We start from the raw sequence: 57,376 nt of genomic DNA, 5'->3' as shown, positions 1-57,376 counted from the left end.
GCCGAGGCGAATGTTGCCGAAGTCGGCACCGTCTTGACCGTGGGCGACGGCATTGCCCGCGTCTACGGCCTGCAGAACGTGATGGCCGGTGAGCTGGTGGAGTTCCCCTCCGCCGGCCTCAAGGGCATGGCGCTGAACCTCGAGACCGACAATGTCGGTGTCGTGATCTTCGGCGACGACAAGAACATCCGCGAGGGCGACACCGTCCAGCGCACGGGCGACATCGTCTCCGTGCCGACCGGCAAGGGCCTGCTCGGCCGCGTCGTGGACGGCCTGGGCAACCCGATCGACGGCAAGGGCCCGCTGGTCGACGTCAAGCCCGCGCTGGTCGAGGTGAAGGCGCCGGGCATCATCCCGCGCAAGTCCGTGCATGAGCCGATGCAGACCGGCATCAAGGCGATCGACAGCCTGATCCCGATCGGCCGTGGCCAGCGCGAGCTGATCATCGGCGACCGCCAGACCGGCAAGACCGCCGTCATCATCGACACCATCATCAACCAGAAGCCGATCAACGCTTCCGGCGACGAGAGCAAGAAGCTCTACACGATCTACGTGGCCGTCGGTCAGAAGCGCTCCACCGTCGCGCAGCTCGTGCGCACGCTGGAAGAGAACGGCGCGCTGGAATACTCCATCATCGTCGCCGCCACGGCCTCCGACCCGGCGCCGATGCAGTTCCTGGCGCCCTATACCGGCTGCGCCATGGGCGAGTTCTTCCGCGACAACGGCATGCACGCCGTCATCTTCTACGATGACCTGTCGAAGCAGGCCGTGGCCTACCGCCAGATGTCGCTGCTGCTGCGCCGTCCGCCGGGCCGTGAGGCTTACCCGGGCGACGTCTTCTACCTGCACTCCCGCCTGCTGGAGCGCGCGGCGAAGATGGGCGAGAGCGCCGGTCTTGGCTCGCTGACCGCCCTGCCGGTGATCGAGACGCAGGCGGGCGACGTGTCCGCCTATATCCCGACCAACGTGATCTCCATCACGGACGGCCAGATCTTCCTGGAAACCGAGCTGTTCTATAAGGGCATCCGCCCCGCCGTGAACGTCGGTCTCTCGGTCTCCCGCGTCGGCTCCGCCGCCCAGATCAAGGCGATGAAGCAGGTCGCCGGCAAGATCAAGCTGGAGCTGGCCCAGTACCGCGAGATGGCGGCCTTCGCCCAGTTCGCTTCCGACCTGGACGCCTCCACCCAGGCCCTGCTGGCCCGTGGCGCGCGCCTGACGGAGCTGCTGAAGCAGCCGCAGTTCCAGCCCGTGCCCGTCGAGGAGCAGGTGGTTTCCCTGTTCTCTGGCACGCGCGGCTACCTGGACAAGCTGCCGGTGAACAAGGTCGGCGAGTTCGAGCGCCAGATGCTGTCCCAGCTTCGTGCCACCAAGCCCGAGATCCTGGCCGGCATCCGCGACAAGAAGGAGCTGACCAAGGACAACGAGGCCGCGCTGGTGTCGTTCCTGGACAGCTTCAGCAAGTCCTTCTCCTGAGGGGAGGCTAGGGGAGCGAACCCATGGCCAACCTGAAGGACCTGCGGGCACGCATCAACAGCGTGAAGTCCACCCGCAAGATCACCCAGGCGATGAAGATGGTCGCGGCGGCGAAGCTCCGCCGCGCCCAGCAGCAGGCCGAGGCCGCGCGCCCCTATGCCGAGCGCATGGAGCGGATGCTGGGCTCGCTCGGTGCTGCCGTCGCCGGCAACCCGGATGCGCCGAAGCTGCTGGTGGGCACCGGCCGCGACGCCGTGCATCTGCTGGTGGTCGTCACCGCCGACCGCGGCCTGGCGGGCGCGTTCAACACGAACGTCGGCCGCTTCGCGCGCAACCACATCCGGGAGCTGGAAGCCCAGGGCAAGACGGTGAAGGTCATCACCGTCGGCCGCAAGGGCGCCGCCTACCTGAAGCGTGAGCTGGCCAGCCGGGTGATCGAGGAGATCACCTATATGGGCAAGAAGCGCGTGGGCTTCGAGGAAGCCGATGCGCTGGCCACCCGCATCACCGCCATGCTGGAAGCCGGCGAGTTCGACGTCTGCACGTTGATCTACAACCGCTTCCGCTCCGTCATCGCCCAGGTGCCGGCCGCGCAGCAGCTGATCCCGACCGTGCTGCCTGAGGCGGCGGCGGCGCCGGCGGCTGGCGAGGCCCAGGCCTGGTACGAATATGAGCCGGACGAGGCCACCATCCTGGCCCAGATCCTGCCCAAGAATCTCGCCATCCAGATCTATCGCGCTCTGCTGGAAAACTCCGCTGGCTTCTTCGGCAGCCAGATGAACGCGATGGATAACGCGACCCGCAACGCGGGCGAGATGATCAACAAGCTGACCCTGACTTACAACCGCACGCGTCAGGCCAACATCACCAGTGAGCTGATCGAGATCATCTCCGGTGCCGAGGCTCTCTGAGGGAAACACCGCCATGAAGAACAACGTTGGCAAGGTTACGCAGGTTCTCGGCGCCGTCGTGGACGTGCAGTTCCCCGAAGAGCTGCCCGGCATGCAGAACGCGCTGCAGGTGAAGATCGGCGACCGCACCCTGGTGCTGGAAGTCGCGCAGCACCTGGGCGAGCGGACCGTCCGCACCATCGCCATGGACACCACGGACGGCCTGGTCCGTGGCGCCGAGGTCGTGGACACCGGCAAGGGCATCGCCGTGCCGGTGGGTGAGGGCACGCTGGGCCGCATCCTGAACGTCATCGGCGAGCCGATCGACGAGCGCGGCCCGGTGCCGGCCGAGAAGACCTACACCATCCACCGCGCCGCCCCGGCCTTCGAGGACCAGGCGACCTCCGCCGAGATCCTGGTGACGGGCATCAAGGTCATCGACCTGCTGGCCCCCTACCTGAAGGGCGGCAAGATCGGCCTCTTCGGCGGCGCCGGCGTCGGCAAGACCGTGACCATCCAGGAGCTGATCAACAACATCGCCAAGGGCCATGGCGGCGTGTCGGTCTTCGCCGGCGTGGGTGAGCGCACCCGCGAGGGCAACGACCTCTACCACGAGATGGTCGATGCCGGCGTCATCAAGCTGAACGAGAACGACACCGCCGGTTCCAAGGTGGCGCTCGTCTATGGCCAGATGAACGAGCCGCCGGGTGCCCGCGCCCGCGTCGCGCTGTCCGGCCTGTCCATGGCGGAATACTTCCGCGATGAGCAGGGCCAGGACGTGCTCTTCTTCATCGACAACATCTTCCGCTTCACGCAGGCGGGCGCCGAGGTCTCGGCCCTGCTGGGCCGCATCCCCTCCGCGGTGGGCTACCAGCCGACGCTGGCCACCGACATGGGCGCGCTGCAGGAGCGTATTACCTCGACCAAGAAGGGCTCGATCACCTCGGTGCAGGCCATCTACGTGCCCGCCGACGACCTGACCGACCCGGCGCCGGCCACGTCCTTCGCCCACCTGGACGCCACGACCGTGCTCAACCGCTCGATCGCCGAGCTGGGCATCTTCCCGGCCGTGGACCCGCTGGACTCCACCTCCCGCGCGCTCGACCCGCGCATCATCGGTGAGGAGCACTACCAGACGGCGCGCGACGTGCAGCGCATCCTGCAGACCTACAAGTCGCTGCAGGACATCATCGCCATCCTGGGCATGGACGAGCTGTCGGAAGAGGACAAGCTGATCGTGGCGCGCGCGCGCAAGATCCAGCGCTTCCTGTCCCAGCCCTTCCACGTGGCCGAGGTCTTCACCGGCACGCCGGGCGTCTTCGTGAAGATCGAGGACACCGTGCGCTCCTTCGCCGGCATCGTGAAGGGTGACTACGACCACCTGCCGGAAGCCGCCTTCTACATGGTCGGCACCATCGAAGAGGCGGTGAAGAAGGCCGAGACCCTCAAGGCCGCGGCCTGAGGATCTGAGGGGAGAGACTGACCCATGGCGACCTTCGACCTTGAGCTGGTGAGCCCGGAGAAGCTGCTGCTCTCCCGCCCTGTCGAGATGGCGATCATCCCGGCGGCCGAGGGCGACATGGGCGTGCTGCCCGGCCATTCCCCGATGATCGTCGCCCTGAAGGGCGGCGTCATCGAGGTGCGGGAAGGTGGCAAGCAGCCCGAGCGGCTGTTCGTGGCCGGCGGCTTCGCCGAGATCACGCCCACCCGCATGACCGTGCTGGCCGATGAGGCGACGCCGGTGTCCGAGATCTCCCGCGCCCAGGCCGAGGCCCGGATGCGGGAGGCGCAGGCTGCCTATGAGGCCGCCGCCAATGGTGCGCCCGAGGCGCGCGAGTTGGCGATGGACCGCTACCTGGCCGCCCGCAAGATGGTGGATGTCGCCGGCGCTGCCTGAGGCGATCCGGCGGGGTTGTTACCCCGCCTCCCTTGCAAACCGGACGCCGCATGCAGAACATGACTGCATGCGGCGTTCGTCGTTTTCCGTTCCTGATTCAGAAGGTTACCGAGGACCATGAAGCACTGGCACATCGAGCAGGTGGCCTGGGACCGCTTCGATCCTTCCAAGATCGACCCCGGCATCATCCCGCTGGTGAAGGCGGCTGCCATGGTCGAGAAGAATGGCGTGGACTACGCGAAGTACCTCAATGGCGTCTTTGTCGATGACCCGGACTTCCGCCAGGCCGCCGACAACTGGGCGGTGGAGGAGGTGCAGCACGGCGACGCGCTGGGGAAGTGGGCCATGCTGGCCGATCCGACCTGGAACTTCGATGAGTCCTTCGAACGCTATCGCAACGGCTACAAGATCGACATCAATGCCGATGCCTCGATCCGCGGCAGCCGCACCGGCGAGCTGATCGCCCGCTGCATGGTCGAGATCGGCACCTCCTCCTATTACACCGCGCTCGGCGAGAATACCGAGGAGCCGGTGCTGAAGGAGGTCTGCAAGCTGATCGCGGCGGACGAGTACCGGCACTTCAAGCTCTTCTACGACCACATGAAGCGCTATCTGGCGCGGGAGAAGCTGTCCTTCCTGCAGCGCCTGCGCGTGGCGGCCGGCCGCGTCGGTGAATCCGAGGATGACGAGCTGGCCTTCGCCTTCCATTGCGGCAACGACCCGGTAGGCACGCCCTACGATCACAATCGTTGCATTGCTGGCTACATGTCTCGCGCTATGGGTTATTACCGCTATCACCACATCGAGCGCGGCATGGGCATGATGTTCAAGGCGATCGGCCTGCAACCCCGGGGAAGGCTCTCCAGCATCGCCACCAAGGGCGCCTGGCGGCTGCTCTGCTGGCGGCGCGACAAGTTCCAGCGGGAGACGGGCGTGGCGAACGAGAACGCCCAGCGCCCGCAGCAGGCCGCCGCCTGAAAGGCGCCCTGACACGCCGGGGGCTGATGCTGGCCTCCGGTGCCATGGCCCTGCCGACCGCTGCCCTCGCGCAGCAGGCGCAGTCCGGGCTCGGCGAGCTGGCACGGGCCAATGGCGTGACCTTCGGGGCCGCCATGCAATCCGGGCTGCTGCGGCAGGATGCCGGCTATGCGGCGGCCTTCGCGCGGGAAGCCGCCATCGTGGTCCCGGAATATGAAGGCAAGTGGGGCGTCCTGCAGCCGCAGGAGGGCCGCTTCAACAGCGCGGGGCTGGACGCCATGATGGCCTGGGGCCGGCGCGCGGGACGCCCGGTGCGCGGCCATGCGCTGATCTGGCACCAGGACCTGCCGGACTGGACCAAGCAGGCCCTTGCCGAGAGCCCGGAGCGCGCGCGGGCCGTCATGGCCGCCCATATCGGCACCATCCTGGAGCATACCCAGCAGCAGATCCGCGACTGGGACGTGGTGAACGAGGTGGTGGCCGACCCGCCCGGCAGCGACACGCCGCAGGCGAGCGGGGAGCTGCGGGACACGCCCTGGCTGCGGGCCCTCGGCCCAACCTATATCGAGACGGCGCTGAAACTGGCGCGCGAGGCCGACCCGACGCTGCGGCTGACGCTGAACGAATACGGCATCGAGGAAGACACCCCCGCCGCCGCCGAGAAGCGCCGCCGCCTGCTGGCGCTGGTGCGGGATCTGGTGAGCCGCAAGGTGCCGCTGGATGCCGTGGGCCTGCAAGCGCACCTACAGATCGCCAAGCCTTTCACGCCCTCGGTGCTGAGCGGCTTCATCAAGGAATTGCAGGCACTGGGCCTCGCCGTGCTGGTGACCGAGATGGATATCCGCGAGGGCGGGGAGGTGCCGCAGGAGATCGCCGCGCGCGACGCGCTGGTGGCGGAGCGGGCCTATGCCTTTGCCTCCACGGCGGTAGAGGCGGGGGTGCGGACAGTGCTGACCTGGGGCCTCTCCGACAGATATTCCTGGCTGGCGACCGACCCGGCTGTGGCCTTGCCGGACAAGCGCCCGCACCGTGGCCTGCCGCTGGATGCCGATTGGCAGCGCAAGCCGATGTGGGACGCGCTGGCCCGGGCCCTGACCGGGCGCTGATGCGTATGGCGCGGCGGCGGCGCCGGCCCTAGTGTGCCGCCACCATGCGCTATCTCTCCACGCGGGGCGAGGCCCCGGTTCGCGAATTCGAAGATGTCCTGCTGGCGGGCCTCGCCGAGGATGGCGGGCTGTTCCTGCCCGAGACCTGGCCGGAGCTTTCCGCCGCGGAATGGCGCGCCCTGCGCGGCCTGCCTTACGCGGAGCTCTCGGCCAAGCTGATGGCGCTCTTCACCGCGCCGGCGATTTCCGAGGCCGAGCTGCTGACCATGACCCGCGCCGCCTATGGCGGCTTCGGCCATGCCGCCACGGCCCCGCTGGTGCAGATCGAGCCCGGCATCTTCTCGCTGGAACTGTTCCATGGGCCGACGCTGGCCTTCAAGGACATGGCGATGCAGCTGCTGGGGCGGCTCTTCGACCATGTGCTGGCCAAGCGCGGGCAGCGTGTGACCATTGTCGGCGCCACCTCCGGCGATACCGGCAGCGCCGCCATCGAGGCCTGCCGCGACCGCGCGGCGGTGGATGTGGTGATCCTGCACCCCGAGGGCCGCACCAGCGCGGTGCAGCGGCGGCAGATGACCACCGTGCTTTCCCCCAATATCCGCAACATCGCCGTCCAGGGCTCCTTCGACGATTGCCAGGACCTGGTGAAGGCGATGTTCAACGACGCGCCTTTCCGCAACGAGATGAAGCTCTCGGCGGTGAATTCCATCAACTGGGCGCGGATCGCGGCGCAGATCCCCTATTACGCCTATGCCGCCCTGGCGCTGGGCGCGCCGGACTGCCCGGTGGCCTTCTCCGTCCCCACCGGCAATTTCGGCAATGTGCTGGCCGCCTGGGTGGCCCGCCGCATGGGCCTGCCGATCGAGCGGCTGATCGTCGGCGCCAACCGCAACGACATCCTGGCGCGCTTCATCACCGCCAATGACATGTCGGCCCGGCCGGTGGAGCCCAGCCTGTCTCCCAGCATGGATATCCAGGTCTCCTCGAATTTCGAGCGCCTGCTCTTCGAGTTGCTGGGCCGCGACGCCAAGGCCACCGCCGAGACCATGACGCGCTTCCGCGCCGAGGGCCGCATGCCGGTGCCCGATGCCGCCTGGAAGCAGGCGACGGAGCTGTTCCACGGCTTCACCCTCTCGGATGAGGGAACATTGGAAGAAATCCGCCGGCTCTATGCCGAGAGCGCCTATCTGGCGGACCCGCATACCGCCATCGGCACCGCCGCGGCCCGTGCGATGCGCCCCGCCGATGCCGGCATTCCGGTGGTGGTGGCGGCCACGGCGCATCCGGCCAAGTTCCCGGATGCGGTGGAGAAGGCCACCGGCTTCCGCCCCGCGCTGCCGCCGCGCCTGGCGGACCTGCATGAGCGGGAAGAGCGCTACGAGGTGCTGCCGGCCGATCTCGAGGCCATCGAGACCGTGGTGCGCGGCCATGCCCGCCGCAACGCCGCCTGAGGCTTACGCCTGGGCGTGAAGAATGAAGAAGGCCGGCCCGGAACGATCCGGGCCGGCCTTTTCTCATGGAGCCTCAGCCCACCGCCGGCTGCGCCGAACCCCGCTTGGGGCGGCACGCCGCGAGCAGCGCCACGCCGCCGAAGAGCATGAGCGACAATGCCGAGGGTTCCGGCACCGTGGTGACCACCGTGCCGCTGAAGTCGCAGCCGCCGCCGGTGCAGGCGCCCAGGGCCGCCGTAAAATTGCCCGAGAAAAGATTGCCGTCGGTGCTGGACTGGAAGCCGAAGCCAAGGCCGCTGGCATTCAGGAAGCCGCCGGGCGTGCCGCCGGGGCTGCCGGTCAGGGAGCCCAGCACGCTGGTGCCGGCCGGCAGGCCGCTGCCCGCCAGCAGGTCCGCCAGCGTCAGGGAGACGGTGCCGAGGCCGGGGGTGGAGAAGAAGAAGCTGGCATCCACCAGTCCGGTGTTGACGCTGGAGACGGCGCCGCTGGCGCTGAGGCTGTAGGACAGGTTCAGGCCATCGGCATAGGCTTGGTCCGTCACGGTCAGCGTGCCGCCCAGCGTCACGCCGCCCGCCGGGCTGGCGCCGGTCTGCTGGAAGTTCAGGATCACGTCGGCCGAGGCCGGTGCGCTCGCCAGTGCCAGAACGAGCCCGGCCAGGAGGCCGCCCGCGCGGAGCATCTTCATTCCGTTCAATCCTCACTTGCGGCTGGATTGCCGCAAGCGGGGCCGTAAGCAGAAAATATGCCGTGCAAATTTTCCTTGCATTCCAGGTAAGTATGAAATTCCAAGCCCGGAATGAAATGGCGGATGTCAAGTTCGCCGACGCCCTCGTGGCGGTCTGCCATGGCCTGCCGGCAGGGCTGCCCGTCTTGGGGTCGCAGACTCCGTCTCCTGGCCCTACATTGGGTTACAGCCACACGAATCCGCCCGCCGTGCCACCATCCGGCGGGCCACACGGGAATTTCCGAATGTCTGAAGCGGTGCGACTGACGCGCCTACCGAATGGCCTGACCATTGTCTCCGAGACGATGCCGCGGGTCGAGACCGTCTCCATCGGCGCTTATGTCCATGCCGGGACGCGGGACGAGACGGCGGCCGAGAATGGTGTCTCCCACTTCCTGGAGCACATGGCCTTCAAGGGCACCGCCAAGCGCGACGCCGCCGCCATCGCGCGGGAGATCGAGAATGTGGGTGGCCATCTCAACGCCTATACGGCGCGGGAGAACACCGCCTACTACGCCAAGGTGCTGAAGGAGGACATGCCGCTGGCCGCCGATATCCTCGGCGACATCCTGACGCATTCCACCTTCATCCCGGAGGAGCTGGAGCGCGAGCGCGGCGTGATCCTGCAGGAGATCGGCCAGGCCAACGACACGCCGGACGACATCGTCTTCGACCATTTCCAGGCCACCGCCTTCCCGGACCAGCCCATGGGCCGCCCCACGCTGGGCACGGAGGAGGTGATCGCCAAGATGCCGCGCGAGGCCCTGATGGGCTACATGCGCCACCACTACGGCCCCAGCCGCATGGTGGTGGCCGCCGCCGGCGCGCTGGAGCATGACGACCTCGTCGCGCAGGTGAAGAAGCACTTCGCCGACCTGCCGACCGTGGACCCCGCCCTGGGCGAGCCCGCCCGCTACACCGGCGGCGAGTTCCGCGAGGAGCGGGACCTCGACCAGGTGCATGTGGTGCTGGGCTTCGAGGGGCCGGCGGTGGCCACCAAGTGGCACTACCCCACCATGCTGCTCTCCACCCTGCTGGGCGGCGGCATGTCGTCGCGCCTGTTCCAGGAGATCCGGGAGAAGCGCGGGCTGGTCTACTCGATCTATTCCTTCGCCCAGCCCTTCCGCGACGGCGGCGTCTTCTCGATCTATGCCGGCACGGGCGAGGATCAGGCGGCCGAGCTGGTGCCGGTGACACTGGAGGAACTGCGCCGCGTGCAGCATGACGTCACGCTGGATGAGCTGAACCGCGCCAAGGCGCAGCTCCGCGCTTCCGTGCTGATGTCGCTGGAATCCACCGGCAGCCGCTGCGAGCAGCTCGCCCGCCAGCTCCAGGTGCATGGCCGCATCATCACGCCGGAGGAGACCAAGGCGAAGATCGCGGCCGTGACCATCGAGGATGTGCAGGCGGCGGCGGCGATGATCTTCCGCTCGCGCCCGACGCTCGCGGCCCTGGGGCCTGCGGGCAAGGTGCCGGGCCTGTCCAGCGTGATGGAGAAACTGGCGGCATGAACCGTCTCGAGGTGCTCGATGCCCTGGTTGCCGCCGCGCGCGCGGCAGGGGCGGATGCGGCGGATGCGCTGCTGGTGCAGGGTACGTCCCTTTCCGTCAGCCGCCGGCTGGGGATGGTCGAGCATCTCGAAAGGGCCGAGGGTTTCGACCTCGGCCTGCGGGTCTTCGTGGGAAAGCGGCAGGCGATCGTCTCCTCCACCGACCCGGACCGCGCCGGCTTCGCCGCGCTGGCGGAGCGCGCGGTGGCCATGGCCCGCGCGGTGCCGGAGGACCGTTTCTCCGGCCTGCCGGAAGCGGTGCGGGCGCCGGGGCGCGACCTCGACCTCGACGACCCGGCGGAACCCGGTGCCGAGGACCTGCTGGCCCGTGCCGCCGCCGCCGAGGAAGCGGCCCTGGCCACCCCCGGCGTCACCAACAGCAATGGCGCCGAGGCGGGCTTCCACCGCTCCCGCATCGCCATCCTGGCTTCCAACGGCTTCGCGGGCGAATATGCCCGTTCCAGCCATTCCGTCTCCGTTTCCGCCGTGGCGGGGGAGGGAACGGCGATGGAGCGCGACTACGACCACAGCGTCGCCGTGCATCTGGCCGATCTCGAAGACGCTGCCAGCCTCGGCCGCCGCGCCGGGGAGCGCGCGGTGCGGCGGCTGAACCCCACCCGCCCGGCCTCTCGCCGCCTGACGGTGATCTACGACCCGCGCGTGGCGGGCTCGCTGCTCGGGCATCTTTCGGCGGCGCTGAATGGCGCGGCCGTGGCGCGCGGCACCTCCTTCCTGCGCGACCGCATGGGGGAGCGGGTGCTGGCCGCCAGCCTGACGGTGCGGGACGACCCGTTGCGCCGCCGTGGCCTCCGCTCCCGCCCCTTCGATGGCGAGGGGACGCCGGGCGAGGGCCTGGCGCTGGTGGAGGATGGCGTGCTGCGGAACTGGGTGCTGGACTGGCGCTCGGCCCGCCAATTGGGGCTGCGCTCCACCGGCCATGCCAGCCGGGGCGTTTCCAGCCCGCCTTCGCCCTCCACCACCAATCTGTGGCTGGAGCCGGGCCAGGTTTCCCCCGCCGCGCTGATGGGCGACATCGAGGAAGGCTTCTATGTCACCGAGATGCTGGGCAGCAGCGTCAATGCCGTTACTGGCGACTATAGCCGTGGCGCCTCGGGCTTCATGATCCGCCGTGGGGAACTGGCGGAGCCGGCGGCGGGCGTGACCATCGCCGGCAACCTGAAGGAGATGTTCCTCCATATGGCGGCGGCGGATGACCTGCGGTTCCGCCGGGGCGTCGATGCGCCGACCCTGCGCGTGGATGGGATGACGCTAGCCGGCGCCTGAGGGTGCCGAAGATAACGCTCACGGATGCGTGAATTCAGCCTTGATGAATGGTTAACGCCCGGGAATGATGTTGCTGCCGTGCTCAAGGCGCGGCGCATCGTCGCCAGAAGGGAAGACGCCAGGCATGTGGCTGACGCGATTAAGTCAGGGGCTGGCCAGCCTTGGCCTGCGGCCGAAGCCGAAGCGGCCGCTTTACCGGCCTGTTCCTGACGGCACCCCGCGCCGCGGCTTCGCCGAGGATCGTGCCGCGATCGAGCTTCATGATCCCGATCTGATGCAATCCAGCCCGCGCCGGAAGGGCGGGGCCATCTGGTCCGGTGGTTCCTCCCGCCGCCTGGAGGAGGGGGAGGGCCTGCCCTTCGCCAGTACCGGCCCGCATGGGCACCGGGGCCGGATGCGGGAGAAGCTGCTGGAGCGCGGCCCTGGCGCGCTGGCGGATTACGAGCTGCTGGAGATGCTGCTCTTCTTTGCCTTCAAGAAGGGCGATACCAAGCCGCTCGCGAAGGCGCTGATCAACCGCTACGGCTCCTTCGCCAATGTGCTGACGGCGCCGCAGAAGGACCTGCTGGAAACGCCGGGCCTGGGCGAGCACAGCGTGACGGCCATCAAGCTGGTGCAGGATGCCGCGCTGCGGCTGGCGCGGGCCGAGGTGATGGAGAAGCCTGTCCTGAACAACTGGGACCGGCTGATGGACTACCTGAACGCGGCGCTGGCGCGGGAGAAGATCGAGCAGTTCCGCATCCTTTTCCTGGATTCCAAGAACCGGCTGATCGCCGACGAGGCGCAGGCGCGTGGCACCGTCAACCACACGCCGGTCTACCCGCGCGAGGTGATCAAGCGCGCGCTGGAGCTGCATGCCACGGCGCTGATCCTGGTGCACAATCATCCCAGCGGCGACCCGACGCCCTCTCGCGCCGATATCGAGATGACGGGCGAGATCATGGCGGCCGGCGCCGTGCTGTCCGTGGTGGTGCATGACCACCTGATCATCGGCAATGGCCGGCATCTTTCCTTCCGGCGGGAAGGGTTGTTGCAGGGGCGCTAGCCGCGCCGGGGCAAAAAAAGAGTGAGGCGGGGGTGCCGTGGCGGAGAACGGCTTTCCCCGGCCTTCCTGCTTCCCCTAGGCTTCCTTCGCAGAAACGACCGGCCGGCAAGGCCGCGCGCGAGGGAATTGTTCACCATGGATATCACGCCGGAGCCGCAGGCCCTCCTTCAGACCGAGAGCCCGGCGCGTCGCCTCGCCCTGCTCAAGGCGCTGGAGCGGAAGCTGCTCTGGCTCTCGGCCTGGACCATCCACCACGCCAACCACATCCGCCCCAACCGGGACGGGCTGAAGGTGGGCGGACACCAGGCTTCCTCGGCCTCCTGCGTCTCCATCATGGCGGCGCTGTATTTCGGCATCCTGCGGCCGCAGGACCGGGTGGCGGTGAAGCCGCATGCCGGGCCGGTCTTCCATGCCGTGAATTACCTGCTGGGGCGGCAGCAGCGGGAGAAGCTGGCGACGCTGCGGCAGTTCGGCGGCATCCAGCCCTATCCCAGCCGGGTGAAGGACGGGGCGGAGGTGGATTTCTCCACCGGCTCCGTCGGCCTGGGCGTGGCCATGACCAGCTTCGCCTCGCTGGTGCAGGACTATGTCCACCTGCACAAGCTGGGGCAGGAAGGGATGCCGCGCGGCCGCCACGTCGCCATCGTCGGCGATGCCGAGCTGGACGAGGGCAATATCTACGAGGCCCTGCTGGAGGGCTGGAAGCACGATGTGCGCGATGTCTGGTGGGTGGTGGACTATAACCGCCAGAGCCTGGACAGCGTGGTGCCCGACCGCCTCTTCGGCCGCATCGAGGGGCTGTTCCAGGACATGGGCTGGAACGTCGTCACCCTGAAATACGGCCGCAAGCTGCAGGCCGCCTTCGCCCGCCCTGGCGGGGAGGCGCTGCGCCGCTGGATCGACGACTGCCCCAACAGCCTCTACTCGGCGCTGACCTTCCAGGGCGGTGCCGCCTGGCGCCGGGCGCTGCTGGCGGAGCTGGGGCGGGACGAGGGCTTCCGCGCCATCATCGACCCGCTGGACGACGAGGAACTCGGCGCCCTGATGACCAACCTGGCCGGACATGACGTGGAAACGCTGGAAGAAGCCTTCCGCGCCCAGGATGCCGCCGGGGACCAGCCCACCTGCTTCATCGCCTATACCGTGAAGGGCATGGGCCTGCCCTTCGCCGGGCACAAGGACAACCATGCCGGGCTGATGACCAGGGAGCAGATGGAGGCCTTCCGGGAAGGCATGCGCATCCGCCCTGGCCATGAATGGGACCGCTTCGAGGGCCTGGACCTGCCGGAAGCGGAACTGGAAGCCTTCCTGGGCGCGGTGCCCTTCGCCAGCCCGCTGACGCCGGAAGGCCGCAGCCTGTCCGCCCCCATCGTGCCCGTGCCGGCCAGCCTGCCGGTGCCACGCGTGCCGGAAGGCCGCACCCTCTCCACCCAATCCGCCTTCGGAGAATTGCTAGCCGGCATCGGGCGTGGCGGGGAGACGGAGTCGCTGGCGCGGCGCATCGTCACCACCAGCCCGGATGTGACGGTCTCCACCAATCTTGGCCCCTGGGTGAACCGGCGGGGGATCTTCGACCGCCACCTGAAGAACGATGTCTTCCGCGATGCCAAGCTGGCCAGCGCCCAGCGCTGGGGCATGTCGCCGGATGGGCAGCATATCGAGCTGGGCATCGCCGAGCAGAACCTCTTCCTGCTGCTGGGCGCGCTGGGCCTCGCGGACCGGATGCATGGCGGGCGGCTGCTGCCGGTGGGCACGGTCTATGACCCCTTCGTCAACCGCGGCCTCGATGCGCTGATCTATGCCTGCTACCAGGATGCGCGCTTCCTGCTGGTCTCCACCCCCTCCGGCCTGACGCTGGCGCCCGAGGGCGGGCAGCACCAGAGCTTCAACACGCCCCTGATCGGCATGGCGCAGGACCGGCTGGCCAGCTACGAGCCTGCCCATGCCGATGAGCTGGCCATCCTGCTGCGCTGGGCCTTCGAGCATATGCAGAAGCCGGATGGCTCGGCGGTCTGGCTGCGGCTGTCCACGCGTGGCTTGCAGCAGCCGGAGCGGAAGCTGAACCCGGCGGCGGTGATCGCCGGCGGCTATTGGGCTGTGCCGCCGGCGCCGGGTGCGCGCATCGCCATCGCCTATCAGGGTCCGGTGGCACCGGAAGCCACCGCTGCCTTCGAGGAACTGCGCGCCGAGGAACCCGGCGCGGGCCTGCTGGCCGTCACCAGCCCGGACCGCCTGCATGCCGGCTGGCTGGCGGCGCGGCGGGAGGCGCGGCAAGGGCCTGGCGCGGCGCCATCGCATATCGAGCAACTGCTGGCGCCGCTGGCGCCGGGGGCGGCCATTGTCTCGGTGCTGGATGGCCATCCGGCGGCGCATGGCTGGATGGGCGCGGTGCGCGGCCAGCGGGTGGTGCCGCTGGGCGTGGACCGCTTCGGCCAGTCTGGTGACATCCCCGACCTGTACCGGGAATACGGCCTGGACGAGAGCGCCATCCTCGACGCCTGCGCCCAGGCCCTGCTGGGCGGCTGAGGCGGCGGCGCGGTCAGCTCATCCGGGCTGGCCGCACCACCACTTCCAGGTATTCCGAGGGGAGCACCAGGCCCGGGCCGTCATCGAGTTGGCAGCGGGCGATCAGCTCGCCGATGCCTTCCTCCAGCGCCGCCTGCTTCTCCGCATCCAGGGCCAGGAAGGCCTTGTGGACCGGGCCGTAATAGGCGCGGAAGACCTCGATCCAGTGCTCCGCCGAGCGGTAGCGGAAGTTGAAGCGCCGCGTGGCGCTGGTGATGGTGGCGCGGGGAAAAAGCTCGTTCAGCCGCGCCTCCGTGCCCCAAAGCGCCGGGGAGCGGACGCCGGCCGGGGGTGGCAGGAAGCGGCCCAGCAACTGGAACAACTGCCCAACGAAGCTGCCCGGCGTCCAATTGGCCAGGCCGATCCGCCCGCCCGGGCGGCAGACCCGGGCCATTTCCGCCGCCGCCTTTTCCTGGTCCGGGGTGAACATGACGCCGAAGGTGGAAAGCACCACGTCGAAGCTGGCATCGGGGAAGGGCAGGGCCTCGGCATCGGCGGTCTGCACCTGCATGGGCAGATGGTCCGCCTCGGCGCGGAGGCGGGCACGCTCCAGCAGGGCCGGGACATAGTCGGTGCAGGTTACCTCGGCGAAGCGGCGGGCGGCGGCGAGGCTGGCATTGCCATTGCCCCCCGCGACATCGAGCACCTTCTCCCCGCCGCGCAGGTCCACGGCCTCGCAGAGCTGCTCGCCAACGATCTGCAAGGTGGTGCCGATCACGGCATAGTCGCCGGAGGCCCAGTTAGCCTGTTGCTTCTGTTTGATGGCGGAAAGGTCAGGGGGCGAGGAAGGCGTGGAAAGATTCATGGCACGGCTCCCGCTTTTAATTGACTATTCGTAATGGTTGCGCGCGGGACCGGCCGAAGGGAATTCAAACCCTCGTTCACATGGGCGGGGATGCGGGTGGCGGGCTGCCGCCACCGTGGATGCGCCGTTCAGCCCCGGCGGAAGAAGGTGGAGAGCCGTTCCATCGCCTGTTCCGCCAGCCCCGGGGAGATGGCGAAGCAGAGCCGCAGCTTGCCATCCGGGTCCTCGCCGAAGGCGGTGCCGGGGGCGAGGCCGACCTTGGCTTCCCGCAGGATACGGACGGCCAGGGCGCGGCTGTCGGTTTCCCCATCCACCGAGAACATCAGGTAGAAGGAGCCTTCCGGCGGCTGGAGGCGGATGCCCGGGATGGCGCCCAGCCCCTCGCAGAAGATCCGCCGACTTTCCCGGCAGCGGGCCACCATGGTGCGGATGAAGTCGTCGCCCTGATCCAGCGCCGCAACGCAGGCGTACTGGATGAAGGTTGGGATGGAGGTGGTGTTGTACTGGCAGAGGCTGGCGAAGGTCTCGCTCAGCCCTTCCGGCATCACGATCCAGCCCGCGCGCCAGCCCGTCATGGCCCAGTTCTTGGAGAAGGTGTTGGTGACCAGCAGCTTCTCGTCCGGCTCGCAAAGCTCCAGGAAGGAGGGGGCGATGGCGTTGCCGTAGGTGAAGTGGTTGTAGACCTCGTCCGACAGCAGCCAGAGGTCGCGGGCGCGGATCAGGTCGCGCAGCGCGATCATCTCCGCCCTGGGCATGACCCAGCCGGTGGGGTTGGAAGGCGAGCAGATCGCCACCATCCGGGTGCGGGGGGTGATGGCGGCCTCGATATCCGCCAGCTCCAGGCTGAAGCCGCCATCGGCGCCGCGGCGCAGCGGCACCGTGACCGGCACACCGCCGCAGACTGTCACGGTGGCGGCAAGGTTGGGCCAGTGCGGGCCGGGGATGATGACCTCGTCGCCCGGGCTGAGCGTGGCCTGCATGGCCTGCATGATGGCGTTCATGCCGCCGGCGGTGATGGCGAAGCGCTCCGGCGCCACATCCACGCCCCAGTGGCGCTGGTGGTAGTCCGCCAGCGCCTTGCGCAGCCGGGGCAGGCCCTGGGAATAGGTGTAGCGGGTCTGGCCGGCACGCATGGCGGCCTCGGCGGCCTCCACCACGAAGGGCGGCGTCGGCAGGTCTCCCTCGCCGATCCAGAGCTTGATGACCTCGGGGTCCTCCCGCGCCATGTCGGCGATCTCGGCGATCTGGTTCACCGACATGCTCCGCATGCGCGGCGGCAGGGCCTCGTATGGCGGGGTGAGGGCAGGGGTTTCGGCGGCGTCGCTCATGCGGACCTCGGGCAGGACAGCACGATGCATGACGGCGCCGCCGCGCCACCGCAAGGGGTGAAGCCCTTTCAATGCGGGCCTCACTGCGCTAAACGCGCCCGCTCGTATGGCCGGCGTCGAGCGCGCGGGCGTGGTGGAATTGGCAGACACGCTGGATTTAGGTTCCAGTGGCGCAAGCCGTGGGGGTTCAAGTCCCTCCGCCCGCACCATCCAACGCCGCCGGCGGCTTTCGTTAGATTGGTTTCAGGAGCAGGTGTGGCGACGATGCAGGTGACCGAGCAGGCAGCCGAGGGGCTGAAGCGGGGCTTTTCCGTGGTGGTTCCGGCGGCGGATATCGCCGCGGCGCGCGACAAGCGCCTGGCCGCGCTGTCCAAGGACCTCCGCCTTCCGGGCTTCCGCCCCGGCAAGGTGCCGGCTTCCGTGGTGAAGCAGCGCTTCGGCGCGGCGGTGATGGGTGAGGTGCTGGACGAGCAGGTGCAGTCCGCCGCCCGTTCCGTGATCGAGGAGCGCGGCCTGCGCCCCGCGATGCAGCCCAAGATCGACAACCTGAAGTTCGAGGAAGGTTCCGACCTTTCCTTCACCATCGAGCTGGAGCAGCTTCCCGAGATCCCGCTGCCCGATTTCTCCGGCATCGAGCTGGAGAAGCCGGTGACCAAGGTGGGTGACGAGGAAGTCACCAAGGCCATCGAGGGCATCGCCTCCCGCAACCGCCAGATGGAAGACGTCACGGAAGAGCGTGCCGCCGGCCAGGGCGATGTGGTGGTGACCGATTTCGAGGGCCGCCTGGTCGATGAAGCCGCCGAGGGCGGCCTGGCCGAGCCCTTCCAGGGCGGCACGGGCACCGACATGCCGGTCGAGATCGGCGGCGCGGGCTTCATCCCCGGCTTCGCCGAGGGCCTCGAGGGCATCAAGGTCGGCGAGACGCGCGACGTGCGCGTGACCTTCCCGGCCGATTACGGCGCCGCCGAGCTGGCCGGCAAGGAAGCCGTGTTCAAGCTGACCGCCAAGAAGCTGCAGAAGCCGGTTGCCGCCGCGGTGGACGACGACTTCGCCAAGAAGCTGGGCCTTGAGAGCCTGGACGAGCTGAAGAAGCGCATCAGCGAGTCCCTGCAGGGCGAGTACGACCAGATCTCCCGCCTCAACGTGAAGCGGAAGCTGCTGGACGCGCTCTCGGCCCAGGCCTCCTTCGAGGTTCCGGCCGGCATGGTCGATGCCGAGTTCGCCCAGATCTGGCAGCGCGTCGAATCCGACCAGAAGGCCGGCCGCCTGGACGACGAGGACAAGGGCAAGGACGAGGAGACCCTCAAGTCCGAGTACCGCGCCATCGCCGAGCGCCGCATCCGCCTGGGCCTGCTGCTGAGCGAGATCGGCCGCAGCAACAACATCCAGGTGACCAACGAAGAGCTGTCCAATGCCATGCGCCAGGAGGCCCAGCGCTATCCGGGCCAGGAGCGGCAGGTGATCGAGTTCTTCCAGAAGAACCCGCAGGCCATCGAGAACCTGCGCGCCCCGCTCTTCGAGGAGAAGGTGGTGGACTTCATGCTGGAACTGGCCAAGGTCACCGAGAAGGAAGTGCCCGCGGGCGAGCTTTCGGCCGAGCCGGAATCGGCGGCGGCCTGAGGCGAAAGGCCCCGGCGGTGCCGGGGCGGACATGGGCGGGCGGGCCGGGAGCGGGAAACCGTTCCCGGCCCGTCGTCACTTCTGGGGCTCCCCCTCTTTCCCAGTCGGGCTGGCTGTCCCATGTTAACCCTCGACGGTTAGAGTAACGGCGGCGGGGACCGGCGCGGCTGCCAGGGGCAAGGGGCACCTGGGCGGCCCGGTGCCGGTGCCGCCGGGAGAGGATAGACGCATGCGTGACCGCGATCCGGTCGAGGTCTACAACAACACGCTGGTCCCCATGGTCATCGAGCAGACCGCGCGGGGCGAGCGTTCCTTCGATATCTATTCGCGCCTGCTGAAGGAGCGGATCATCTTCCTGACGGGCCCGATCTTCGATCAGGTATCGGCGCTGGTCTGTGCCCAGCTGCTGTTCCTGGAGAGCGAGAACCCCAACAAGGACATCGCCTTCTATATCAACAGCCCGGGTGGCGTGGTGACCGCCGGCCTCGCGATGTACGATACGATGCAGTACATCCGGGCCCCGGTTTCCACCGTCTGCCTCGGCATGGCGGCCTCCGCCGGCTCCCTGCTGCTGACGGCGGGCGAGAAAGGCAAGCGCTTCGCCCTGCCGAACAGCCAGGTGATGATCCACCAGCCTTCCGGCGGCGCCCAGGGCCAGGCGACCGACATCGCCATCCAGGCGCGCGAGATCCTCAAGACGCGCGAGCGCCTGAACAAGATCTACGTGCACCATACCGGCCAGCCGCTGGAGGAAATCGAGCGGAACATGGAGCGCGACACCTACCTCTCCGCCGAGGAGGCCAAGGCTTTCGGCCTCATCGACCAGGTGGTGGAGCAGCGCCCGCCCGCCGTGGCCCCGGCGGCCGAGGCGCCCAAGGCTTGACCAGGCGGCCACCGGCCCGGCACGGGCCCGGCCGGTGGCCGTTCCACTTCCCCCTGGATGACAGGGGGGCTACAGTCCCGTGTAGGTCCGCCGATCCCTTTCCGGCGGGTCAGGAGCGTTCATGAGCAAGTCCGGCGACTCGAAGAACACCCTGTACTGCTCGTTCTGCGGCAAGTCGCAGCACGAGGTGCGCAAGCTCATCGCCGGCCCAACGGTCTTCATCTGCGACGAGTGCGTCGAGCTCTGCATGGATATCATCCGTGAGGAGCATAAGACCCACCTGGTGAAGTCCCGTGACGGGGTGCCGACGCCACGTGAGATTGCCAAGGTCCTCGATGATTACGTGATCGGGCAGGAGCACGCCAAGAAGGTGCTCGCTGTCGCGGTTCATAATCATTACAAGCGTTTGGCGCATGGTGCCAAGGCTGGCGAGGTTGAGATCGCCAAGTCCAACATCATGCTGGTCGGCCCCACCGGCTCGGGCAAGACGCTGCTGGCGCAGACGCTGGCGCGGATTCTCGATGTGCCCTTCACCATGGCCGACGCCACCACGCTGACCGAGGCCGGCTATGTGGGCGAGGATGTGGAGAACATCATCCTCAAGCTGCTGCAGGCCGCCGATTACAACGTGGAGCGGGCGCAGCGCGGCATCGTCTATATCGACGAGGTCGACAAGATCAGCCGCAAGTCCGACAACCCCTCCATCACCCGTGATGTGAGCGGCGAGGGCGTGCAGCAGGCGCTGCTGAAGATCATGGAAGGCACCGTCGCCTCCGTGCCGCCGCAGGGCGGGCGCAAGCATCCGCAGCAGGAATTCCTGCAGGTCGATACCTCGAACATCCTGTTCATCGTGGGCGGGGCCTTTGCCGGCCTTGAGAAGATCATCGCCGCGAAGGGCAAGGGCTCGGGCATCGGCTATGGCGCCGAGGTCCGTGGGCCGGACGAGCGCCGCGCCGGTGCCATCCTGCGCGAGGTGGAGCCCGAGGATCTGCTGAAGTTCGGCCTGATCCCCGAGTTCATCGGCCGTCTGCCTGTCATCGCCACGCTCGAGGATCTCGACGAGAAGGCGCTGATCGAGATCCTGACCAAGCCGAAGAATGCCCTGCTGAAGCAGTACCAGCGGCTGTTCGAGATGGAGGCCACCAAGCTCTCCTTCACGGATGACGCGCTGAAGTCGGTGGCGAATCGCGCGATCCAGCGCAAGACGGGCGCGCGCGGCCTGCGCTCGATCATGGAGAGCATCCTCCTCGGCACGATGTACGATCTGCCGGGCCTGGAGGATGTGAATGAGGTTGTGGTGAATAAGGAGGTGGCCGAAGGCCGTGCCGCCCCATTGTTCATCTATGGTGAACGGGCGGCGGAGCAGTCTTCCGCTTGAGCCGGGGATCCGGCGTCCGGCGCAGGGCAGGCCAGCAATGGCTTGCCCGGCGCGGGCATCGGCCCCATCTCCCGGAAGAACCCGTGGTGACGGGGCCGTGCCGAAACCGGGCGACCCCGTGCCGACTGTCCTGAGTGAGGTCCCCAATGGCGGATAAGAATCCGGAACTGCTGAGCGGCGAGCTTTTGCCTGTGCTGCCGCTGCGCGACATCGTCGTCTTCCCCCACATGATCGTTCCGCTCTTCGTCGGGCGCGAGAAGAGCGTGCGGGCGCTGGAAGCGGTGATGCGTGATGACAAGCAGATCCTGCTGGTTGCCCAGAAGAACGCGGCGCAGGACGACCCTGGCGCGGATGACCTGTATGAAGTCGGCACCGTCTCCACGGTGCTGCAGCTGCTGAAGCTGCCCGATGGCACGGTCAAGGTGCTGGTCGAGGGCGGGCGCCGTGCCCGCGTGACCGGCTTCAAGGAAACCGACCAGTATTTCGAGGCCTTCGCCACTCCGATCGAGGAGAAGGCGGGCGAGGCGCCGGAACTGGAGGCGCTGTCCCGCACCGTGGTCAGCCAGTTCGAGCAGTATATCAAGCTCAACAAGAAGATCGCGCCAGAGGTGCTGGTCTCGATCAATCAGATCGAGGACGCGGCCAAGCTGGCGGATACGGTGGCGAGCCACCTGAACCTGAAGATCAGCGAGAAGCAGGAGCTGCTGGACACGGCCAGTGTCTCGGCGCGGCTTGAGCGTGTCTTCGCCCACATGGAAAGCGAGATCGGCGTTCTCCAGGTGGAGAAGCGCATCCGGAACCGCGTGAAGCGGCAGATGGAGAAGACCCAGCGCGAGTACTACCTGAATGAGCAGATGAAGGCCATTCAGAAGGAGCTGGGCGAAGGCGAGGACGGCAAGGACGAGGCCGCCGAGCTGGAGGAGCGCATCAAGGCCACCAAGCTCTCCCCCGAGGCGCGCGACAAGGCCATGGCCGAGCTGAAGAAGCTGCGGACCATGTCGCCGATGAGCGCCGAGGCGACGGTGGTGCGCAACTACCTCGATTGGATCCTGTCGATCCCCTGGAAGAAGAAGTCCAAGGTCAAGAACGACCTGGACAAGGCCGAGGAGATCCTGGACGCCGACCACTACGGCCTGGACAAGGTCAAGGAGCGCATCCTTGAGTACCTGGCCGTGCAGTCGCGCAGCCCGAAGATCCGCGGCCCGATCCTGTGCCTCGTCGGCCCTCCGGGCGTCGGCAAGACCTCGCTGGGCAAGAGCATCGCCAAGGCCACCAACCGCAATTTCGTGCGGATGAGCCTGGGCGGCGTGCGGGACGAGGCCGAGGTGCGTGGCCACCGGCGGACCTATATCGGCTCCATGCCGGGCAAGGTCATCCAGGGCATGAAGAAGGCCAAGACCTCCAACCCGCTGTTCCTGCTGGACGAGATCGACAAGCTGGGCGCCGACTGGCGCGGTGACCCGTCCTCCGCTCTGCTGGAGGTGCTGGACCCCGAGCAGAACGCGACCTTCGCCGACCACTATCTGGAGGTGGATTACGACCTCTCGGACGTGATGTTCGTGACGACCGCCAACAGCCTGCGCATGCCGCAGCCGCTGCTGGACCGCATGGAGATCATCCGCATCCCCGGCTACACCGAGGATGAGAAGGTGCAGATCGCCCGCCGCCACCTGCTGCCCAAGGTCACCGAGGCCAATGGGCTGAAGGAAGGTGAGTGGAGCGTCTCCGACGACGCGCTGCTGGACCTGGTGCGCTACTACACGCGCGAGGCTGGTGTCCGTAACCTGGAGCGCGAGGTCGGTGGCCTGGCCCGTAAGGCCGTCAAGGAGATCGTCTCCAAGAAGGCCAAGAAGGTCGCGATCAGCCGCAAGAACCTCGACAAGTATGCCGGGGTGCGGAAGTTCTCCTTCGGCGAGACCGAGGCCGAGGACATGGTGGGTGTTGTCACCGGCCTGGCCTGGACCGAGGTGGGCGGCGAGATCCTGACCATTGAATCGGTCATGGTGCCGGGCAAGGGCAAGGTGCAGACCACCGGCAAGCTGGGCGACGTGATGCAGGAAAGCGTCTCGGCCGCACTCAGCTATGTGCGGAGCCGCGCCATTTCCTTCGGCATCAAGCCGACGCTCTTCGACCGGCGCGACATCCACGTGCATGTGCCGGAAGGGGCGACGCCCAAGGACGGCCCTTCCGCCGGCATCGCGATGGCGACCTCCATCGTCTCCGTGCTGACCGGCATCCCGGTTCGCAAGGACGTGGCCATGACGGGTGAGGTCACCCTGCGCGGGCGCGTGCTGCCGATCGGCGGGTTGAAGGAGAAGCTGCTGGCGGCGCTGCGCGCCGGCATCACCACCGCCTTCATCCCGAAGGATAACGAGAAGGATCTGGCCGAGATCCCGGACAACGTGAAGAAGGCCATCAAGATCATTCCCGTGGCCCATGTGGACGAGGTGATTGGCCAGGCCCTGGTGCGCAAGCCGGAGCCGATCGACTGGGTGGAGGCGGAGGAAGTGCCTGCCGGCGCCTCCCAGGCCGCGGCCAGCCCGGCCGCCCTGCCGCACTGATCTTCCCTGCCGGGGCGGGTTCATCCCGCCCCGGTGTGGCTTCCGCGCCAAAGCCCCGCAAAACTCAGGGGCCGCCATAGCCTGGCGTTGACGTGGCAAAATCCCGCTGCCTAGTGTCGGCCCAACGCGAGCCATGCGGTTCGCCGCGATACGGTAAGGATTTGCCCAGTGAACAAGCAGGATCTGGTGGCGGTGGTCGCCGAAACCGGTGAACTCTCCAAGGCCCGTGCGGGTGAGGTGCTGGACGCCGTCTTCGACGCCATCAGCGGCGCCCTGAAGAACAAGGAAGAGGTTCGCCTGGTGGGCTTTGGCACCTTCGCCGTGTCCCATCGCAAGGCCGGCAAGGGGCGTAATCCGCGTACGGGCGAAGAGATTGAGATTGCGGCCACCACCACGGTGCGCTTCAAGCCCGGCAAGGGCCTGAAGGACGAGGTGGCCTGAGGAGAGTTTTGGGCGCTTAGCTCAGCGGTAGAGCGCCTCGTTTACACCGAGGATGCCGGGGGTTCGAATCCCTCAGCGCCCATACCGAATGCGTCTGCGGAACGTTCGCAAAAAAGCGATTTAGGTCCGTTGACAGAGTGGGGCAGGGGCCGTATTTCCCCCTCCACGCCGCAAGCGGGTGTAGCTCAGTTGGTTAGAGCGCCGGCCTGTCACGCCGGAGGTCGCGGGTTCGAGCCCCGTCACTCGCGCCACTGCGGTGTAATTCGAAAGCGCTGCCCTGGGTCTCCAGGGCGGCGCTTTTCGCCTTTCGCCTGTCCGCTTTTCAATGTTTTCCAATGCGCCTCAGGCTATGGCGAATGAAGCGGGGCGGGAGTAATGTCCGCCCCGACGTTGCGCTGCGGGATGCCTGTCAGCGCATTTTGGCTATGTGCTCCCCTGCGCATGGCCTGATGGGCCCCCTGGCCCGAGGGACGGATGCATCATGACCCAGCCCCTGCTGGCGAACTATTTCCCGATCCTGGTCTTCCTGGCGATCGCGGCTGGCATTTCCATCGCGATGGTGGGCGGCAGCATTCTGGCCGCGCGGCAGAAGCCCTATGCGGAGAAACTCTCGACCTACGAATGCGGCTTCGAGCCCTTCGAGGACACGCGTCACCGCTTCGACGTGCGGTTCTACCTGGTCGCGATCCTGTTCATCATCTTCGACCTGGAAGTGGCCTTCCTGTTCCCCTGGGCGGTGACGCTGGGGCAGATCGGCTGGACCGGCTTCCTGTCCATGATGGGCTTCCTCGGCGTTCTGACGGTGGGCTTCATCTATGAGTGGCGCAAGGGCGCCCTGGACTGGGAGTAAGCCGCGATGAACAGCATCAATGATCAGGTGGCGTGGAACCAGCAGGCCCTGCCGCCCGGCCCCGCGCAGGACGCCGTGATCAACAGCGTGACCGGCGAGATCGAGGACAAGGGCTTCGTTGTCGCCAACCTCGACAAGATCGTGAACTGGGCGCGCACGGGCAGCCTGTGGCCCATGACCTTCGGCTTGGCCTGTTGCGCGGTGCCGATGATCCACGCCTATATGGCGCGCTACGACCTTGACCGCTTCGGCGTCATTCCCCGCGGCTCGCCACGGCAGTCGGACGTGATGATCGTGGCCGGCACGCTGACCAACAAGATGGCCCCCGCGCTGCGCAAGGTCTACGACCAGATGGCCGAGCCGCGCTACGTCATCTCCATGGGCAGCTGCGCCAATGGCGGCGGCTATTACCATTACAGCTACAGCGTGGTGCGCGGCTGCGACCGCATCGTGCCGGTGGATGTCTATGTCCCCGGCTGCCCGCCCACGGCCGAGGCTCTGGTCTACGGCATCATGCAGTTGCAGAAGAAGATCCGCCGGACGGGGAGCATCCTCCGTGGCTGAAGACATCTCCACCGAAGTGGCCCAGCCCGCGCCGCTCTCGCCACTGGAACAGCTTGTCGCCGATATCCAGGCCTCGGTCCCGCGGGGCGTCATCTCCCGTGGCCGCGTGCAGCGTGGGGAGGAGGCCGAGATCTTCGCCGCGCGCGAGGCGCTGCCGGCCCTGATGACCATGCTGCGGGACGACCCGCGCTTCGCCTTCGAGCAATGCGTGGACCTCTGCGGCGTGGACCGTCCGGCGCAGGCTGAGCGGTTCGAGGTGGTCTACAACCTCCTCTCGCTTTCCCTGAACCAGCGGGTGCGGGTGATCGTCACCACGACCGCCGAGGCGCCGGTGCCCAGCGTCTCCTCCATCTGGCCCTGCGCCACCTGGTACGAGCGCGAGGCCTGGGACATGTACGGCATCGTCTTCGAGAACCAGAGCGACCTGCGGCGCATCCTGACCGACTATGGCTTCGAGGGGCATCCGCTGCGCAAGGACTTCCCGCTGACCGGCTTCGTCGAGGTCCGTTACGACCCCGAGCGGCAGGCGGTGGTCTATGAACCTGTCCGGCTGCAGCAGGATTTCCGCAATTTCGACTTCCTCTCGCCCTGGGAAGGCATGACCACGCTGCCCGGCGACGAGAAGGTGCATCTGAACCGGATCGCCAGCGAATGAGCGCGAGCACCAACGAGATGCCGGCTTCGACCGAGACGCGTACGGTCGAGATCGACAACCACACGATCAACTTCGGCCCGCAGCACCCGGCCGCGCATGGCGTGCTGCGCCTGATCCTGGAGCTGAAGGGTGAGGTGGTGGAGCGCGCCGATCCGCATATCGGCCTGCTGCACCGTGGCACCGAGAAGCTGATCGAGCACAAGACCTACCTGCAGGCCCTGCCTTACTTCGACCGCCTCGACTACGTGGCGCCGATGTCGCAGGAGCATGCCTTCGCCCTGGCCACCGAGCGGCTGCTGGGCATCGAGGCGCCGATCCGCGCGCAGTATATCCGCGTGATGTTCGCGGAAATCAGCCGCATCCTGAACCATATCCTGAACATCACGACCTATGCGCTGGACGTGGGCGCGACCACGCCGTCGCTCTGGGGCTTCGAGCAGCGCGAGATCCTGCTCGAGATCTACGAGGCGGCGAGCGGCTCGCACTACCACGCCAACTACATCCGCCCCGGTGGCGTGGCGAAGGACATCCCGGCCGGCCTGCTCGAGAAGATCTCCCGCTGGGCGGACCAGTTCCCGAAGTTCGTCGATGACATCGAGCGCCTGCTGACGGGCAACCGCATCTTCAAGCAGCGCACTGTCGATATCGGCATCATGACGACGGAACAGGCGATGGAATGGGGCTTCTCCGGCCCCTGCCTACGCGCCTCCGGCGCCGCCTGGGACCTGCGCCGCAGCCAGCCCTATGACATCTACGACCAGCTCGACTTCGAGATCCCGGTCGGCAGCCATGGCGACTGCTACGAGCGCTACCTTGTCCGTGTCGCGGAGATGCGGGAAAGCCACAAGATGATCCGCCAGTGCATCCAGCAGATGCCCGGCGGGCCCATCAAGATCCAGGACAACAAGATCACGCCGCCGAAGCGCGGCGAGATGAAGCGGTCCATGGAAGCGCTGATCCACCACTTCAAGCTCTACACCGAGGGCTACCACGTGCCGGAAGGCAGCACCTATACGGTGGTGGAAGCGCCCAAGGGCGAGTTTGGCTGCTACCTGGTGGCCGACGGCACCAACAAGCCCTACCGCTGCAAGATCCGTGCGCCCGGCTTCGCGCATCTGCAGGCCATGGATGTGCTGACCAGGGGGCACATGCTGGCCGACGCCGTGTCCGTCATCGGCAGCCTCGATATCGTGTTCGGAGAGATCGACCGGTGAGCGATCCGCATCATCAGGAAGTCACCCACTTCGCCTTCGATGCGGAGAGTGAGGCGCAGATCGAGAAGATCGTCGCGCGCTACCCCGCGGGCAAGCAGGCCAGCGCGGTGATTCCGCTGCTCTATGTCGCGCAGAAGCAGATGGGCCGCCTGACCGGCAGCGCCTGGGTGCCACGCGTGGCCATGGATGCGGTGGCGGTCAAGCTCGGCATGGCGCCGATCCGCGTCTACGAGGTTGCCACCTTCTATTTCATGTTCAACACCAAGCCGATGGGCCGCTTCCATCTGCAGGTCTGCGGCACGACGCCCTGCTGGCTGCGTGGCTCGGACGAGGTGCTGCGCGCCTGCAAGGACGCCGGCCACCTCAAGGGCTATGGCGACACCAGCGAGGACGGGCTCTTCACGCTCTCCGAGGTGGAATGCCTCGGCGCCTGCGTGAACGCGCCGATCCTGCAGGTGGATGATGACTACTACGAGGACCTCGATTACGCCCGCACTGTCGAGCTGATCGAGTCCCTGAAGCGTGGCGAGCGTCCGAGGCCCGGCAGCACCATCGGCCGCCAGACCAGCGCGCCGGAAGGCGGGCCGAACACGCTGCTGGACATCCCGATGAAGGAACCGGCCATCGTGGTGGGCCGGAAGGGGGAGGCGTAACCATGGCGCTGAGCGACAAGGACCGCATCTTCACCAACCTCTACGGGTTGCATCCCTGGAACCTGAAGGACGCGATGCGTCGCGGGAACTGGGACGGCACGGCGGCGATCATCGCCAAGGGCCGGGACTGGATCATCGAGGAGCTGAAGCAGTCCGGCCTGCGTGGCCGTGGCGGCGCCGGCTTCCCGACCGGCATGAAGTGGAGCTTCATGCCCAAGTCCAATCCGGACGGGCGCCCCTCCTACCTCGTCGTGAACTGCGACGAATCCGAGCCGGGCACCTGCAAGGACCGCGACATCATCCGCCACGATCCGCATACGCTGATCGAGGGCTGCCTGATCGCGGGCGTCGGCATGGGCGCCCATGCCGGCTACATCTATGTGCGCGGCGAATACTTCAACGAGCACGTGGTGCTGCAGGCCGCGATCGACGAAGCCTATGAGGCCGGTCTGCTGGGCAAGAACGCCGCCGGCTCCGGCTGGGATTTCGATCTCTACGTCCATCGTGGCGCGGGTGCTTACATCTGCGGCGAGGAAACGGCGCTGATCGAGAGCCTGGAAGGCAAGAAGGGCATGCCGCGCCTGAAGCCGCCCTTCCCGGCGGCGGTGGGCCTTTATGGCTGCCCGACCACGGTCAACAACGTCGAGACCATTGCCGTGGTGCCGGAGATCCTGCGCCGGGGCGCTTCCTGGTTCGCCTCCTTCGGCCGTCCGAAGAACAGCGGCACCAAGGTCTTCTGCATCCAGGGCCATGTGAACAAGCCCTGCAACGTGGAAGCCGAGATGAGCATCCCGATGCGGGAGCTGATCGAGCGTTATGCCGGTGGCGTGCGCGGTGGCTGGGACAACCTGCTGGCCGTGATCCCCGGCGGCTCCTCGACGCCGCTGCTGCCGAAGCACATCTGCGACGACGTGCTGATGGATTTCGACGCGCTGCGCGAGCACAAGTCGGGCCTCGGCACCGCCGGCGTCATCGTCATGGACAAGTCCACGGACCTGATCAAGGCGATCGCGCGGCTGGCGCAGTTCTACAAGCATGAGAGCTGCGGCCAGTGCACGCCGTGCCGCGAGGGCATGGGCTGGCAGAAGCGCCTGATGGACCGCATGGTCGAAGGGCGCGCCGAGGTCTCCGAGATCGATGTGCTGGAAAGCGTCACGCGGCAGATCGAGGGCCACACCATCTGCGCCCTGGCCGATGGTGGCGTCTGGCCGGTGCAGGGGCTGATCCGGCACTTCCGGCCGATGATGGAAGAGCGTATCGCGGCCTACCACGCGAAGAAGAACGGCGGCGCCATGCCGCTGGCGGCGGAGTAACGCCATGGCGAAGGTTACAGTCGACGGGATCGAGGTGGAGGTGCCGAATGGCGCCTCCGTGCTGCAGGCCTGCGAGGCCGCCGGCAAGGAAATCCCCCGCTTCTGCTACCACGAGCGGCTGTCGGTGGCCGGCAACTGCCGCATGTGCCTCGTCGAGGTGGAGAAGGCGCCGAAGCCGGTGGCTTCCTGCGCCTATCCGGTGGCGGATGGCATGAAGGTCTTCACGGACAGCGCGCTGGTGCGGAATGCCCGCCGCAACGTCATGGAATTCCTGCTGATCAACCACCCGCTGGATTGCCCGATCTGCGATCAGGGCGGCGAGTGCGACCTGCAGGACCAGGCCGTGGCCTTTGGTCGTGACGGCAGCCGCTACCGCGAAGGCAAGCGGGCGGTGAAGGACAAGTACCTGGGCCCGCTGGTCAAGACCATCATGACCCGCTGCATCCAGTGCACCCGCTGCGTGCGTTTCGCGACCGAGGTCGCGGGCGTGCCGGAGCTGGGCGCCACCGGCCGCGGCGAGGACATGCAGATCGGCACCTATGTCGAGAAGGCGCTGACCACGGAGCTTTCGGGCAACCTGATCGACGTCTGCCCGGTGGGCGCGCTGACCAGCCGCCCCTATGCCTTCGTGGCCCGGCCCTGGGAGCTGCGGAAGACCGACAGCATCGACGTGCTGGACGCGGTGGGCGTGAACATCCGCGTCGATACCCGTGGCCCGGAAGTGCTGCGCATCCTGCCGCGCACCAATGAGGAAGTGAACGAGGAGTGGATGGCCGACCGTGGCCGCTTCTCCTTCGACGGCCTCAAGCGCAAGCGGCTGGACCGCCCCTGGATCCGCCAGGATGGCAAGCTGCGCCCGGCGAGCTGGCAGGAAGCGCTGGAGCATATCGCGGCCAAGCTGAAGGGCATGCCCGGCGACCGCATCGGCGCCGTGGCCGGCGATCTGGTGGATGCCGAAAGCGCCTTCGCGCTGAAGTCCCTGATGGCCGCGCTGGGTTCGCAGAACCTGGACTGCCGCCAGGACGGCGCCAAGATCGATGGCACGCGGCGCGAGCACTACCTGTTCAATTCCGGCATCGCCGGGATCGACGAGGCGGATGCACTGCTGATCATCGGCAGCAACCCGCGCAAGGAAGCGCCGGTGCTGAATGCCCGCATCCGCAAGAAGTGGGCCTCCGGCACGCTGGCGGTGGCGCATATCGGCCCGCGTGACATCGAGCTGACCTACAATGCCGAGCATCTGGGCGAGGAGGCTTCCGTCCTCAACGCCCTGCTGGACGGCAGCCATGCCTTCGCCAAGGTGCTGGGCGAGGCCAAGCGGCCGATGATCATCCTCGGCCGTGGCGCCGTGGCGCGCGAGGATGGCGCGGCGGTGCTGGCGGCGGCCTGGGCCCTGGCCAACCAGGTCGGCGCGCTGACGCCGGATTGGAACGGCTTCAACATGCTGCACCTGTTCGGTGGGCAGGTTGGCGCGCTCGATGCCGGCTTCCTGCCGGGCGAGGGCGGCCAGGACCTGGCCGGCATGCTGAGCGGCGGCGTGGATGCGCTGTGGCTGCTGGGCGCGGACGGGTTCGAGCCCGCCTTCATCGCCCCCGGCACCTTCGTGGTCTACCAGGGCCATCACGGCGACCGCGCGGCCTCCCGCGCCGATGTCATCCTGCCCGGCGCGGCTTACACCGAGAAGGACGGCACCTACGTCAATACCGAGGGGCGCGTGCAGCGCGGCCGCCTGGCCGTCTTCCCGCCCGGCGAGGCGAAGGAGGACTGGCGCATCATCCGCGCGGCGGGTGCTGCGCTGGGTGTGGACCTGCCCTTCAACACGCTGGAAGACGTGCGTGCCGGCATGGTGGCCGCCAACCCGGTCTTCGGGCTGCTGGATGGCCGCATCGCCGGTGGCGCCACAAATACCCGTGGCCCGTTGGCCGGTGGCACCCTCAGCGATGTGGCCTTCAAGCCGGCGATCACCGATTACTGGCAGGCGGACAGCATCAGCCGCGCCTCCGAGGTGATGGCCGAGTGCAGCCGCATCTACAACGCGCCCCCTGTGGCGCAGGCGGCGGAGTAAGGACCGATGGAAGCCTTCCTCAATTCCTCCATCGGCATCCTGGCCATCACGGTCGCCCAGACCCTGGCGGTGCTGGTGCCGCTGCTGATCGCCGTCGCCTACATGACCTATGCCGAGCGCAAGATCATGGCGGCGATGCAGATGCGCGTCGGCCCGAACGTGGTGGGGCCCTTCGGCCTGCTGCAGCCCTTCGCGGATGCCGCGAAGATGCTGCTGAAGGAAACCATCATCCCCTCCGGCGCCAACCGGGCGCTGTTCATCTTTGCGCCGATGCTCACCTTCATCCTGGCGATGATCGCCTGGGCGGTGATCCCGGTAAACGAGGGCTGGGCCATCGCCGACATCAATGTCGGCATCCTCTATCTCTTCGCCATCAGCTCGCTGGGTGTCTACGGCATCATCATCGCGGGCTGGGCCTCGAACTCGAAGTATGCCTTCCTGGGCGCGCTGCGCTCGGCGGCGCAGATGGTGTCCTACGAAGTCTCGATGGGCTTCGTGATCGTGACGGTGCTGCTCTGCGTCGGTTCGCTGAACCTGACGGAGATCGTGCTGGCGCAGAAGACGGTGTGGTTCTTCATCCCGCTCTTCCCGATGTTCATCATCTTCTTCATCTCGACGCTGGCCGAGACCAACCGCCCGCCCTTCGACCTGGCGGAAGGCGAGTCCGAGCTGGTGGCCGGCTTCATGGTGGAATATTCCTCCATGACCTACGCCCTGTTCTTCCTGGGCGAATACGCCAACATGTTCCTGATGTCGGCGATGACGACCACCCTCTTCCTGGGTGGCTGGCTGCCGCCGGTGGACATCGCGCCCTTCAACTGGGTGCCGGGGCCGCTCTGGTTCATCCTGAAGGTGTGCCTCTGCATGTTCACCTTCGTCTGGGTGCGCGCGACCTTCCCGCGCTACCGCTATGACCAGCTGATGCGCCTGGGCTGGAAGGTTTTCCTGCCGATCAGCCTGGTGTGGCTGGTGCTCACGGCCTTCGTGCTGAAGCTCGCCGGGTGGCTGCCGGCATGATCGTGGAAATTTTGAACACGGGACGCGCGGGCTGCCCCCGCGCGGCGAGGTGAGAGATGGCGACGCTGGACCGCGCGGCCTATAGCCTGCTGCTGACCGAACTGGTCTCCGGCATGGCGCTGACGCTGAAGTATTTCTTCTCGCGCAAGGCCACGATCAAGTATCCCTACGAGAAGCTGCCGCTGTCCCCGCGCTTCAAGGGTGAGCACGCGCTGCGCCGCTACCCCAACGGGGAAGAGCGCTGCATCGCCTGCAAGCTGTGCGAGGCCGTCTGCCCCGCGCTGGCCATCACCATCGAGGCCGAGCCGCGCGAGGACGGCAGCCGCCGCACCACGCGCTACGACATCGACATGACGAAGTGCATCTATTGCGGCATGTGCGAGGAAGCCTGCCCGGTGGATGCCATCGTCGAGGGGCCGAACCTCGAATTCTCGACCGAGACGCGCGAAGAGCTGCTCTACAACAAGGAGAAGCTGCTCGCGAACGGCGACCGGTGGGAACCCGAGCTGGCGAAGCGTCTGGAACTGGACGCCCCCTACCGCTGATCACGAGGCGGGAAGGGGTGGCCGCGCCCTTCCGCCGCAAGAGCCCTCGCGGCCCCGCCCCCCTGCTCGGGCGGCTCTCTGTTTTTTCTGGAACGGTGCCATGACGCTGCAACAGCGCGGGGGTGGGGTGCGATGATCGCAACGCTTGCCTTCTATGTCTTCGCGTTCATCCTGATCGCCAGCGCGGTCATGGTTGTGACCAGCCGCAACCCCGTCCACAGCGTGCTGTACCTGATCCTGGCCTTCATGAACGCCGCCGCGCTGTTCCTGATCGCCGGGGCAGAGTTCCTCGCCATGATCCTGGCCATCGTCTACGTTGGCGCGGTCGCGGTGCTCTTCCTCTTCGTGGTCATGATGCTGGACATCGACTTCGCGCAGCTGCGCGCGGGCTTCCAGCGCTACCTGCCATTCGGGGCGATCATCGGCGGCATCCTGTTCCTGGAGCTGCTCTTCGTCTTCGGTTCCTGGCAGTTCGCCGAGGATGCGGGCTCGCTGCGGCTGAACGCCATGCCCGCGGCCGCGGATGGCGTGACCAATACCGAAGCCATCGGCCGCATCCTCTATACGGACTACATCTTCCTCTTCCAGGGCTCGGGCCTGATCCTGCTGGTGGCCATGATCGGTGCCATCGTGCTGACGCTGCGCGAGAAGGCGCCGAACAGCCGGCGGCAGAACATCGCCGTGCAGGTGGCGCGTGCCGAGGCCGTGCCGCTGGAGAATGTCCCGGCCCGCACGGGCCTGGGCGTGCTGGGCATCAAGCGCCGGCCGCTGCCGGAAGCAGCGAAGCCCAAGGCGGTGGCGCATGACGACCACGGCCACCATGGCGGGGGGCACCACTGAGATGAGCATCGGTCTCGGGCACTACCTGACGGTCAGTGCCATCCTTTTCGTCCTCGGCATCCTGGGCATCTTCCTCAACCGGAAGAACGTCATCGTCATCCTGATGTCGGTCGAGCTGATCCTGCTGGCGGTGAACCTGAACTTCGTGGCCTTCTCCGCCGCGCTGCAGGACATGACGGGGCAGATCTTCACCATGTTCGTGCTGACGGTCGCGGCCGCCGAGGCGGCGATCGGCCTGGCCATCCTGGTGATCTACTTCCGCAACCGCGGCAGCATCGCGGTGGACGACGTGTCCACGCTGAAGGGCTAGGCGCATGTATCTCGGTGCCATCTTCTTTCCGCTGATCGGCTCGCTGATCACCGGCCTCTTCGGCCGGCTGATCGGTGACAAGCCGGCGCAGTGGATCGGCGTCTTCTTCATGGCGCTCTCCGCCATCTGCGGCGCCGTCAACTTCTTCAACGTGGCGCTCGGCCATGCGCCGGCCATGGTCGATCTGGGCACCTGGATCGACGTGGGCGGGCTGCAGGTCTCCTGGGCGCTGCGCTACGACACGATCGCCGCGGCGATGGTGGCCATGGTCACGCTGATCTCGACCATGATCCACATCTATTCCGTGGGCTACATGTCCCACGACGCGACGCCGACGCGCTTCTTCTCCTACCTCTCGCTCTTCACCTTCATGATGCTCATGCTGGTGACGGCCGATAACCTGGCGCAGCTCTTCTTCGGCTGGGAAGGCATCGGCCTCGCGAGCTACCTGCTCATCGGCTACTGGTATGAGCGGGAAAGCGCCAACCGCGCGGCGATGAAGGCCTTCATCGTGAACCGCGTGGGCGACCTGTTCTTCATGATGGGCATGGCGCTGACCTTCTGGACCTTCGGCACCATCGAGTTCGACGGCATCTTCCAGGGTGTCGCGGCGGCGCAGGACAAGACCATCGGTGGCATTCCGGCCATCGAGCTGATCGCCTTCCTGCTCTTCGGCGGCGCCATGGGCAAGTCGGCGCAGATCGGCCTGCACACCTGGCTGCCGGACGCCATGGAGGGCCCGACGCCGGTTTCCGCGCTGATCCATGCGGCAACGCTGGTGACGGCGGGCGTCTTCCTGATGGCGCGCATGTCGCCCGTCATCGAATACGCGCCGAACGCGCTGGGCTTCATCACCTTCATCGGCGCCACCACGGCCTTCTTCGCGGCGACGATCGGCTGCGTGCAGAACGATATCAAGCGCGTCATCGCTTATTCGACCTGCTCGCAGCTCGGCTACATGTTCTTCGCCGTGGGGGTCGGCGCCTATCAGGGCGCCATCTTCCACCTCATCACCCATGCCTTCTTCAAGGCGCTGCTCTTCCTATCGGCCGGCTCCGTGATCCACGCGATGTCGGACGAGCAGGACATCCGCAAGATGGGTGGCATCTGGCGCAAGATCCCGCTGACCTACGCGATGTTCTGGATCGGCAGCCTGGCGCTGGCGGGCATCCCCTTCTTCGCCGGCTATTATTCCAAGGACTTCGTGCTGGAGGCGGCCTATGCCGGCCACGGCTGGACCGCGAGCTATGCCTTCGTCATGGGCATGATCGCGGCGCTGCTGACGGCCTTCTATTCCTGGCGCCTGATCATCATGACCTTCCACGGCACCCCGCGCGCCGACCATCACGTGATGGAGCATGTGCACGAGAGCCCGGCGGTCATGACCCTGCCGCTGATCGTGCTCTCCCTCGGCGCGCTCTTCGCCGGCGCGCTGCTGGTCGAGTATTTCGTGGGCCACGACTGGATGGCCTTCTGGAACGGCTCCATCGTCAACCAGCCCAACAACCACATCATGCACGACGCGCATGAGGTGCCGAGCTGGGTGCCGCTGGCGCCGACCGTGGCGGGCGTGGTCGGCATCGCGGTGGGCTACATCTTCTATATGTTCGTCCCCGCCATCCCGGGCCGGCTGGCCGCCAGCTTCCCGGGCCTGTACCGCTTCCTGCTGAACAAGTGGTATTTCGACGAGCTGTACGACGCCATCTTCGTGCAGCCCGCCCGCAAGCTCGCCTTCTGGCTGTGGAAGGTGGGCGATGCCAAGGTGATCGACGGCATGCCCAATGGCGCCGCCGCCCTGACCGCGAGTGCCGCGGGCCGGGTGACGCGCTTCCAGACCGGACGCGTGGCGAACTACGCCTTCACCATGATCATCGGGCTCGTCCTCTTCGTCAGCATCTTCCTGTTCGGGATCGGCCGATGAACGCCGCAGGCTTTCCCCTGCTCTCGCTGCTCACCTTCCTGCCGCTGGTGGGCGCGGGCATCCTCCTCTTCATCCGGGGGGAGGAGGCGGTTGTCGCCTCCAACGCCCGCTGGACCGCGCTCTGGACCAGCCTGATCGTCTTCGGGCTGTCGCTGATCCTGTGGTTCAGCTTCGACAAGACCACCGCGGACTACCAGTTCGTCGAGCAGATGACCTGGATGCCGGAATTCGGCCTGGGCTATCACCTCGGCGTGGATGGCATCTCGGTGCTGTTCGTGCTGCTCTCGACCCTGCTGACGCCGATCTGCATCCTGGCTTCCTGGGAGTCGGTGCAGACCCGGGTGCGCGAATACATGATCGCGTTCCTGGTGCTCGAGACGATGATGATCGGCATGTTCGCCTCGCTCGACATGCTGATGTTCTACATCTTCTTCGAGGGCGTGCTGGTGCCGATGTTCCTCATCATCGGTGTCTGGGGCGGCGCGCGGCGCGTCTATGCCGCCTACAAGCTCTTTCTCTACACGCTGCTCGGCTCGCTGCTGATGCTGCTGGCGATCCTGACGCTCTGGTACATGGCGGGCACCACCTCCATCCCCGAGCTGATGAAGCTGCAGATCCCGCGCAACATGCAGATCTGGATGTTCCTGGCCTTCTTCGCCTCCTTCGCCGTGAAGGTGCCGATGTGGCCGGTGCATACCTGGCTGCCGGACGCGCACGTCGAGGCGCCGACGGCGGGCTCGGTCATCCTGGCCGGCGTGCTGCTGAAGATGGGCGGCTACGGCTTCCTGCGCTTCTCCGTGCCGCTGCTGCCGGAAGCGACGGAATGGTTCGCGCCGCTGATCTTCGCGCTCTCCATCATCGCCGTCATCTACACCTCGCTGGTGGCGATGGCGCAGGAAGACATGAAGAAGCTGATCGCCTATTCGTCCGTGGCCCACATGGGCATCGTGACGCTGGGCATCTTCGTGCTGAACCACCAGGGCCTGTCGGGCGCCATCTTTCAGATGCTGTCGCACGGCATCGTCTCGGGGGCGCTCTTCCTCTGCGTCGGCGTGGTCTATGACCGCGTCCATTCGCGCGAGATCGCCCGCTACGGCGGCGTGGCCAAGGTCATGCCGGTCTATGCGGTGCTCTTCATGGGCTTCACCATGGCTTCCGTCGCCCTGCCGGGCACGGCGGGCTTCCCGGGTGAGTTCCTGGTGCTCGTCGGCGCCTGGCAGGTGAACCCCTGGGTCGCCTTCTTCGCCGGCTTCTCCATGATCCTGGGCGCCTGCTACATGCTGTGGCTCTACCGCCGCGTGCTGTTCAGCCGCATTAGCAAGGACGAGATCAAGCACCTGCTGGACCTCTCCCCGCGTGAGTGGCTGACCTTCGCCCCGCTGGTGGTGCTGACGCTGTGGATGGGCCTCTACCCGTCCTCCTTTACCTCCTTCTTCGATGCCAGCGTCACGGCGCTGCTGGCGCGGCACGAAGCCGCGCTGGCCCTGCCGCGCCTGGCGGGGATGTGACCATGGATAGCTGGACCCTCATCCTTCCCGAGCTGGTGCTGGCCGTGGCCGGCCTGCTGGTGCTCGCCGCCGGCGTGATCCCGAAGCGGGACACCAGCTACGCCGTGAACATGGCCGTGCTGGGCTCCTTCCTGCTGGCGGCCGTGCTGGTGATGATGCAGCCGGAAGGCACCGCCTATGCCGGCCAGTATGTCGCGGACAGCTTCACCAAGTTCACCAAGCTGCTGGTGATCGCCGGCGCGGCGCTCGGCCTGCTGTTGGCGCTGGACTGGAACGTCAAGCAGAACCTGGCGAAGTTCGAATACCCGGTGCTGCTGCTGCTGAGCACGGTGGGCATGATGATCATGCTCTCCGCCAACGACCTGATGGCGCTCTATATCGGGCTGGAGCTGCTCTCGCTCTCGCTCTACGTCGTGGCGGCCTTCGACCGCGACAATGCGCGCTCCACGGAAGCGGGCCTCAAGTACTTCGTGCTGGGCGCCCTGGCCTCGGGCTTGCTGCTCTATGGCTCCAGCCTGATCTACGGCTTCACCGGCTCCACCAACTTCGACCGCATCGCGGACGCGGTGGCGGCCACCGAGGGCGTGCCCTTCGGCCTGGTGGTGGGCCTGGTCTTCGTGCTGGCGGCGCTGGCCTTCAAGGTCTCCGCCGTGCCCTTCCACATGTGGACGCCGGATGTCTACGAAGGCGCGCCGACCCCGGTGACGGCCTTCTTCGCCTCCGCGCCCAAGGTGGCGGCCATCGGCCTGCTCACCCGCGTCGCCGCCGGCCCCTTCGGGGACCTCGCGGACCAGTGGCAGCAGGTGATCATCCTCTGCTCCCTGGGCTCGATGATCCTGGGCTCGCTGGCCGCCATCGGCCAGAAGAACATCAAGCGCCTGATGGCCTATTCCTCCATCGGCCATGTCGGCTACGCGCTGATGGGCCTGGCGGTGGGCAGCGGGCTCGGCGTGCGCGCCTTGCTGCTCTACATGGCCATCTACCTCTTCACCAATGTCGGCGCCTTCGCCGTGCTGGCGGCCATGCGCCGCCAGGGCCGGTCGCTGGAAGGCGTGGATGACCTGGCGGGCGTCGGCCGCACCGACCCGGCCATGGCCCTGGCCATGACCATCTTCATGTTCTCCATGGCCGGCATCCCGCCCATGGCGGGCTTCTTCGGCAAGTACTTCGTCATCGGCGCCGCCATCCAGGGTGGCTACATGACGCTGGCCGTGGTGGGCGTGCTGACCTCGGCCATCTCGGCCTACTACTACCTGCGCGTCATCAAGGTGATGTGGTTCGACAATGGTGTGGGCGCGCTGGACGCGCGGCCGGCCAGCCTATCCGTCGTCATGGCGGGCACGGGCCTCTTCACGGTCTTCTTCTTCGCCTTCCCGGCGCCCTTCCTGGCCGCCGCCCAGGCTGCGGTCGCGGCGCTGGTTGGGTGACGACGGCTGCTGGATGGCGGCTCGCCATCCATGAGGAACTGGCCAGCACGCAGGATGTCGTGCTGGCCGCCGCCGAAGCCGGCGAGCCCGAGCGGCTCGCCGTGCTGGCCCGCCGGCAGAGCGCCGGGCGTGGCACCCAGGGCCGGGCATGGTCCTCGCCTTCGGGCAATCTCTTTCTCTCCCTGCTGCTGCGCCCTGGAGGGCCGGCGCGCGCCCTGCCGCAATGGAGCCTGCTGGCCGGTGTCGCCCTGGCCGATGCGGCGGCCGCCGTGCTGCCGCCGGGCGCCGAACTGCGCCTGAAATGGCCCAATGACCTGCTGCTGGGCGGCGCCAAATGCGCCGGCATCCTTTGCCAGGGTGGCGTCGATACGGCGGGGAACATCGGCTGGGTGGTCTTCGGCATCGGCGTCAACCTGGCCGTGGCGCCCGCGCTGCCCGACCGCCTCACCGCCACCCTGGCGCAGCCCGGTGCCCTGCCGCCGGAGCCGGTGGCCTTTGCCCAAAGCCTGATGGCCACGATCGATCTCTGGCGTGGCCGGGGGCTGGAGGCGGTGCGGGACGCCTGGCTGGCCCGTGGCCCGATGCTGGACACGCCGCTGTTGCTGCGCCAGGGCGACACGGCGCGCGAGGGGTGCTTCGCCGGGCTGGACCAGGATGGCCGCCTGCTGCTGGCAACCCCATCCGGGGTGGTGCCGGTATCGGCAGGGGAATTACTGGGCTGAATGCACGGCGGAACCGCCGCAATTGCAACGCGCCGCCGGGTCCGCGGGTTAACCACAACCCCCAAGGGAGGGGAAAGCATGCTGCTCGCCGTTGATGCAGGCAACACCAACGTCGTCTTCGCCATTCATGACGGCACGGAATGGCGCGGCCGCTGGCGCATCGCCACGCGCGCCGACCGGACCAGCGACGAATACGCGGTCTGGCTGCTGGCGCTGCTGGGCCATGTCGGCATCCGCCCCATCGAGATCGAGCGCTGCGTCATCGGCACCGTGGTGCCGGCCGCCCTCTACAACCTGCGCCGCCTCTGCCGCGAATGGTTCTCCTGCGAGCCGCTGGTGGCGCGCGCGCCACTGGACTGGGGCTTCCCCATCCGGGTGGACAACCCTGAGGAGGTGGGTGCCGACCGCCTGCTGAACGCCCTGGCGGCGCATCACCACTACAAGGGCCCGCTGGTTGTGATCGATTTCGGCACCGCCACCACCTTCGACGTGGTGGACAAGGACGGCGCCTATCTGGGCGGCCTCATCGCTCCCGGCATCAGCCTGTCCATCGAGGCGCTGCACCGCGCCGCGGCCCGGCTTCCGCGCATCGGCATAGGCCGTCCCCAATCCGTGATCGGCCGCTCCACGGTTCCGGCGATGCAATCGGGCATCTTCTGGGGCTATGTGGGTCTGGTGGAAGGCATCGTCACCCGGATCCGCGCCGAATTTGGCGCCCCGCTCAAGGCTATCGGCACAGGCGGCCTCGCCCCTCTGCTGGCCGAGGGCACAACGGTGATGGATTTTACCGACCCTGATATCACGCTGGAGGGGCTCCGCCTGTTGGCGGATCGCAACCCCATCCCCATTTTTCATCGCACGAGTTTGCCCGATATCCGGGCCGAGACTGATTGAGATGCGCCGTGGAAGCCGCGCCCGCACGGAGGCGTACCCGCAGCCATCCCGCCCAGACCGTAAGAATCGAATAACACTGACTGTGAGACTCAATGAACCTGACAACTGGTGACCTAGCCTTCATCCCGCTTGGCGGGGCGGGGGAGATAGGCATGAACCTCAATGCCTACCGCTGCGACGGACAGTATCTGGCCATCGACTGCGGCATCGGCTTCGGCGGCAATGACAACCCGGAAGCCGAGGTGATGACCCCCGACCCCGCCTGGCTCGCGCAGCGGCGCGACAAGCTGGTGGGCCTCATCATCACCCATGCCCATGAGGACCATATCGGTGCCGTCGCGCATCTCTGGCCGCAGCTGCGCTGCCCCGTCTATGCCGGGCCCTTCGCGGCCTCGGTGCTGCGGCGGAAGCTGGCCGAGGCCAATCTGCTGCATCAGGTGCCGCTGCACACCATTCCGCTCGGTGGCCGCTTCCAGCTCGGGCCTTTCGACCTGAGCTTCATCCGCGTCACCCATTCGGTGCCGGAATCCCAGTCCATCGCCATCCGCACGCCCTATGGCACCGTGCTGCACACCGGTGACTGGAAGTTCGACCCCGAGCCGCTGATCGGCGAGCCCGCCGACCTCGATGCCTTCGCGAAGCTGGGGCAGGAAGGCGTGCTCGCCATGGTCTGCGACAGCACCAATGCCATGGTGGAGGGCCATTCGGGCTCCGAGGCCGAGGTGCGGCGCAACCTGGTGCCGCTGCTGCGGCCGCTGAAGGGGCGGGTGGCCATCACCTGCTTCGCCACCAATGTGGCGCGCGTGGAATCCATCGCGCTGGCAGCCAAGCAGGTGGGGCGCAGGGTGGCGCTCTTCGGCCGCAGCCTGCGCAATGCCGAGGCCTCGGCGCGCGAATGCGGCTATCTGCAGAACGTGCCGCCCTTCATCTCCGAGGATGAGGCGGATGACCTGCCGGACAACGAGCTGCTGATCATCTGCACCGGCAGCCAGGGCGAGCAACGCTCGGCCATGGCCAAGATCGCCGCCGATACGCATCCGCGCATCTCGCTGGGCGAGGGCGACACGGTCATCTTCTCCTCCCGCATGATCCCCGGCAACGAGAAGGCCGTGCTGCGCATGCAGGACGAGCTGGCGCGCGGCGGCTGCCATGTGATGACGGCGGAGGACCATGTGGTCCATGTCACCGGCCATGCCTGCCGGGATGAGATCCGCAAGCTTTACTCGCTGGTGAAGCCGCGCTTCGCCGTGCCGGTGCATGGCGAGTGGCGCCACCTGCAGGAGCACGCCGCCCTGGCGCGCGAGATGGGCAGCACCCCTGTGCTGGTCGAGGATGGCGACATGCTGCGCCTCGCCCCGCTCTCCGGCAATGAGATGCCGGATGTGGTGGAAGGCGTGCCGACCGGCCGCCTGGTGGTGGATGGCGAGCGCCTGCTGCCGCTGGAAGGCCCGGTGCTGGGCGCGCGGCGCAAGATGCTCTTCAACGGCATCGTCGTCGCCTCCCTGGCCGTGGACGGCAATGGCCGCGTGTTGGGCACCCCCAAGGTGTCCGCCCCCGGCCTCTTCGACCAGACGGACCAAGAGCCGGAGCAGATCGCGGCGGACCTCGCCCGCAGCGTGACGGAGCTGCCGGCCAACCTGCGGGCCGAGGACGATACGCTGCGGGAGGCGGCACGGGCCGCGCTGCGCAAGGCGCTGGGCCGCCGGCTGCGCAAGCGCCCCAGCGTCGAGGTGCATCTGCTGCGGGTGTAAGCGCGCCCGGGCAAGATCCTGGCCAGGTGGAAACGCCTGGCCGGGTGAGGCTGCCTTAGCGCAGCCCTGGCGGGACGCTGCCGGCCAGCAGCCCCACCAGCGCCGCCTGCCGCGGCAGGCCGGTCTTGGCCAGCACGGCCGCGATATGCTTGCGCACCGTCTCAACCGAGACACTCAGGCTGCGCGCCAGCTCTTCCGCCGTGCGGCCGGCCGCGATGCCATGGGCCACACGGGCCTCGGCCGGGGTGAGATCGAAGAGGCCCTGGATCACCTCGGCGGCCACCACCGTGCCATGCCGCACCGGCGTCAGCACCAGCAGCGCCATGGCAGTGCTGAAGACATCCCGCGCCGCGCCCCGGATTGGTACCAGATGCGCCACCATGGGCGGCCGCTCCTCCGTGGCTGGCAGGGGGATGGAGCGGGGGGCGCTTTCCGCCTCGTTACGCATGGCCAGCAGCGCGGCGGCCAAGGTCAGGTCGGCCAGCCGGTCGCTGATGGCCAGCCGCTCCTGCCGGTCCTGCAGCACGCTGGGAATCAGTTCCGCCAGAAGCGTATTCATGGCCAGGCCGCGCCCAGAGACGGAGAGCACGGCAGCCGGCAGCCCGATCATCTCCAGCGCCGAGGCGGCGGCATCGATGCGCTCCAGCCGCAGGCGCGCCGATAAAAGGGCGGCGCGCGCCAGGTGCGGCCGCAAGGTGTCCAGCTTGGCGATCACCTCATCCGGAACGGGCCCGGCTTCGCGATTACGCTCGATGGTGACCATCAGCCGATCGCCGGAAGGCGGGTTGATCAGCGTGGCGGCACACCAGCCCAGGCCATGCCGATGCAGGAATTCGCGGTGGTGCTGGCTGGCCGCCAGTTCCTCCGGCGTAAAGAGATGCTGGTCGCCCAGGAAGCCAGGGTGGTCCAGCGCCACCCGGCGCGTGATGCGGTTGTTCTGCGCCATGGCGCCGGTTTCGATGGAGTCCTGCACCACATCGGCCAGGGAAGGGGAGTGCAGAAAGCGGGCCGGGCCCTGCCCGATGCTGTACATGACCGTGCCGCGCGCGCTGGCCAGGGCGCTCAGCGCCTCGAACACCGGCTGCCATCCGGCCGGGTCCATCGCAGCCTCGTAGATCAGGTCCGTCAGCCGCTCCATGCCCTGCTCCTACATGGTTGGCAGCACCGGAGCGGGGTCCAGCGCGGTGGAGAGCCAGTTCAGCCCGAGATGCAGATGCGGCCCCGTCACCCTCCCGGTGGCGCCCACGGCGCCAATGCGCTGGCCCTGCCGCACTTCCTCGCCTTCCTGCACATCCATGGCGGAAAGGTGCGCATACAGGGTGGTGATGCCGTGGCCGTGGTCCAGGATCACCGTGTTGCCGGTGAAATAGAGCGGCATGGCCAGCAGCACGCGGCCGCCGCCCATGGCGGAAACCGGCGTGCCGGTGGGGGCGGCGATATCCAGGCCCAGATGCGGCGCGCGGGGCTCGCCGTTCAGGATGCGCTGGCTGCCATAGACACCGCTGATGCGGGCGCGGGCGGGCCAGATGAAGGGCTGGGCAAAGAAGGGCAGGTCGCTGTTCACCGCCCGAACGGCCGCCAGCCGCTTGCGCTCGGCCTGGATGCGGGCGAGCTGCTGCGCATTGGGGGAGACCATGGCGGGCGGCAGGCCATTCAGCCGGGCGATGTCCCATTCCCGCTTCGCGATGGCCAGCTCGCGTGTTTCGGTGGCGCCGCCGGGGGCGGTGGCGGCCAGCCGCGCCTGCGGCCCGGCCTCCCGCCCGAAGCCAATGGCGAAGCGGCCATCCGGCGCCACCTGCACCGGCTTGCCATCCAGCGTCACCCGGCTGCCTGGCGTCACGCGCCCCAGTGCCAGCCCGCCCTGGGTCAGGCCATCGGGCCCGATGTCCAGCGCCGGCATGGCACTGGCCGCCGGCCGGGGCGCGGCCACCGGCTGGGCGCAGGAGGGCAGGGTGGCCAGCAGCGCCGGCAGCAACAGGAACTGGCGGCGGGCGGTCACAGCAGGGATCCTTGTTCCGGCTTGGGGGTGGGCTTCGCGCGCTTCGGTGGCGGCGGCGGCGCGGTGCCATCGGCGGTGGCGTTCAGCGTGCCATCGTGCAGGGCGATGGAAAGGCGCGCCCCCGGCGCCACGGCGGCGGCGGCGGTGACGGGGTGGCCATCCTCGGTGCGCACCAGGGCGAAGCCGCGTGCCAGCACCCCCTGGTAGGAGGCGCCTTCCAGCCGCGCGCCGAGGCCGGAAAGGTGCAGCCGCGCTTCCCGCATCCGGGCCGCCATGCCGGCGGCGGGGTCGGGGATGCGCGCCAGCCTGGTATGGCCCCGCTGTGTCAGCCGGTGCAGCGCGGCCGTGGCGCGGGTTTCCAGTTGTGTCAGCGCGTGCCGGTGCCCGGCCAGGGTCTCGCGCGGATGCGGCAGGCGCGGCGCGATGGCGTCCAGCGCCGCGCGCTTGCGGTGCAGCAGCGCCACCGGGGCCAGGGCCAGCCGTTCCGCCCGGTCGTCCAGCCGCTGGCGGGCGGCGCCGACCAGTCCGGGCAGATCCGGCATCCGGGCCTCTACGCGGGACAGGCGTAGCCGGGCATGATTCAGTGTCGCTTGCCCACAGGAGAGCAAACGAGCAGAAGTCTGGTCCAGCATCGCCATCAGCTCCGCCTGCGCCGGCACCGCCAGCTCGGCGGCGGCGGTGGGAGTGGGCGCGCGGCGGTCGGCGGCGAAGTCGATCAGCGTGGTATCCGTCTCATGCCCCACCGCCGAGATCAGCGGGATGGGGCAATTGGCGGCGGCACGGACCACGATTTCCTCGTTGAAGGCCATCAGGTCTTCCAGGCTGCCGCCGCCGCGCGCCACGATCACCACATCCGGGCGCGGGATATGCGGGGGCAGCTTGCAGAAGCCCTCGATGGCGGCGGCGATCTGCTCCGCCGCGCCCTGGCCCTGCACCGGCACCGGCCAGAGCAGGATATGGCTGGGGAAGCGCCGGGCGATGGTGGTGCGGATATCCTGGATCACCGCGCCCTTCTCGGAGGAAACCACGCCGATGACGCGCGGCAGCCGGGGCAGGGCGCGCTTGCGCCGCTCGTCGAACAGCCCTTCGGCCGAGAGCTTCTTGCGCAGGGCTTCCACCCGCGCCAGCAGCGCGCCTTCGCCGGCATATTCCAGCCGGTCGATGATGAGCTGGTAGTCCGACCGCTCGCCATAGGCGGAGACCTTGCCGGTGGCGATGACCTCCACCCCGTTCTCGGGCTTCAGGGTCAGGCGCGGCACGGCGAAGCGCCAGATGATGGCGCGGATCTTCGCACCCTCGTCCTTCAGCGCCATGTAGATATGGCCGGAAGGATAGGCCTTCAGCTCGGTGATCTCGCCGCGCACGCGCACGCGGCCGAACTCGCCTTCCAGCGTGCGCTTGATGGCGCCGCTGATCTCGGAGACGGTGAATTCGGGTGTATTGCTGCGCGGCGGCGCTTCGGCGGCGGTGTCCATCGCATCGCAATATGATGCGCCAGCGCGCGGCTGGCGAGTTCCACCTGCGTCACAGATCAACGACCGGCCGATCCGCCATCAGGGCTGACGTTGGCGGCTGGCCATGCTAGCCGCTGCCCGGAATGCCGAGAGGGGTTTTGCTGCGATGAAGGTGCTTCTGGTGGGCGGCGGCGGCCGCGAACATGCCCTGGCCTGGGCGCTCTCGGCCTCGCCGCTGCTGACCAAGCTCTGGTGCGCCCCCGGCAATGCGGGAATCGCCGAGCTTGCCGAATGCGTGGCCATCGGTGCCGAGGACGTGCCCGCCCTGGTGGCCTTCGCGCAGCGGAACGCGGTGGACCTGGTGGTGGTGGGGCCGGAGGCGCCGCTGACGCTGGGCCTGGCCGATGCCTGTGCCGAGGCCGGGTTGCGCTGCTTCGGCCCCTCCGCCGCCGCCGCGAAGCTGGAGGGCAGCAAGACCTTCACGCGGGAAGTGACCACCGCCGCCGGCGTGCCCGGCGCCGAATGGGCACAGTTCGAGGATGCCGAGGCTGCCCGCGCCTATCTGCGCCAGAAAGGGGCGCCGATCGTGGTGAAGGCCGACGGCCTGGCCGCCGGCAAGGGTGTGGTGGTGGCGCAGACGACCGAGGAGGCCGAGGCCGCCATCGCCGACATCATGGAAAGCCGCGTCCATGGCGAGGCCGGCGCGCGCATCCTGCTGGAGGAATGCCTGCTGGGGCAGGAGGTCTCCTTCTTCGCGCTCTGCGACGGCACCACGGCGCTGCCCATGGCCGCCGCCCAGGACCACAAGCGCGTCGGCGACGGCGATACCGGCCCCAATACCGGCGGCATGGGTGCCTATTCCCCGCCGCCCGCCTTCACCCCCGCCCTGGAGGCGGAGGTCATGGACCGCATCGTGCGGCCTTCGCTGGAGGAGATGGCGAAGCGCGGCACGCCTTTCCGCGGCGTGCTCTTCGTCGGCCTGATGCTGACCGAGGCGGGGCCGAAGCTCATCGAGTTCAATGTCCGCTTCGGCGACCCCGAATGCCAGGTGCTGATGCTGCGCCTGCAATCCGACCTGCTGGCCGCCCTGGTCGCCGCCTGTGATGGGGAACTGAACCGCTTCTCCCTGCGCTGGTCCAATGAGGCCGCGATGGTGGTGGTGATGGCTGCCCGGGGCTATCCCGGCAGCTATGTGAAGAACACCGTGATCGAGGGGCTGGAGGATGCCGCCCGCATCCCCGGCGCCCAGGTCTTCCATGCCGGCACGGCGCGGCGGGAGGACGGCGCGCTGGTCGCCACCGGTGGTCGGGTGCTGGGCGTGGCCGGGACCGGCGCCTCCTTGCAACAGGCGCGCGATGCCGCCTATGCCGCCGTGGATGCCATCCGCTGGCCGGAGGGCTTCTGCCGCCGCGACATCGGCTGGCGGGCATTGTGACCCGCCAGGCGGAGACGGTGCCGCATCAATCATGAGGATGCCGCGAGCCTAATGGCCTGACCGGCATCGGGGCGCCGCTGCTTCCTGGCGGCGCCACAGCATCGAGGAAGGGGAGGGCGATGTCCGAGGAGGGCTATCTTCTGCTCGCCACCGGTCCGGACCATTATGTGGAGATGGCGCGCAACCTCGCCGCCTCCATCCGGGTCATGGATGGCACCCGGCGCATCTGCCTGGTGCATGACGAGAATTTCACGCCGCATCCTGAGGACAGAAAGCTCTTCGACGACTTCTCGGTCCTGGAAGACGATCCCCTTTATCCCGGCTTCATGAACAAGATCCGCCTGTTCGGGACCTCGCCTTACCAGCGGGCGATGTTCGTGGACGTGGATTGCCTGCTGATGAAGCGCGACATCGACACCTACTGGGAGATGACGCGCCCTTACCCCTTCGCCATCACCGGCGGCCGCCGTACCTCGGGCGAATGGAAGGGCGCCGATATCGCCAAGCTGCTGCGGCAGGAGGGCGCGCCCTATCTGGTGCAGATGAATTCCGGCGTCTTTGTCTTCGACAAGAGCCCGGCCGCCGCGCGCTTCTTCGAGGGATTGAACGACTATTACCTGCGGCGGCGGGAGCATCTCGGCATCGGCCTGCACCGCGGCAAGCCGGCGCAGACGGATGAGATCTATATCGGCCTCTGGATGGGCCTGAACGGCCTGGACAGCTGCGGCGGCCGGATCGACGAAGGCTCCTGGATGGTGTCCACCTGGCGGGCCTTCGGCATGCGCTTCAACCCGCGCCGCGGCTCCTCCGTGCTCCGCAAGCCCAAGCGCAGCATTGCCGGCATCCCGAACCCGCTCGGTGGCTGGGACCGCATCAGCCCCAGCTTCGTGCATTTCATCGGCCTGAAGCCCAACCGGCACTACAGCCGGCTGTCCCGCTACTTCCGCGAGGCCTGCGGCGCCTGACCGCCCGCTTCAGAACAGCGCCAGTTGCACCGCCTCGCCCGGCTTCGGCGGCACGGCGAAAAGGTCGCAGCGCAACCCTTCCGGCCCGGTATGGCCCTGCTGCCGGCGGTCCAGCCCCAACCGGCGCGTCGCGACCTGGAAGCGGCGGCCCAGCATCTCGGCATAAGGGCCGCTGCCGGTCTGGCGCTGGCCGAAGCGGCTATCATAGGTCTCGCCGCCCCGGGTCTGGCGCACCAGGGCCATGACCTTGGCGGCGCGATCCGGCATGTGCTGGTGCAGCCAGGCCTCGAAGATCTCGCCCAGTTCCAGCGGCAGGCGCAGCAGCACATAGCCGGCGCGGTCGGCGCCCTGGCTGGCGGCGCGTTCCAGGATGCGCTCCAGCTCCATGTCGTTCACCGCCGGGATCATCGGCGCCGCCAGCACCGCCACCGGGATGCCCGCTTCCGTCAGCCGCGCGATGGCATCAAGCCGCCGCTCGGGGGTGGAGGCGCGCGGTTCCAGGCTGCGCGCCAGCTTGGCATCCAGCGTGGTGACGGAGAGGCAAACCCGCGCCAGCCCGCGCGCCGCCATGCGGGAGAGGATGTCGATATCCCGCAGCACGCCGGCCGATTTCGTCACCACCGCGACGGGGTGGTTGAACTGCTCCAGCACCTCCAGCACCGCGCGGGTCAGCTTCAGCGTGCGCTCCACCGGCTGGTAGGGGTCGGTATTGGAGCCCAGCGCCACCGGCGCGGCCGTGTAGCCCGGCTTGCGCAGCGCCGCTTCCAGCAGCTCCGCGATCTGCGGCTTGAAGAGCAGCTTGGTCTCGAAATCCAGGCCGGGGGAGAAGCCGAGATAGGCATGCGTCGGCCGCGCGAAGCAATAGACGCAGCCATGCTCGCAGCCCCGATAGGGATTGATGGAGCGGTCGAAGCCGATGTCGGGCGACTTGTTCCAGGCCAGCGCCGTGCGGCTGCTGTCGCGGATCAGGGTGGTGGCCAGCGGCGGCAGCTCGGCCGCCTCGTCCTCCAGGGTGTCCCAGCCATCGTCGAAGGCCACGGTGTTGTGGCGGTCGAAGCGGATGGCGGGATTGGTGATGGCGCCCCGCCCCTTGCGCGCACCGGGCAGCAGGGCGGAGGCGTCGTGGAAGCTGCCCTCCGGCATGCCGCGTTCCCCGTTCGTTCGGGCCGATCCTGGCGCCGGCGGGGGGCGAGAGTCAAGAACATCGATAGAACGGTTGGTTAACGGCCTGTCCGCAGATTCGAGATCACATCAGGAACATCGGGAGGCACGGCTCAGGCGCCAGCCTTCAGGTGCTCCTGCAGGCGCGGCATCAGCTCCACCAGGTTGCAGGGCTTGTGGCGGATATCGAGCTGGAAGCGCAGGATATCGTCCCACCCGTCCCGCACCGCGCCGGAGGAGCCGGGCAGGGCGAACAGGTAGGTGCCGCCCGCCACGCCGCCGATGGCGCGGGACTGGATCGTGCTGGTGCCGATCTTCTGGTAGCTGAGCATGCGGAACAGCTCCCCGAAGCCGGTGATCTCCTTTTCCAGCACGCGGGAGAAGGCCTCGGGCGTCACGTCGCGGCCGGTGATGCCGGTGCCGCCGGTGGTGATGCCGACATCCACCTCCGGGTCCGCCACCCAGCGGCGCAGCACGGCCTCGATGGCATCGGCCTCGTCCCGCACGATGCGGCGGGAATGCACCACATGCCCGGCGGCCGCCACGCGGTCCGCCAGCAACTGGCCGGACTTGTCGGTGGACAGGTCGCGGGTGTCGGAGACCGTCAGGATGGCGATATTGACCGGCAGGAAGGTCAGGCTTTCGTCGATCGGCATGGGGCGGCTCGGCTCCCGGAGCATTCTGTTGCGGAGGGCATCTTCACCCGCCCGGGCGGCGCCGCCTGGCCAGGAGCTGCCCTAGGGACAGGCGTCCCAGTTCACCTGGTTCCGGCCCGCGCGCTTGGCGCCATAGAGGCAGGCATCGGCGGCGGAAATCAAGGCCTCGGGCTCCGCGTGCCTGGTGCTGCCGGCGATGCCGGCGCTGAAGGTGACGCGGAAGGGGCCCTGCGCGCCATCGAAGGGCGTGGCGGAGAAACGCTCGCGGATGCGGCTCATCTGCGCGGCGGCGGCGGCGGGTGGCGTGCCGAGCAGCAGCACCGCGAATTCCTCGCCGCCATAGCGGCCCACCACATCGGTGCGGCGCAGGTGCTTCTGCAGGCTGCGCGCCAGGCCGCGGATCACCCGGTCCCCCACCAGATGGCCATGGGTGTCATTGACCGACTTGAAGTGGTCGAGGTCGATGATGGCCAGGCTCAGCTCGCCGCCCTCGCGCTTCGCGCGCTCCAGCTCCAGCGCCAGCCGCTCCTTGAAGCGGGCGTGGTTCAGCAGGCCGGTCAGGCTGTCGCTTTCCATCACGGCGCGCAGCGAGCGCGCGCGTTCCGCCCGCAGCCGCACCAGCGTCACCAGCCGGTCGAGATCCACGGGCTTGGGGATGAAATCGTCGCCGCCCAGCCGCCGGGCCAGGATCTGCCGGCTGGTATCCTGCTCGGCGGACAGAAAGACGATGGGCACGGAGAGATGCCGCCGGGTCTGGCGGATCACACGCGCCAGCTCGATGCCATCCACGCCCGGCATCTGCACATCCATCAGGATCAGGTCCGGCTGGGCGGCGGAAAGGGCGTCGATGGCGCGGGAAGGGTCGCTGACCAGCGTCACCGCCATGCCGGCGCGACGCAGCGCCAGGGCATAGGCTTCCGCCAGCAGCGGGTCGTCATCCACCACCAGGATGGAATAGCGCATGTCCCGGCCCTGGCCGGCGAAATGGTCCAGCCAGTCGGCCAGCTCGTTCACCTCCAGCGGCTTGGCCACCACGGCGGCCACGCCGGCACGGGCGGCGGCCAGGCGGACAGGGAAGCTGCCCTGCTCGGCCAGCAGCACCACCGGGCAGCGGCCGGACAGCGCGGCGCAGATCTCCAGCGCATCGGGCAGGCTGTCATCCACCACGGCGGCGGTCAGGCGGCGCTGCGGCTGCGCGGCCAGCCCTTCCAGCCCGTCCACCTGCTCCAGCGGGTAGCCCAGGTTGCCCACCACGGCGGAAAGCGCCGCCATCTCCGGCGGCAGGGCGAAGAGGAAGACGGCCTCGGCGCCCTCCTGCTCCCGCGTCGTAGCGGCCTCGGCCTGCGGCGCGCCGCGCTGGGCCGGGCCGGCCATCCAGGCCTGGTGCACGGCCTGCACCAGTTGCGTGGTCTGGCCCATCTGCTCGGAACGGTCGGCCCCGCCGTCGCTCAGGCCCAGCAGCATCACCTCCAGCGGCGCGGCGGCGGCGGAGATGGCGGGGAAGTCGAAGGTGCCGCCGGCACCGGCCAGCCGGTGCGCGGCGGAGGCCAGGCTGCGAGCGCCCTGCCGCGCTTCCTCGTCCCAGGCCGGAAGGGCGGCGAGGCTGGACCAGCCGGCCACCACCTCCTCCACCCGCTCGCCCAGCCTTTGCACGCCCTCGGCGCGCAGGCGGCGCAGCGCGTCGCGGATCTCGTCCTCGGCGGCGTCAGCCATTGCGGCGCTCCCAGATCCCGCGCACCGAGGCCGCCAGGGTCATCGGGTCGAAGGGCTTGGAGATCACGTCCAGGCTGCCCAGCTCCCGGTAGCGGCTGACTTCCTGCGGTTGCACCTTGGCGGTCATGAAGACAGCCGGCACATCGGCAATCTCGGGCAGCTCCCGCAGCCGGGCCAGGGTGGTGGGGCCGTCCATGCCGGGCATCATCACGTCCAGCAGCAGCAGTTGCGGCGCGAAGGCCACGGCCTTCTCCAGCGCTTCCTCGCCGGAGGCGCAGGCCTCCACGGTGAACTTGCCCACCATCTTCAGCGCGAAGGTGGCGACCTTCCGCACATCGGCATCGTCCTCCACATAGAGGATGCGGCTCAGCGGCATGTCGCTCACGGCAGGTTCTCCCGGGATGCCGCTTCCGGTGCTGGCGTGGGCGGCAGGCTCTCGATCAGGTGGCGGATGGTGTTGTGCAGTTCCTGGTTGGCCGTGCGGCTCTTGACCAGGGAGGCAGCGACATGGCGCGCCGTGCCGGGGTCGTAGTCGCTGGCGGAGAAGATCAGCACCGGCGGCGGCTTCGGCAGGTTGCGCATCTCGGCCAGCAGGTCCAGGCCGCTGCCATCCGGCAGGCCGACATCGACGATCACCAGCGCGAAATTCTGGTCGCGCGACAGGATGGTTCTCGCATCGGTCAGGCTGCGGGCGGCGATCATCTCCGCCTCGTCGCCCATCACAGCCGAGACGACGCGCAGGATGTCCTGGTCATCCTCCACATGCAGGATGCGGGCGGGGCGGTCGGAGGAATGCAGCGCCTGGCGCAGCGCCTCCCGCAGCCGGAACTGGTCGATCGGCTTGTCCAGCCAATCCACCACGCCCACCGCGTCGCCATTGAGCTGCACCTTGCCGCGCTCGGCGATGGCGGAGATCACGATCACCGGCAGGGCACGGCCGTCCGGCCGCTGGCGCAGCCGGCGGAAGAGGGAAAGCCCGTCCTCGTCCGGCAGCATCAGGTCCAGGGTCATGGCGTCGAAATGGGCGCGGTCCAGGCTTTCGAAAGCCTCGGCGGCATTGCGCGCCACCTCGCTGTCCCAGCCATGCTGGCCCAGGATGCGGCTGAGCAGCAGCGCCACATCGGCATCGTCCTCCACCACCAGGGCGCGGCGGCGGCCCTGGCTTGTGGCGGGGGCCTCGGCCGCCTGCAGGCGCGTCAGGCGCTCCGCCAGGCGAGGCAGGGTGAACCAGAAGGTGGTGCCGCCATCGGCCGCATCCTCGAAGCCGATGGCCCCGGCGTGATGCTCCACGATGGCCTTGCTGATGGAAAGGCCGAGGCCCGTGCCGCCCTTCTGCCGCACATCGGAGGAATCCGCCTGGGCGAAGCGCTGGAAGATGCGGTCGCGGAACTCGGGCGGGATGCCCTTGCCATGGTCGCGCACGCAGAAGGTGACGCTGCCGGCATCCGAGGCGAGCGAGACTTCCACCGTGCCGCCCTGCGGCGAGAACTTGGCGGCATTGGAGAGCAGATTGGCCAGCACCTGCTGGATGCGCGTGGCATCGGCATAGACGGCGGCATCCCCCGCCTCCTCCACCTGCAACGCGAAGCCGACGCCGAACTGCGCGCCATAGGCGCGGTTGGCTTCCACCGCCTGTTCCAGCAGGCGGCGGGCATCCTGCCGCTCCCGCCGGAATTCCAGGCGGCCGCTCTCGATCTTCTCCATGTCCAGGATGTCGTTGACCAGCAGCACCAGGCGCTCGCTGTTGTTGTGCGCGATCTCCAGCAGCTCACGCACCTCATCCGACAACTCGCCGGCCACGCCGCCCACCACCAGCCCCAGCGAGGCGCGGATGGAGGTCAGCGGCGTCCGCAACTCATGGCTGACGGTGGAGACGAATTCGCTCTTCAACTGTTCCAGCCGCCGCCGCTCCGTCACGTCGCGCAGCACGCAGACGGAGGCGTTGCCCTCCGCATCCGCATAGCTGCCGACCGAGATATCGGCGGGGAAGGTGGTGCCATCCGGGCGCAGCGCCGTCACCTCGCCGGAGCGCGTGCCATAGGCCGGCACGAAATCCTGGATGGGGCGGCCGACCATATCCTCGGCGGGCAGACCGAACTGCTGGCTGGCGGCGGCATTGGCCACAGCGACCTCGCTGCGCGAATCGACCAGCAAGATGGGGTCGCGGGCATGGTCCAGGATGGATCGCAGCCGCCCCTGGCTGGCTGTCAGGGCGGCATGGGCCGCCTCGATCTCGCGCTGGGAGCGTTCCAGCGCCTCGTAACGCTCCGCGCTGCCACGCAGGTGGCGGTAGAGCGCCAGCAGCCCAAGGCCGCCCGAGAGCAGGGCGAAGGCCAGCAGCGCGCCGAAGAGCCAGACCAGCCACCCGACCGTGGCGCCGGCCTGCTCCTTGCGGGCGGCCAGCAGCGCGCGCTCATGCTCGATCATCTCGTCGCACATCTGCTTCAGCTGGCGCCGCATCTGCCCGGCCTCGCGCACCAGCGCCGTCAGGTCCTGCGGCAGGCCCTGCCGCCGTTCCTCCACCGAGTTCCGCAGCACCAGGGCGAGGCGGTCCAGAGCATCCTCGAACTTCGCCGCGCGCCGGGTCTGCACGGGGCTGTCCGCGACCAGCCGGCGCAGGGTGGTGGTCAGCTCACGGGTGAGCTCCAGCACCGTGTCGAGATTGGAGTTCTGCCCGCCGGTGGTCAGCGCCTGGTTACGCTCGCCGACCGCCTCCATCACACCGACCTGGGTCTCCAGCAGCGTGTCGATCACCGCATGGGTATGGCTGACCATGTTGCGCTGGGTGATGCCATTATCGAGCACCCACCAGGAGGTGGCACCACCCCCTGCCAGGATCAGCATCAGCGCGGCTGCGCCGGCCAGGATCGCTGCACGGATATTGGAGTAACGGCTTCCCATGGTTCGCGGCACCTCGTGCGGCAACTTCCCTGGCGCGGAACTGCGGAGGGTGACGGTCGGGCGGCGGACTATGCACGATCAATTTTACGGCGCAACCAAGGAGAATGTTTCGCCAAGCGTTCAAAGAATAACGTTCAGCGAAAAACATCGGCCGTGAGCCAGGGGGCCACCGGCTATGCCGGTGGCCCCCTGGGCCGTTCAGCGGGCGACGGTGCGGCGCAGCCCCGGCGGATCGGCGCGGCCGGTGCCAGATGCCATCATGCGCGTGCCGAAGCCCTCGGCATGAGGATGGAAGCGGGGGAAATCGCCCCGTGCCAGCGCATCCAGACTGGGGGCGGGAAGGCCCAGCCGGCTGGCATAGATCCAGGAATAGGCGAGCACACGCTGCACATAGGCCCGCGTCTCGCCCACCGGGATAGCCTCGATGAACAGGAAGGGGTCATCCCGGTGCGATGCCGCCGGCGCCCAGCGCGCCAGGTTGCCGGGGCCGTTGTTATAGGCCGCCAGCACGCGGATCAGGTCGCCATCCACCACATCCTGGGTCACCAGCATGTGAAGGTAACGCTGCGCCACGTTCAGCGAGAAGGCGGGGTCGTTCAGCCGTCCGATGCCGCCGCCGCGCAGGCTGGAGTCGCCAACCACCCAGGCCGCCGTCGCCGGCATGATCTGCATCAGGCCGCGCGCGCCGGCGGGGGAGACGGCGCGGGCATCGAAGCGCGATTCCTGCAGGGCCAGCGCATAGATCAGCGAGGGGTCCACGCTGAAGCCGCCCGAGGGCTTCAATGGCGGCATGGGGAAGCGGTCATAGTCGCGCGGGCGGCCATCGGTGGTCTGGGCCAGCGCCGCCACCTGGGCGGCGAGGTCGGTCAGACCGGCATCCCGCGCCACGGCCAGCATGGCGCCGGACAGGCTCGGATTGTTCTGCGCGATGGGCCAGAGGCGGCGCAGCTCGGCCTCCGCCTTGTCCCGCTGGCCGATCTGCAGCAGCGCCAGGGCGCGCCAGCCGGCGGCGGTCTCGGCCAGGGCCACGCCCTCGGCCTCGCCGGTCACTTCCTTCTCCCAGGCGAAGCCGGGGGCCAGGCCCAGCACGCGTCGGGCGATCAGGCCATAGAAGGTGCGCGGCTCCTGCGCCGCCTGGAGCATCCAGGGGACATAAAGCTGCGGCCGGCGGGTCCGGACCGCCGCGCGCGCCGTCCAGAAGGCGGCGGCGGCGCGCAGGGCGGGCGGGCCGATCTCGGCGCGCGCCGCGGCCTCGAAGAGCACCAGGGCACGGTCAGGGCGGCCCATGCCCCAGGCGGAAAGCCCGGCCACGAAGGCGGGATGGGCGATATTGGGGTTCTGCTTGGCCACCTCGGCGGCGAGGCGATAGGCGTCCTCGTCCCGCGCCTGGTGGAAGAGCGTCAGCGCCACCTCGCCCTGCAGCAACGCGGCGTAGGTGCCGCTGGCGCCACGGGTGATGGCCGCCAGGGCGCCATCGACATCGCCGTCCGAGGCACGCGAACGCACGGTGCGGTCCAGCCGGGCATCGCGCTGCACGCTGCGGCTGCTGGGGTCGCTTTCCTCCGGCACCGTCTCCGCATCGGCGGCCAGGGAATGATCCGGGGGGGCTGGCGGCTGCGGCGCGCCCTGCGGCAGGCGGCGGCGCAGCAGCGCGTGGATCTGGGTTACCGCGGGATGGTCGGAATGGTCGGCCAGCCAGCTGGAAAGCTCGGCCAGGGAAGGCTCAGGGCCACCCGGGCGCAGCCAGCGGTCGGCCAGGACATGGCCCATCAGCCGGCGGTCATCCAGACGCTCGGCCTCACGAGTGGCAGTGGCAAAATCTCCCCGCGCCTGAAGCTCGAAAACCCGCGCGAGGCGCGCGGCATCCGAGGGGGCCAGAACCTGCGGCAGGCCCGCCACTCCGTTGCGGAGGGTGGGTCTGGGCAGGCTCATCGCCCGTTCGACGGGGGCGGTCTCTCCGGCCCCTTGCGCCACAGCCGGCGCCTGAACGCCGAAGGTGGACGTCGCCGCGACACCGAGGCCCAGAAGGGCGGTACGGGCGCGACGCAGGGCCATGGGGTAGATCGCTTGCATGGCGCTGAAGGCGATAACGGCCTTCTACCATGCGGGGCAACTCCGATTACCGGGAAGAATCCCATGAAATGAGACAAACGGCAGGATTAACAGCGGTTTCGGGGCCGAAGTTGCGTCACTTTTTGTTTAGTCTTGTCGCTCCGAACCCACTGCGTCCGATTCGATGCTGCGGCGCAGCAGTAACAGATCGGCCCAGGATTCGCGCTTGGCCGCCGGATTGCGGAGCAGATAGGCCGGGTGCCAGGTGGGCAGGGCGGGCAGGGGGCCGGCATCGGTCGGCAGGTCGTGCCAGCGGCCGCGCAACCGGGTGATGCCATCCTTGGCCCGCAGCAGCGACTTGGCCGCCACGCCGCCCAGCAGCACCAGCCGCTTCGGCCGCGCCAGCGCGATATGGCGCAGCACGAAAGGCAGGAAGAGCGTGATCTCGGCATCCGTGGGGGTGCGGTTACCGGGTGGGCGCCAGGGCAATATATTACTGATGTAAAAGCTGCTTTGCAGATTTGCTGCATGGCGGTCGAGGCCAATGCTTGCCAGCATGCGGTCCAGCAACTGGCCGGACACGCCGACGAAGGGCCGACCCTGGCGGTCCTCATCGGCGCCAGGGGCCTCGCCCAGCAGCATGATGGGGGCGCCGGGCTGGCCATCGGCGAAGACCAGGTTGGTGGCGGTCTCGCGCAGCGGCGTATCCACCTGCGCCATGGCCTCCCGCAGCGCCTCCAGGCTGTGGGCGCTGGCGGCGAGGCCGGCGGCGGTGGCGGCGGCGGGCAGGGGCAGCACGGCGGCGGCACGGCG

General features: G+C 68.2%; 48 protein-coding genes and 3 tRNA genes (1 of these 51 cut by a window edge). 38 read left to right on the top strand and 13 right to left on the bottom strand.

The window, feature by feature from the left end:
• From atpA to thrC, 7 genes are all read left to right on the top strand, one after another.
• Positions 1-1,473, top strand: the 3' portion of a protein-coding gene (atpA, locus tag IBL25_RS05995) for a F0F1 ATP synthase subunit alpha (protein WP_187777643.1). It extends 60 nt beyond the left edge of the window; only the last 1,473 of its 1,533 coding nucleotides appear in the window; its start codon lies beyond the left edge, outside the window; it ends in the stop codon at positions 1,471-1,473.
• A gap of 23 nt (positions 1,474-1,496) precedes the next feature.
• Positions 1,497-2,384 (top strand): F0F1 ATP synthase subunit gamma, encoded by an 888-nt coding sequence (locus IBL25_RS05990; RefSeq protein WP_187777642.1) that lies wholly within the window; start codon positions 1,497-1,499, stop codon positions 2,382-2,384.
• 13 nt (positions 2,385-2,397) lie between these two features.
• Entirely contained in the window at positions 2,398-3,825 is a 1,428-nt protein-coding gene (gene atpD / locus IBL25_RS05985) for a F0F1 ATP synthase subunit beta (protein WP_187777641.1), read from the top strand.
• A gap of 24 nt (positions 3,826-3,849) precedes the next feature.
• A complete protein-coding gene (gene atpC, locus IBL25_RS05980) occupies positions 3,850-4,260 on the top strand; it encodes an ATP synthase F1 subunit epsilon (protein WP_187777640.1) in 411 nt (136 codons plus the stop codon).
• Between the two features lie 117 nt (positions 4,261-4,377).
• Positions 4,378-5,238: an acyl-ACP desaturase gene (locus IBL25_RS05975; RefSeq protein WP_187777639.1), complete on the top strand. Its 861-nt coding sequence runs from the start codon at positions 4,378-4,380 to the stop codon at positions 5,236-5,238.
• Between the two features lie 26 nt (positions 5,239-5,264).
• A complete protein-coding gene (locus IBL25_RS05970) occupies positions 5,265-6,344 on the top strand; it encodes an endo-1,4-beta-xylanase (protein WP_187777638.1) in 1,080 nt (359 codons plus the stop codon).
• Positions 6,345-6,388: 44 nt separating this feature from the next.
• On the top strand, positions 6,389-7,795 hold the full coding sequence (gene thrC / locus IBL25_RS05965; RefSeq protein WP_187777637.1) for a threonine synthase: 1,407 nt from the start codon (positions 6,389-6,391) through the stop codon (positions 7,793-7,795).
• A gap of 73 nt (positions 7,796-7,868) precedes the next feature.
• On the opposite strand, the gene IBL25_RS05960 is transcribed toward thrC, so the two are convergent.
• Entirely contained in the window at positions 7,869-8,480 is a 612-nt protein-coding gene (locus IBL25_RS05960; protein ID WP_187777636.1) for a PEP-CTERM sorting domain-containing protein, read from the bottom strand.
• Between the two features lie 284 nt (positions 8,481-8,764).
• Between IBL25_RS05960 and IBL25_RS05955 the strand changes: the two genes are divergently transcribed.
• The 4 genes from IBL25_RS05955 (at position 8,765) to IBL25_RS05940 (ending at position 14,923) form a co-directional block, all read left to right on the top strand.
• Positions 8,765-10,030 carry a M16 family metallopeptidase gene (locus IBL25_RS05955; RefSeq protein WP_187777635.1) on the top strand — a complete coding sequence of 422 codons (1,266 nt, stop codon included), beginning with the start codon at positions 8,765-8,767 and terminating at the stop codon, positions 10,028-10,030.
• Entirely contained in the window at positions 10,027-11,352 is a 1,326-nt protein-coding gene (locus tag IBL25_RS05950) for a TldD/PmbA family protein (RefSeq protein WP_187777634.1), read from the top strand. Before IBL25_RS05955 ends, IBL25_RS05950 begins: the two co-directional genes overlap by 4 nt.
• A 124-nt stretch (positions 11,353-11,476) precedes the next feature.
• Positions 11,477-12,397, top strand: a complete 921-nt coding sequence (gene radC / locus IBL25_RS05945) for a RadC family protein (RefSeq protein WP_367615566.1) — start codon at positions 11,477-11,479, stop codon at positions 12,395-12,397.
• 135 nt (positions 12,398-12,532) lie between these two features.
• On the top strand, positions 12,533-14,923 hold the full coding sequence (locus tag IBL25_RS05940) for a 1-deoxy-D-xylulose-5-phosphate synthase N-terminal domain-containing protein (protein ID WP_187777633.1): 2,391 nt from the start codon (positions 12,533-12,535) through the stop codon (positions 14,921-14,923).
• Between the two features lie 13 nt (positions 14,924-14,936).
• Here the strand turns inward: IBL25_RS05940 and IBL25_RS05935 are convergent, their stop codons facing one another.
• On the bottom strand, positions 14,937-15,767 hold the full coding sequence (locus IBL25_RS05935) for a class I SAM-dependent methyltransferase (protein ID WP_187777632.1): 831 nt from the start codon (positions 15,765-15,767) through the stop codon (positions 14,937-14,939).
• 128 nt (positions 15,768-15,895) lie between these two features.
• Positions 15,896-17,125, bottom strand: a complete 1,230-nt coding sequence (locus tag IBL25_RS05930) for a pyridoxal phosphate-dependent aminotransferase (protein ID WP_238940245.1) — start codon at positions 17,123-17,125, stop codon at positions 15,896-15,898.
• 94 nt (positions 17,126-17,219) lie between these two features.
• Here IBL25_RS05930 and IBL25_RS05925 point away from each other — a divergent pair.
• From IBL25_RS05925 to IBL25_RS05805, 25 genes are all read left to right on the top strand, one after another.
• Positions 17,220-17,304 (top strand) — tRNA-Leu (locus tag IBL25_RS05925).
• Positions 17,305-17,359: 55 nt separating this feature from the next.
• Positions 17,360-18,715, top strand: a complete 1,356-nt coding sequence (tig, locus tag IBL25_RS05920; RefSeq protein ID WP_187777650.1) for a trigger factor — start codon at positions 17,360-17,362, stop codon at positions 18,713-18,715.
• A gap of 229 nt (positions 18,716-18,944) precedes the next feature.
• Positions 18,945-19,598, top strand: a complete 654-nt coding sequence (gene clpP / locus IBL25_RS05915) for an ATP-dependent Clp endopeptidase proteolytic subunit ClpP (protein ID WP_238940244.1) — start codon at positions 18,945-18,947, stop codon at positions 19,596-19,598.
• Positions 19,599-19,719: 121 nt separating this feature from the next.
• A complete protein-coding gene (gene clpX / locus IBL25_RS05910) occupies positions 19,720-20,976 on the top strand; it encodes an ATP-dependent Clp protease ATP-binding subunit ClpX (protein WP_187777631.1) in 1,257 nt (418 codons plus the stop codon).
• A 146-nt stretch (positions 20,977-21,122) separates the two neighbouring features.
• Entirely contained in the window at positions 21,123-23,537 is a 2,415-nt protein-coding gene (lon, locus tag IBL25_RS05905; protein WP_187777630.1) for an endopeptidase La, read from the top strand.
• Positions 23,538-23,705: 168 nt separating this feature from the next.
• Positions 23,706-23,978: an HU family DNA-binding protein gene (locus tag IBL25_RS05900; RefSeq protein ID WP_187777629.1), complete on the top strand. Its 273-nt coding sequence runs from the start codon at positions 23,706-23,708 to the stop codon at positions 23,976-23,978.
• Positions 23,979-23,988: 10 nt separating this feature from the next.
• Positions 23,989-24,060, top strand: a tRNA-Val gene (locus IBL25_RS05895).
• A 92-nt stretch (positions 24,061-24,152) separates the two neighbouring features.
• Positions 24,153-24,229, top strand: a tRNA-Asp gene (locus IBL25_RS05890).
• A gap of 230 nt (positions 24,230-24,459) precedes the next feature.
• On the top strand, positions 24,460-24,828 hold the full coding sequence (locus tag IBL25_RS05885) for an NADH-quinone oxidoreductase subunit A (protein WP_120637048.1): 369 nt from the start codon (positions 24,460-24,462) through the stop codon (positions 24,826-24,828).
• Between the two features lie 6 nt (positions 24,829-24,834).
• The gene (locus IBL25_RS05880; RefSeq protein ID WP_187777628.1) at positions 24,835-25,392 is read left to right on the top strand and encodes a NuoB/complex I 20 kDa subunit family protein; all 558 of its coding nucleotides are present in this window, start codon (positions 24,835-24,837) and stop codon (positions 25,390-25,392) included.
• Positions 25,385-26,047: an NADH-quinone oxidoreductase subunit C gene (locus tag IBL25_RS05875; protein ID WP_187777627.1), complete on the top strand. Its 663-nt coding sequence runs from the start codon at positions 25,385-25,387 to the stop codon at positions 26,045-26,047. The genes IBL25_RS05880 and IBL25_RS05875 overlap by 8 nt, the downstream gene beginning before the upstream one ends.
• A complete protein-coding gene (locus IBL25_RS05870) occupies positions 26,044-27,261 on the top strand; it encodes an NADH-quinone oxidoreductase subunit D (RefSeq protein ID WP_187777626.1) in 1,218 nt (405 codons plus the stop codon). The genes IBL25_RS05875 and IBL25_RS05870 overlap by 4 nt, the downstream gene beginning before the upstream one ends.
• The gene (locus IBL25_RS05865; RefSeq protein WP_187777625.1) at positions 27,258-27,914 is read left to right on the top strand and encodes a complex I 24 kDa subunit family protein; all 657 of its coding nucleotides are present in this window, start codon (positions 27,258-27,260) and stop codon (positions 27,912-27,914) included. The genes IBL25_RS05870 and IBL25_RS05865 overlap by 4 nt, the downstream gene beginning before the upstream one ends.
• Before the next feature lie 2 nt (positions 27,915-27,916).
• Positions 27,917-29,227, top strand: coding sequence for an NADH-quinone oxidoreductase subunit NuoF (nuoF, locus tag IBL25_RS05860; protein WP_187777624.1), 1,311 nt, complete (start codon positions 27,917-27,919; stop codon positions 29,225-29,227).
• Positions 29,228-29,231: 4 nt separating this feature from the next.
• Positions 29,232-31,292 (top strand): NADH-quinone oxidoreductase subunit NuoG, encoded by a 2,061-nt coding sequence (nuoG, locus tag IBL25_RS05855; protein ID WP_187777623.1) that lies wholly within the window; start codon positions 29,232-29,234, stop codon positions 31,290-31,292.
• 6 nt (positions 31,293-31,298) lie between these two features.
• A complete protein-coding gene (gene nuoH / locus IBL25_RS05850; protein ID WP_187777622.1) occupies positions 31,299-32,309 on the top strand; it encodes an NADH-quinone oxidoreductase subunit NuoH in 1,011 nt (336 codons plus the stop codon).
• A gap of 56 nt (positions 32,310-32,365) precedes the next feature.
• Positions 32,366-32,854, top strand: a complete 489-nt coding sequence (gene nuoI, locus IBL25_RS05845; RefSeq protein ID WP_187777621.1) for an NADH-quinone oxidoreductase subunit NuoI — start codon at positions 32,366-32,368, stop codon at positions 32,852-32,854.
• A 132-nt stretch (positions 32,855-32,986) separates the two neighbouring features.
• Complete coding sequence (locus tag IBL25_RS05840) at positions 32,987-33,694, top strand: NADH-quinone oxidoreductase subunit J (protein ID WP_187777620.1); 708 nt, start codon at positions 32,987-32,989, stop codon at positions 33,692-33,694.
• Positions 33,657-34,004 carry an NADH-quinone oxidoreductase subunit NuoK gene (gene nuoK, locus IBL25_RS05835; protein ID WP_456315856.1) on the top strand — a complete coding sequence of 116 codons (348 nt, stop codon included), beginning with the start codon at positions 33,657-33,659 and terminating at the stop codon, positions 34,002-34,004. The genes IBL25_RS05840 and nuoK overlap by 38 nt, the downstream gene beginning before the upstream one ends.
• Before the next feature lie 4 nt (positions 34,005-34,008).
• Positions 34,009-35,925, top strand: coding sequence for an NADH-quinone oxidoreductase subunit L (gene nuoL / locus IBL25_RS05830; RefSeq protein WP_187777619.1), 1,917 nt, complete (start codon positions 34,009-34,011; stop codon positions 35,923-35,925).
• Entirely contained in the window at positions 35,922-37,433 is a 1,512-nt protein-coding gene (locus IBL25_RS05825) for an NADH-quinone oxidoreductase subunit M (protein ID WP_187777618.1), read from the top strand. The genes nuoL and IBL25_RS05825 overlap by 4 nt, the downstream gene beginning before the upstream one ends.
• A gap of 2 nt (positions 37,434-37,435) precedes the next feature.
• Positions 37,436-38,860, top strand: a complete 1,425-nt coding sequence (gene nuoN, locus IBL25_RS05820) for an NADH-quinone oxidoreductase subunit NuoN (RefSeq protein ID WP_187777617.1) — start codon at positions 37,436-37,438, stop codon at positions 38,858-38,860.
• Positions 38,857-39,582 carry a biotin--[acetyl-CoA-carboxylase] ligase gene (locus tag IBL25_RS05815; protein ID WP_187777616.1) on the top strand — a complete coding sequence of 242 codons (726 nt, stop codon included), beginning with the start codon at positions 38,857-38,859 and terminating at the stop codon, positions 39,580-39,582. The genes nuoN and IBL25_RS05815 overlap by 4 nt, the downstream gene beginning before the upstream one ends.
• A gap of 78 nt (positions 39,583-39,660) precedes the next feature.
• Positions 39,661-40,476, top strand: coding sequence for a type III pantothenate kinase (locus tag IBL25_RS05810; protein WP_187777615.1), 816 nt, complete (start codon positions 39,661-39,663; stop codon positions 40,474-40,476).
• A 92-nt stretch (positions 40,477-40,568) separates the two neighbouring features.
• Positions 40,569-42,227 (top strand): ribonuclease J, encoded by a 1,659-nt coding sequence (locus tag IBL25_RS05805; RefSeq protein WP_187777614.1) that lies wholly within the window; start codon positions 40,569-40,571, stop codon positions 42,225-42,227.
• A 55-nt stretch (positions 42,228-42,282) separates the two neighbouring features.
• On the opposite strand, the gene IBL25_RS05800 is transcribed toward IBL25_RS05805, so the two are convergent.
• The 3 genes from IBL25_RS05800 to xseA are packed head-to-tail and all read right to left on the bottom strand — an operon-like array spanning position 42,283 to position 45,701.
• Positions 42,283-43,365: a helix-turn-helix transcriptional regulator gene (locus IBL25_RS05800; RefSeq protein WP_187777613.1), complete on the bottom strand. Its 1,083-nt coding sequence runs from the start codon at positions 43,363-43,365 to the stop codon at positions 42,283-42,285.
• A 9-nt stretch (positions 43,366-43,374) separates the two neighbouring features.
• The gene (locus tag IBL25_RS05795) at positions 43,375-44,226 is read right to left on the bottom strand and encodes a M23 family metallopeptidase (RefSeq protein ID WP_187777612.1); all 852 of its coding nucleotides are present in this window, start codon (positions 44,224-44,226) and stop codon (positions 43,375-43,377) included.
• Positions 44,223-45,701 (bottom strand): exodeoxyribonuclease VII large subunit, encoded by a 1,479-nt coding sequence (gene xseA / locus IBL25_RS05790; RefSeq protein ID WP_187777611.1) that lies wholly within the window; start codon positions 45,699-45,701, stop codon positions 44,223-44,225. The genes IBL25_RS05795 and xseA overlap by 4 nt, the downstream gene beginning before the upstream one ends.
• A 145-nt stretch (positions 45,702-45,846) precedes the next feature.
• On the opposite strand from xseA, the gene purD reads away from it, so the two are divergent.
• Together purD and IBL25_RS05780 are read left to right on the top strand one after the other, a co-directional pair.
• Complete coding sequence (gene purD, locus IBL25_RS05785; RefSeq protein WP_187777610.1) at positions 45,847-47,115, top strand: phosphoribosylamine--glycine ligase; 1,269 nt, start codon at positions 45,847-45,849, stop codon at positions 47,113-47,115.
• A gap of 119 nt (positions 47,116-47,234) precedes the next feature.
• Positions 47,235-48,080, top strand: a complete 846-nt coding sequence (locus IBL25_RS05780; protein ID WP_187777609.1) for a glycosyltransferase family protein — start codon at positions 47,235-47,237, stop codon at positions 48,078-48,080.
• A 9-nt stretch (positions 48,081-48,089) separates the two neighbouring features.
• Here IBL25_RS05780 and IBL25_RS05775 read toward each other — a convergent pair whose 3' ends face one another.
• From IBL25_RS05775 to IBL25_RS05745, 7 genes are all read right to left on the bottom strand, one after another.
• Positions 48,090-49,223 (bottom strand): PA0069 family radical SAM protein, encoded by a 1,134-nt coding sequence (locus IBL25_RS05775; protein ID WP_187777608.1) that lies wholly within the window; start codon positions 49,221-49,223, stop codon positions 48,090-48,092.
• Between the two features lie 131 nt (positions 49,224-49,354).
• Positions 49,355-49,897, bottom strand: coding sequence for a molybdenum cofactor biosynthesis protein B (gene moaB / locus IBL25_RS05770; RefSeq protein WP_187777607.1), 543 nt, complete (start codon positions 49,895-49,897; stop codon positions 49,355-49,357).
• Positions 49,898-49,978: 81 nt separating this feature from the next.
• A complete protein-coding gene (locus IBL25_RS05765) occupies positions 49,979-51,610 on the bottom strand; it encodes a GGDEF domain-containing protein (protein ID WP_187777606.1) in 1,632 nt (543 codons plus the stop codon).
• Positions 51,603-51,986: a response regulator gene (locus tag IBL25_RS05760; RefSeq protein ID WP_187777647.1), complete on the bottom strand. Its 384-nt coding sequence runs from the start codon at positions 51,984-51,986 to the stop codon at positions 51,603-51,605. Before IBL25_RS05760 ends, IBL25_RS05765 begins: the two co-directional genes overlap by 8 nt.
• 5 nt (positions 51,987-51,991) lie before the next feature.
• Positions 51,992-54,511, bottom strand: coding sequence for an ATP-binding protein (locus IBL25_RS05755; RefSeq protein WP_187777605.1), 2,520 nt, complete (start codon positions 54,509-54,511; stop codon positions 51,992-51,994).
• Positions 54,512-54,709: 198 nt separating this feature from the next.
• The gene (locus tag IBL25_RS05750; protein WP_187777604.1) at positions 54,710-56,566 is read right to left on the bottom strand and encodes a lytic transglycosylase domain-containing protein; all 1,857 of its coding nucleotides are present in this window, start codon (positions 56,564-56,566) and stop codon (positions 54,710-54,712) included.
• Between the two features lie 144 nt (positions 56,567-56,710).
• A partial coding sequence (locus IBL25_RS05745) for a uracil-DNA glycosylase (protein WP_187777603.1) occupies positions 56,711-57,376 on the bottom strand: 666 nt, incomplete at its 5' end.

The sequence above is a fragment of the Pseudoroseomonas ludipueritiae genome, from assembly GCF_014490445.1.
GTDB lineage: Bacteria > Pseudomonadota > Alphaproteobacteria > Acetobacterales > Acetobacteraceae > Pseudoroseomonas > Pseudoroseomonas ludipueritiae.
Note: the sequence above shows the minus strand (reverse complement) of the source record. Positions and strands in the feature narration are given on the sequence as shown.

What these genes read in the sequence shown, in the direction of transcription:
- IBL25_RS05990 (WP_187777642.1), top strand. Translation starts at nt 1,497, where the DNA reads ATGGCCAACCTGAAGGACCTGCGGGCACGCATCAACAGCGTGAAGTCC.
- atpD (WP_187777641.1), top strand. Translation starts at nt 2,398, where the DNA reads ATGAAGAACAACGTTGGCAAGGTTACGCAGGTTCTCGGCGCCGTCGTG.
- atpC (WP_187777640.1), top strand. Translation starts at nt 3,850, where the DNA reads ATGGCGACCTTCGACCTTGAGCTGGTGAGCCCGGAGAAGCTGCTGCTC.
- IBL25_RS05975 (WP_187777639.1), top strand. Translation starts at nt 4,378, where the DNA reads ATGAAGCACTGGCACATCGAGCAGGTGGCCTGGGACCGCTTCGATCCT.
- IBL25_RS05970 (WP_187777638.1), top strand. Translation starts at nt 5,265, where the DNA reads ATGCTGGCCTCCGGTGCCATGGCCCTGCCGACCGCTGCCCTCGCGCAG.
- thrC (WP_187777637.1), top strand. Translation starts at nt 6,389, where the DNA reads ATGCGCTATCTCTCCACGCGGGGCGAGGCCCCGGTTCGCGAATTCGAA.
- IBL25_RS05960 (WP_187777636.1), bottom strand. Translation starts at nt 8,480, where the DNA reads ATGAAGATGCTCCGCGCGGGCGGCCTCCTGGCCGGGCTCGTTCTGGCA.
- IBL25_RS05955 (WP_187777635.1), top strand. Translation starts at nt 8,765, where the DNA reads ATGTCTGAAGCGGTGCGACTGACGCGCCTACCGAATGGCCTGACCATT.
- IBL25_RS05950 (WP_187777634.1), top strand. Translation starts at nt 10,027, where the DNA reads ATGAACCGTCTCGAGGTGCTCGATGCCCTGGTTGCCGCCGCGCGCGCG.
- radC (WP_367615566.1), top strand. Translation starts at nt 11,477, where the DNA reads ATGTGGCTGACGCGATTAAGTCAGGGGCTGGCCAGCCTTGGCCTGCGG.
- IBL25_RS05940 (WP_187777633.1), top strand. Translation starts at nt 12,533, where the DNA reads ATGGATATCACGCCGGAGCCGCAGGCCCTCCTTCAGACCGAGAGCCCG.
- IBL25_RS05935 (WP_187777632.1), bottom strand. Translation starts at nt 15,767, where the DNA reads ATGAATCTTTCCACGCCTTCCTCGCCCCCTGACCTTTCCGCCATCAAA.
- IBL25_RS05930 (WP_238940245.1), bottom strand. Translation starts at nt 17,125, where the DNA reads ATGCATCGTGCTGTCCTGCCCGAGGTCCGCATGAGCGACGCCGCCGAA.
- tig (WP_187777650.1), top strand. Translation starts at nt 17,360, where the DNA reads ATGCAGGTGACCGAGCAGGCAGCCGAGGGGCTGAAGCGGGGCTTTTCC.
- clpP (WP_238940244.1), top strand. Translation starts at nt 18,945, where the DNA reads ATGCGTGACCGCGATCCGGTCGAGGTCTACAACAACACGCTGGTCCCC.
- clpX (WP_187777631.1), top strand. Translation starts at nt 19,720, where the DNA reads ATGAGCAAGTCCGGCGACTCGAAGAACACCCTGTACTGCTCGTTCTGC.
- lon (WP_187777630.1), top strand. Translation starts at nt 21,123, where the DNA reads ATGGCGGATAAGAATCCGGAACTGCTGAGCGGCGAGCTTTTGCCTGTG.
- IBL25_RS05885 (WP_120637048.1), top strand. Translation starts at nt 24,460, where the DNA reads ATGACCCAGCCCCTGCTGGCGAACTATTTCCCGATCCTGGTCTTCCTG.
- IBL25_RS05880 (WP_187777628.1), top strand. Translation starts at nt 24,835, where the DNA reads ATGAACAGCATCAATGATCAGGTGGCGTGGAACCAGCAGGCCCTGCCG.
- IBL25_RS05870 (WP_187777626.1), top strand. Translation starts at nt 26,044, where the DNA reads ATGAGCGCGAGCACCAACGAGATGCCGGCTTCGACCGAGACGCGTACG.
- nuoF (WP_187777624.1), top strand. Translation starts at nt 27,917, where the DNA reads ATGGCGCTGAGCGACAAGGACCGCATCTTCACCAACCTCTACGGGTTG.
- nuoG (WP_187777623.1), top strand. Translation starts at nt 29,232, where the DNA reads ATGGCGAAGGTTACAGTCGACGGGATCGAGGTGGAGGTGCCGAATGGC.
- nuoH (WP_187777622.1), top strand. Translation starts at nt 31,299, where the DNA reads ATGGAAGCCTTCCTCAATTCCTCCATCGGCATCCTGGCCATCACGGTC.
- nuoI (WP_187777621.1), top strand. Translation starts at nt 32,366, where the DNA reads ATGGCGACGCTGGACCGCGCGGCCTATAGCCTGCTGCTGACCGAACTG.
- IBL25_RS05840 (WP_187777620.1), top strand. Translation starts at nt 32,987, where the DNA reads ATGATCGCAACGCTTGCCTTCTATGTCTTCGCGTTCATCCTGATCGCC.
- nuoK (WP_456315856.1), top strand. Translation starts at nt 33,657, where the DNA reads ATGACGACCACGGCCACCATGGCGGGGGGCACCACTGAGATGAGCATC.
- nuoL (WP_187777619.1), top strand. Translation starts at nt 34,009, where the DNA reads ATGTATCTCGGTGCCATCTTCTTTCCGCTGATCGGCTCGCTGATCACC.
- IBL25_RS05825 (WP_187777618.1), top strand. Translation starts at nt 35,922, where the DNA reads ATGAACGCCGCAGGCTTTCCCCTGCTCTCGCTGCTCACCTTCCTGCCG.
- nuoN (WP_187777617.1), top strand. Translation starts at nt 37,436, where the DNA reads ATGGATAGCTGGACCCTCATCCTTCCCGAGCTGGTGCTGGCCGTGGCC.
- IBL25_RS05810 (WP_187777615.1), top strand. Translation starts at nt 39,661, where the DNA reads ATGCTGCTCGCCGTTGATGCAGGCAACACCAACGTCGTCTTCGCCATT.
- IBL25_RS05805 (WP_187777614.1), top strand. Translation starts at nt 40,569, where the DNA reads ATGAACCTGACAACTGGTGACCTAGCCTTCATCCCGCTTGGCGGGGCG.
- IBL25_RS05800 (WP_187777613.1), bottom strand. Translation starts at nt 43,365, where the DNA reads ATGGAGCGGCTGACGGACCTGATCTACGAGGCTGCGATGGACCCGGCC.
- xseA (WP_187777611.1), bottom strand. Translation starts at nt 45,701, where the DNA reads ATGGACACCGCCGCCGAAGCGCCGCCGCGCAGCAATACACCCGAATTC.
- purD (WP_187777610.1), top strand. Translation starts at nt 45,847, where the DNA reads ATGAAGGTGCTTCTGGTGGGCGGCGGCGGCCGCGAACATGCCCTGGCC.
- IBL25_RS05780 (WP_187777609.1), top strand. Translation starts at nt 47,235, where the DNA reads ATGTCCGAGGAGGGCTATCTTCTGCTCGCCACCGGTCCGGACCATTAT.
- IBL25_RS05775 (WP_187777608.1), bottom strand. Translation starts at nt 49,223, where the DNA reads ATGCCGGAGGGCAGCTTCCACGACGCCTCCGCCCTGCTGCCCGGTGCG.
- moaB (WP_187777607.1), bottom strand. Translation starts at nt 49,897, where the DNA reads ATGCCGATCGACGAAAGCCTGACCTTCCTGCCGGTCAATATCGCCATC.
- IBL25_RS05765 (WP_187777606.1), bottom strand. Translation starts at nt 51,610, where the DNA reads ATGGCTGACGCCGCCGAGGACGAGATCCGCGACGCGCTGCGCCGCCTG.
- IBL25_RS05760 (WP_187777647.1), bottom strand. Translation starts at nt 51,986, where the DNA reads ATGCCGCTGAGCCGCATCCTCTATGTGGAGGACGATGCCGATGTGCGG.
- IBL25_RS05755 (WP_187777605.1), bottom strand. Translation starts at nt 54,511, where the DNA reads ATGGGAAGCCGTTACTCCAATATCCGTGCAGCGATCCTGGCCGGCGCA.
- IBL25_RS05750 (WP_187777604.1), bottom strand. Translation starts at nt 56,566, where the DNA reads ATGGCCCTGCGTCGCGCCCGTACCGCCCTTCTGGGCCTCGGTGTCGCG.